Origin of the sequence: Caulobacter sp. Root343 (assembly GCF_001425745.1) — a bacterium.
Lineage (GTDB): Bacteria > Pseudomonadota > Alphaproteobacteria > Caulobacterales > Caulobacteraceae > Caulobacter.
Genome location: NZ_LMDF01000008.1, coordinates 1 through 56,499 on the forward strand (window position 1 = coordinate 1; position 56,499 = coordinate 56,499).

The 56,499-nt window shown below is 68.2% G+C and carries 49 protein-coding genes and 1 pseudogene (1 of these 50 only partly in view); 21 read left to right on the forward strand and 29 right to left on the reverse strand.

Going from position 1 to position 56,499, the window contains the following annotated elements; all coding sequences use genetic code 11:
• Window positions 1-167: 167 nt before the first annotated feature.
• Window positions 168-259: pseudogene (locus ASC70_RS26025) on the reverse strand (hypothetical protein); the annotation flags it as partial.
• Between the two features lie 80 nt (window positions 260-339).
• Here ASC70_RS26025 and ASC70_RS18365 point away from each other — a divergent pair.
• Genes ASC70_RS18365 through ASC70_RS18375 form a run of 3 tightly spaced genes read left to right on the forward strand, consistent with a single transcriptional unit; the run spans window position 340 to window position 1,603 of the window.
• Window positions 340-690, forward strand: a complete 351-nt coding sequence (locus ASC70_RS18365) for a helix-turn-helix transcriptional regulator (RefSeq protein ID WP_056052923.1) — start codon at window positions 340-342, stop codon at window positions 688-690.
• Entirely contained in the window at window positions 687-1,196 is a 510-nt protein-coding gene (locus ASC70_RS18370; RefSeq protein WP_056052927.1) for an SRPBCC domain-containing protein, read from the forward strand. The genes ASC70_RS18365 and ASC70_RS18370 overlap by 4 nt, the downstream gene beginning before the upstream one ends.
• Window positions 1,193-1,603 (forward strand): hypothetical protein, encoded by a 411-nt coding sequence (locus ASC70_RS18375; RefSeq protein WP_056052931.1) that lies wholly within the window; start codon window positions 1,193-1,195, stop codon window positions 1,601-1,603. Before ASC70_RS18370 ends, ASC70_RS18375 begins: the two co-directional genes overlap by 4 nt.
• A gap of 18 nt (window positions 1,604-1,621) precedes the next feature.
• On the opposite strand, the gene ASC70_RS18380 is transcribed toward ASC70_RS18375, so the two are convergent.
• The 6 genes from ASC70_RS18380 to phnC form a co-directional block, all read right to left on the reverse strand.
• Entirely contained in the window at window positions 1,622-2,932 is a 1,311-nt protein-coding gene (locus ASC70_RS18380; protein ID WP_056052934.1) for a hemolysin family protein, read from the reverse strand.
• Window positions 2,933-3,069: 137 nt separating this feature from the next.
• The gene (locus ASC70_RS18385) at window positions 3,070-4,113 is read right to left on the reverse strand and encodes a substrate-binding domain-containing protein (RefSeq protein WP_056052937.1); all 1,044 of its coding nucleotides are present in this window, start codon (window positions 4,111-4,113) and stop codon (window positions 3,070-3,072) included.
• 86 nt (window positions 4,114-4,199) lie between these two features.
• Window positions 4,200-5,459: an OprO/OprP family phosphate-selective porin gene (locus ASC70_RS18390; protein ID WP_056052940.1), complete on the reverse strand. Its 1,260-nt coding sequence runs from the start codon at window positions 5,457-5,459 to the stop codon at window positions 4,200-4,202.
• A gap of 357 nt (window positions 5,460-5,816) precedes the next feature.
• Window positions 5,817-6,647, reverse strand: coding sequence for a phosphonate ABC transporter, permease protein PhnE (gene phnE, locus ASC70_RS18395; protein WP_056052942.1), 831 nt, complete (start codon window positions 6,645-6,647; stop codon window positions 5,817-5,819).
• A gap of 8 nt (window positions 6,648-6,655) precedes the next feature.
• The gene (gene phnD, locus ASC70_RS18400; protein WP_056052945.1) at window positions 6,656-7,702 is read right to left on the reverse strand and encodes a phosphate/phosphite/phosphonate ABC transporter substrate-binding protein; all 1,047 of its coding nucleotides are present in this window, start codon (window positions 7,700-7,702) and stop codon (window positions 6,656-6,658) included.
• Window positions 7,699-8,493 (reverse strand): phosphonate ABC transporter ATP-binding protein, encoded by a 795-nt coding sequence (phnC, locus tag ASC70_RS18405; RefSeq protein WP_056052948.1) that lies wholly within the window; start codon window positions 8,491-8,493, stop codon window positions 7,699-7,701. Before phnC ends, phnD begins: the two co-directional genes overlap by 4 nt.
• A gap of 235 nt (window positions 8,494-8,728) precedes the next feature.
• On the opposite strand from phnC, the gene ASC70_RS18410 reads away from it, so the two are divergent.
• From ASC70_RS18410 to ASC70_RS18440, 7 genes are all read left to right on the forward strand, one after another.
• A complete protein-coding gene (locus ASC70_RS18410) occupies window positions 8,729-10,000 on the forward strand; it encodes a type III PLP-dependent enzyme (RefSeq protein WP_056052952.1) in 1,272 nt (423 codons plus the stop codon).
• A gap of 138 nt (window positions 10,001-10,138) precedes the next feature.
• Window positions 10,139-11,902: a 6-pyruvoyl-tetrahydropterin synthase-related protein gene (locus ASC70_RS18415; protein ID WP_056052954.1), complete on the forward strand. Its 1,764-nt coding sequence runs from the start codon at window positions 10,139-10,141 to the stop codon at window positions 11,900-11,902.
• Between the two features lie 107 nt (window positions 11,903-12,009).
• Complete coding sequence (locus tag ASC70_RS18420; protein WP_047406334.1) at window positions 12,010-13,062, forward strand: deoxyhypusine synthase; 1,053 nt, start codon at window positions 12,010-12,012, stop codon at window positions 13,060-13,062.
• Window positions 13,063-13,122: 60 nt separating this feature from the next.
• Window positions 13,123-13,911, forward strand: a complete 789-nt coding sequence (locus tag ASC70_RS18425; RefSeq protein WP_056052958.1) for a phosphatase PAP2 family protein — start codon at window positions 13,123-13,125, stop codon at window positions 13,909-13,911.
• A 43-nt stretch (window positions 13,912-13,954) separates the two neighbouring features.
• Window positions 13,955-14,443, forward strand: a complete 489-nt coding sequence (locus ASC70_RS18430) for a Fur family transcriptional regulator (RefSeq protein WP_082539550.1) — start codon at window positions 13,955-13,957, stop codon at window positions 14,441-14,443.
• 46 nt (window positions 14,444-14,489) lie between these two features.
• Window positions 14,490-14,693: a hypothetical protein gene (locus ASC70_RS18435; protein WP_047406343.1), complete on the forward strand. Its 204-nt coding sequence runs from the start codon at window positions 14,490-14,492 to the stop codon at window positions 14,691-14,693.
• A 60-nt stretch (window positions 14,694-14,753) separates the two neighbouring features.
• A complete protein-coding gene (locus tag ASC70_RS18440) occupies window positions 14,754-15,701 on the forward strand; it encodes a thioesterase family protein (RefSeq protein WP_056052964.1) in 948 nt (315 codons plus the stop codon).
• Window positions 15,702-15,807: 106 nt separating this feature from the next.
• Here ASC70_RS18440 and ASC70_RS18445 read toward each other — a convergent pair whose 3' ends face one another.
• Window positions 15,808-16,698, reverse strand: a complete 891-nt coding sequence (locus ASC70_RS18445; protein WP_056052967.1) for an alpha/beta fold hydrolase — start codon at window positions 16,696-16,698, stop codon at window positions 15,808-15,810.
• A gap of 86 nt (window positions 16,699-16,784) precedes the next feature.
• Here ASC70_RS18445 and ASC70_RS18450 point away from each other — a divergent pair, with 86 nt between their 5' ends.
• Window positions 16,785-17,219, forward strand: coding sequence for a DUF488 family protein (locus ASC70_RS18450; protein ID WP_056052970.1), 435 nt, complete (start codon window positions 16,785-16,787; stop codon window positions 17,217-17,219).
• A gap of 139 nt (window positions 17,220-17,358) precedes the next feature.
• Here ASC70_RS18450 and ASC70_RS18455 read toward each other — a convergent pair whose 3' ends face one another.
• Window positions 17,359-18,165 (reverse strand): SH3 domain-containing protein, encoded by an 807-nt coding sequence (locus ASC70_RS18455; protein WP_056052973.1) that lies wholly within the window; start codon window positions 18,163-18,165, stop codon window positions 17,359-17,361.
• A 100-nt stretch (window positions 18,166-18,265) separates the two neighbouring features.
• Here ASC70_RS18455 and ASC70_RS18460 point away from each other — a divergent pair, with 100 nt between their 5' ends.
• The gene (locus ASC70_RS18460; protein ID WP_056052976.1) at window positions 18,266-19,126 is read left to right on the forward strand and encodes a crotonase/enoyl-CoA hydratase family protein; all 861 of its coding nucleotides are present in this window, start codon (window positions 18,266-18,268) and stop codon (window positions 19,124-19,126) included.
• Here the strand turns inward: ASC70_RS18460 and ASC70_RS18465 are convergent, their stop codons facing one another.
• Window positions 19,127-20,533 (reverse strand): PLP-dependent aminotransferase family protein, encoded by a 1,407-nt coding sequence (locus tag ASC70_RS18465; protein ID WP_056052979.1) that lies wholly within the window; start codon window positions 20,531-20,533, stop codon window positions 19,127-19,129. It abuts the gene before it with no gap.
• A gap of 113 nt (window positions 20,534-20,646) precedes the next feature.
• Between ASC70_RS18465 and ASC70_RS18470 the strand changes: the two genes are divergently transcribed.
• Window positions 20,647-21,507, forward strand: a complete 861-nt coding sequence (locus ASC70_RS18470) for a DMT family transporter (RefSeq protein ID WP_056052982.1) — start codon at window positions 20,647-20,649, stop codon at window positions 21,505-21,507.
• Window positions 21,508-21,526: 19 nt separating this feature from the next.
• On the opposite strand, the gene ASC70_RS18475 is transcribed toward ASC70_RS18470, so the two are convergent.
• The 6 genes from ASC70_RS18475 to ASC70_RS18500 all read right to left on the reverse strand — a co-directional run bounded on the left by ASC70_RS18475 (window position 21,527) and on the right by ASC70_RS18500 (window position 27,833).
• Window positions 21,527-22,954 carry an alpha/beta hydrolase gene (locus ASC70_RS18475; protein ID WP_056052986.1) on the reverse strand — a complete coding sequence of 476 codons (1,428 nt, stop codon included), beginning with the start codon at window positions 22,952-22,954 and terminating at the stop codon, window positions 21,527-21,529.
• Window positions 22,955-23,030: 76 nt separating this feature from the next.
• Window positions 23,031-24,269 carry a pentapeptide repeat-containing protein gene (locus tag ASC70_RS18480; RefSeq protein ID WP_056052992.1) on the reverse strand — a complete coding sequence of 413 codons (1,239 nt, stop codon included), beginning with the start codon at window positions 24,267-24,269 and terminating at the stop codon, window positions 23,031-23,033.
• Between the two features lie 106 nt (window positions 24,270-24,375).
• On the reverse strand, window positions 24,376-24,933 hold the full coding sequence (locus ASC70_RS18485; RefSeq protein WP_056052994.1) for a putative glycolipid-binding domain-containing protein: 558 nt from the start codon (window positions 24,931-24,933) through the stop codon (window positions 24,376-24,378).
• Window positions 24,934-24,946: 13 nt separating this feature from the next.
• Entirely contained in the window at window positions 24,947-25,906 is a 960-nt protein-coding gene (locus ASC70_RS18490) for a magnesium transporter CorA family protein (protein WP_047406375.1), read from the reverse strand.
• A 60-nt stretch (window positions 25,907-25,966) separates the two neighbouring features.
• Window positions 25,967-26,668: a CHAP domain-containing protein gene (locus tag ASC70_RS18495; protein ID WP_047406379.1), complete on the reverse strand. Its 702-nt coding sequence runs from the start codon at window positions 26,666-26,668 to the stop codon at window positions 25,967-25,969.
• A gap of 67 nt (window positions 26,669-26,735) precedes the next feature.
• Window positions 26,736-27,833, reverse strand: a complete 1,098-nt coding sequence (locus ASC70_RS18500) for an acyltransferase (RefSeq protein ID WP_056052997.1) — start codon at window positions 27,831-27,833, stop codon at window positions 26,736-26,738.
• A 139-nt stretch (window positions 27,834-27,972) separates the two neighbouring features.
• Here ASC70_RS18500 and ASC70_RS18505 point away from each other — a divergent pair, with 139 nt between their 5' ends.
• Both ASC70_RS18505 and ASC70_RS18510 read left to right on the forward strand, forming a co-directional pair.
• A complete protein-coding gene (locus ASC70_RS18505; protein WP_047406384.1) occupies window positions 27,973-28,761 on the forward strand; it encodes a TerC family protein in 789 nt (262 codons plus the stop codon).
• A 73-nt stretch (window positions 28,762-28,834) separates the two neighbouring features.
• Window positions 28,835-30,418, forward strand: a complete 1,584-nt coding sequence (locus tag ASC70_RS18510) for an MDR family MFS transporter (protein WP_056053001.1) — start codon at window positions 28,835-28,837, stop codon at window positions 30,416-30,418.
• Window positions 30,419-30,544: 126 nt separating this feature from the next.
• Here ASC70_RS18510 and pstS read toward each other — a convergent pair whose 3' ends face one another.
• A complete protein-coding gene (gene pstS, locus ASC70_RS18515; protein WP_056053012.1) occupies window positions 30,545-31,588 on the reverse strand; it encodes a phosphate ABC transporter substrate-binding protein PstS in 1,044 nt (347 codons plus the stop codon).
• Between the two features lie 134 nt (window positions 31,589-31,722).
• Window positions 31,723-33,945, reverse strand: a complete 2,223-nt coding sequence (locus tag ASC70_RS18520) for a primosomal protein N' (RefSeq protein ID WP_255355043.1) — start codon at window positions 33,943-33,945, stop codon at window positions 31,723-31,725.
• A gap of 67 nt (window positions 33,946-34,012) precedes the next feature.
• Here ASC70_RS18520 and ASC70_RS18525 point away from each other — a divergent pair, with 67 nt between their 5' ends.
• From ASC70_RS18525 to ASC70_RS18540, 5 genes are all read left to right on the forward strand, one after another.
• Window positions 34,013-34,690, forward strand: a complete 678-nt coding sequence (locus ASC70_RS18525; RefSeq protein ID WP_056053014.1) for a DUF484 family protein — start codon at window positions 34,013-34,015, stop codon at window positions 34,688-34,690.
• Window positions 34,687-35,631, forward strand: a complete 945-nt coding sequence (locus ASC70_RS18530; RefSeq protein ID WP_056053017.1) for a tyrosine recombinase XerC — start codon at window positions 34,687-34,689, stop codon at window positions 35,629-35,631. Before ASC70_RS18525 ends, ASC70_RS18530 begins: the two co-directional genes overlap by 4 nt.
• 146 nt (window positions 35,632-35,777) lie before the next feature.
• Window positions 35,778-37,790 carry a methyl-accepting chemotaxis protein gene (locus tag ASC70_RS18535; protein ID WP_056053020.1) on the forward strand — a complete coding sequence of 671 codons (2,013 nt, stop codon included), beginning with the start codon at window positions 35,778-35,780 and terminating at the stop codon, window positions 37,788-37,790.
• A 160-nt stretch (window positions 37,791-37,950) separates the two neighbouring features.
• Window positions 37,951-38,106: a hypothetical protein gene (locus tag ASC70_RS25100; protein WP_156136746.1), complete on the forward strand. Its 156-nt coding sequence runs from the start codon at window positions 37,951-37,953 to the stop codon at window positions 38,104-38,106.
• 8 nt (window positions 38,107-38,114) lie between these two features.
• Window positions 38,115-38,687, forward strand: a complete 573-nt coding sequence (locus tag ASC70_RS18540; RefSeq protein WP_200939197.1) for an alpha-ketoglutarate-dependent dioxygenase AlkB — start codon at window positions 38,115-38,117, stop codon at window positions 38,685-38,687.
• Here ASC70_RS18540 and ASC70_RS18545 read toward each other — a convergent pair.
• Both ASC70_RS18545 and lpdA read right to left on the reverse strand, forming a co-directional pair.
• Window positions 38,684-39,148, reverse strand: coding sequence for a hypothetical protein (locus tag ASC70_RS18545; RefSeq protein WP_056053025.1), 465 nt, complete (start codon window positions 39,146-39,148; stop codon window positions 38,684-38,686). The two genes, ASC70_RS18540 and ASC70_RS18545, sit on opposite strands and share 4 nt — an antisense overlap.
• A gap of 89 nt (window positions 39,149-39,237) precedes the next feature.
• Window positions 39,238-40,638, reverse strand: coding sequence for a dihydrolipoyl dehydrogenase (gene lpdA, locus ASC70_RS18550; RefSeq protein ID WP_056053027.1), 1,401 nt, complete (start codon window positions 40,636-40,638; stop codon window positions 39,238-39,240).
• Window positions 40,639-40,901: 263 nt separating this feature from the next.
• On the opposite strand from lpdA, the gene ASC70_RS18555 reads away from it, so the two are divergent.
• Complete coding sequence (locus tag ASC70_RS18555; protein WP_056053029.1) at window positions 40,902-41,585, forward strand: AcvB/VirJ family lysyl-phosphatidylglycerol hydrolase; 684 nt, start codon at window positions 40,902-40,904, stop codon at window positions 41,583-41,585.
• Here ASC70_RS18555 and ASC70_RS18560 read toward each other — a convergent pair.
• The 9 genes from ASC70_RS18560 to ASC70_RS18600 all read right to left on the reverse strand — a co-directional run.
• Window positions 41,582-41,926, reverse strand: coding sequence for a DUF3088 family protein (locus ASC70_RS18560; RefSeq protein ID WP_056053032.1), 345 nt, complete (start codon window positions 41,924-41,926; stop codon window positions 41,582-41,584). The two genes, ASC70_RS18555 and ASC70_RS18560, sit on opposite strands and share 4 nt — an antisense overlap.
• A gap of 97 nt (window positions 41,927-42,023) precedes the next feature.
• Window positions 42,024-43,247: a 2-oxoglutarate dehydrogenase complex dihydrolipoyllysine-residue succinyltransferase gene (gene odhB, locus ASC70_RS18565; RefSeq protein ID WP_056053034.1), complete on the reverse strand. Its 1,224-nt coding sequence runs from the start codon at window positions 43,245-43,247 to the stop codon at window positions 42,024-42,026.
• A 59-nt stretch (window positions 43,248-43,306) separates the two neighbouring features.
• Complete coding sequence (locus ASC70_RS18570; protein ID WP_056053037.1) at window positions 43,307-46,270, reverse strand: 2-oxoglutarate dehydrogenase E1 component; 2,964 nt, start codon at window positions 46,268-46,270, stop codon at window positions 43,307-43,309.
• Window positions 46,271-46,446: 176 nt separating this feature from the next.
• A complete protein-coding gene (gene sucD / locus ASC70_RS18575; RefSeq protein ID WP_047406411.1) occupies window positions 46,447-47,331 on the reverse strand; it encodes a succinate--CoA ligase subunit alpha in 885 nt (294 codons plus the stop codon).
• The gene (sucC, locus tag ASC70_RS18580) at window positions 47,332-48,531 is read right to left on the reverse strand and encodes an ADP-forming succinate--CoA ligase subunit beta (RefSeq protein ID WP_047406414.1); all 1,200 of its coding nucleotides are present in this window, start codon (window positions 48,529-48,531) and stop codon (window positions 47,332-47,334) included.
• 226 nt (window positions 48,532-48,757) lie between these two features.
• Window positions 48,758-49,441: a hypothetical protein gene (locus ASC70_RS18585; protein WP_056053040.1), complete on the reverse strand. Its 684-nt coding sequence runs from the start codon at window positions 49,439-49,441 to the stop codon at window positions 48,758-48,760.
• A gap of 56 nt (window positions 49,442-49,497) precedes the next feature.
• Window positions 49,498-52,875 carry a glycosyltransferase gene (locus tag ASC70_RS18590; protein ID WP_056053042.1) on the reverse strand — a complete coding sequence of 1,126 codons (3,378 nt, stop codon included), beginning with the start codon at window positions 52,873-52,875 and terminating at the stop codon, window positions 49,498-49,500.
• A gap of 87 nt (window positions 52,876-52,962) precedes the next feature.
• Complete coding sequence (locus tag ASC70_RS18595) at window positions 52,963-54,258, reverse strand: MFS transporter (RefSeq protein WP_056053046.1); 1,296 nt, start codon at window positions 54,256-54,258, stop codon at window positions 52,963-52,965.
• Between the two features lie 90 nt (window positions 54,259-54,348).
• Window positions 54,349-56,499 carry the 3' portion of a TonB-dependent receptor gene (locus ASC70_RS18600; RefSeq protein ID WP_056053049.1) on the reverse strand. The gene runs 93 nt beyond the window's last position, so the window shows 2,151 of its 2,244 coding nt (coding positions 94-2,244); its start codon lies off the right edge, out of view; the stop codon is at window positions 54,349-54,351.

Sequence of the window (56,499 nt, forward strand, 5' to 3'; positions counted from 1 at the left end):
CCTATCCCCATCGCCGCTTCGGGCCGGATCCAAGCGCCCTCCCCTTGCGACGGGGACAGCGATGATTGTGCAGGGGTTTTGAACGCGGATCATTCAGAGGCGCGTAAAAGTGAGAAGTCGCTGAAATCGCTGGGTTCGATCTGGCGAACGCCGGGGATACAGGCGCTTCAATCCCCGTACTTGCCCCCTCCGCGCCTGCGGCGCTCCTCCCCCGGAGGGGGAAGAAGGTAATCTCCTTCCGCCCCCTCCGGGGGCGGACGACCACGCGACGCGTGGTCAGGTGGGGGCCCGCGGCGGTGGCCGGTTGACACCCATATATATGCATGTAAATGTATATGTATGGAAACGCAGATAAACCTCTTCCACGCGCTCGGCGACCCGACCCGGTTTCGCATCGTCGAAGCGATGAAGTCCGGCGAGTGCGCCGTGGGCGACATCGTCGAGCGCATGGACATCCACCAGTCCGGCGTCTCGCGGCACCTGCGCATCCTGACGGAGGCCGGGATCGTGCAGATGCGCCCCGACGGTCAGAAGCGGCTCTATTCCCTGCGGAAAGAGGCCTTCGACCAACTCGAAGTCTGGGTGGCCGAGTACCGCCGCCACTGGGAGGCCCGGCTGGACCGGTTCGGCGCCGCCCTCGAACGCAACCGGGCGGCCGGCAAGGCCCCCACCCCGGAGGATTCCGAATGACCACCGCCACCGCATCTCGCGCCCAGTTCTCGATCGAGCGCGCCTACGCCGCCTCGCTGGACGAGGCCTGGGCCCTGTGGACCACCAAGGCCGGGATTGAATCCTGGTGGGGCCCCGAGGGCTTCGAGGTCACCGTCACGTCGCTGGACCTGCGTCCGGGCGGCGAGCTGAACTACTTGATGACCGCCGTGGCCCCGGAGATGGTCAAGTACATGGAGCAGTCGGGCATGCCGCTCTCCACCCCGTGCACGGTCACCTATACCGAGGTCGCCGGCCCCACCCGCCTGGCCTACAAGACCCTGACCGACTTCGTGCCGGGCGTGGAGCCCTACGACGTCGCCACCGTGGTCGAGCTTCGCGAGACCGCCGGCGGGGTGGCCCTGACCATCACCTTCGACGCCATGCACGACGACGCCTGGACCGAGCGGGCCCGCGCCGGCCACGAGAGCCAGATGCGCAAGCTGGACGCCCTGCTGGCCGGCCAGGGCAAGGGGGTCGTGTCGTGAGCCGCCTGAAGAGCATCGGCGCGGTGGCGGCGGGTTTCGTCGTCACCGCCGTGACCTCCACGGTGGCCGACATGGTCATGCACGCCGCCGGCGTCTTCCCCGCCCCGCCCGAGATCATGTCGGACCCGCTGTTCACCCTGGCCGCGGCCTATCGCGCGGTGTTCACGGTCGCCGGCGGCTATGTCACCGCCCGCCTGGCGCCGGACCGGCCGATGCGCCACGCCTGGATTCTGGCCGCCATCGGCCTGGCGGCGGGCCTGGGCGGCGTCATCGCCTACTACATGGTCGGCGGCGGCAAGCTGGGTCCGGCCTGGTACGCCCTGTCGATCCCGCTGGAGGCGATCCCCTGCGTCTGGCTGGGCGCGCGGCTGGCGATGCGGGGGCGGATTGAGACCCCTCTCTCATAGAGAGGGATTTTGGCTCTGCTACCCCTCCGCCTCGCCCTTCCTCCGCTTGCCGGACTTGACGATCACCTTGTCGATCCGCGAACCGTCCATGTCGACGATCTCCAGGTCGAACGCGCCGATCTCGACATGTTCGCCCTCGACCGGGATCCGGCCCAGGCGGTCGAGGATCAGGCCGGCGACGGTGTGGTAGCCGCCGTCGGCCACGAAGTTCTCGCCCAGGTGATCGTTCAATTCCTGGATGTCGAGGCGGGCGTCGATCAGCCAGCTGCCGTCGTCGCGGCGCAGGATGCGCTTTTCGTCGTCGTCGTGGTCTTCGGGGAAGTCGCCGGCGATCATCTCCAGCAGGTCCAGCGGCGTGATCGCGCCCTGCAGCGAGCCGAACTCGTCGACGACCAGGGCCATGTGCAGGCTGGTCAGCTTGAAGACCCCCAGGGCCTTCAGCAGCGACATGGTTTCGGGTATGGCGATCGGCTGCTGGACATGGGCCTTCAGGTCGAACGGCTCGCTGCTCAGGCAGGCGTCCAGCAGGTCCTTCTTCAGGACGACGCCGATGTCGCCGTCGAGGTCGTCCTCGGTGGCGACCAGGATGCGCGAGTGGGCGCTGGCGCGGATCTCGCTGAGCACGGTCTCGGGCGAGTCGGCCAGCGAGACCCAGAACAGGTCGCGGCGCGGGGTCATGGCCACGCGGACGGGGCGGTCGCCCAGGCGCAGCACCTCCTGGATCATCGAGCGCTCCTCGGGCTCGATCAGGCCGGCGTCGGCGCCCTCGGCCAGGACCGCCTCCATCTCCTCGGTGGTGACGCCGTTGGCGCGCTCGTCGCGCACGCCCATCAGCTTCAGCACCGCGGCGGTCGAGACGGTCAGCAGGGTCACGAACGGGCGCAGCACCATGGCGACCACGGCCAGGAACGGCGACATGCGGCGGGCGATGACGTCCGGGAAGATCAGGGCCAGGCGCTTGGGCACCAGTTCGCCCAGGATCACCGAGACATAGGTCAGGCCGATGACCACGATCGTCGTGGCGATGCCTTCCGAATATTTGGCGATCGGCGGGAAGCGTTCCAGCCACTTGTCCAGGGCGCCCGCGATGGTCGCCTGGCCGTAGGCGCCGGCGAAGATGCCGATCAGGGTGATGCCGACCTGGACGGCCGACAGGAACCGGGTCGGGTGCTCGGCCATCTCGAGGGCCAGCCTGGCGCCCCGGTCGCCTCGGTCGGCGAAGCCCTGCAGGCGCGCCTTGCGGGCCGAGACGACGGCCAGTTCGGACATGGAGAAGACCCCGTTCAGCAGAACGAGGAGGAAGACGACGGCGAGCGCGACGAGAATCATGGCCCTTGGGGGTCGGAGACACGCCGCCGGACGGCGACCGCGGCGCGGGCGTGGGGAGGCCCGGCGGGTTCACTATACAAAGAAAAACGCCGCGGCCCATAGAGCCGCGGCGTCGTTCTTGGATCGATGGTCGCCGATTAGGCGGCCGGACGGCCCATCGTGGTCTTGCTGTTCACGACGCCCTTCTGGGCTTCGTGCTGGCCGGGGGGCAGCGGGATCAGGCCGCGGCCCTGCAGATAGCCGCCACGACCGGTCGCGGCGTCCGAGGTGAACTCCTTCAGGAACTCTTCCAGGCCCGGCGTGACGCCGATATTGGCCTTCTTCACGTAGATGAAGAGGGTGCGCGACAGCGGGTACGAGCCGTCCGAGATGGTCTGGGCCGAGGGACGCACGCCGTTGACGGTCGCGCCCTTGATCTTGTCCATGTTCTCTTCGAGGTACGACCAGCCGAAGACGCCCAGCGAGCCCGGGGTCTTGGTCAGGGTGCCGACGATGGCGTTGTCGTTCTCGCCGGCGTCGATCCAGCCGTCACCGCGCAGCGGGTCGACCAGGCCCTTGAACTTCTTCTCGTTGTCCGAGCGGATGGCGTCCAGGGTCGGGAACTTGCGGGCGCCGGCCTCGATGGCCAGTTCGACGAAGGCGTCGCGGGTGCCCGACGTGGGCGGCGGGCCATAGACCTGGATGCGGTTGCCCGGCAGGCCGCCGGCCACGTCGTCCCAGTTCTTGTTCGGGTTGGCGATGAATTGGCCGCCCTTCAGGACCGTCTTCGAGAGACCCATGTACAGGTTCTCGGTCTTGAAGTTGTAGTCGGCGCCGTCCTTGTCGGTGGCGATGACGATGCCGTCGAAGCCGACCTTGATGGCGATGATGTCCTTGACGCCCTTGGCGGCGCAGGCGTCGAACTCGGCCTTCTTCATCGGACGCGAGGCGTTGGCGATGTCGGGGAAGCCTTCGCCCGTGCCCGAGCAGAACAGCTTGATGCCGCCGCCGGTGCCGAGGCTTTCGACCTTCGGGGCCTTCTTGCCGGACTTCTTGGCGAAGTTTTCGGCGGTGCGGGTGGCGAACGGGAACACGGTCGAGGAGCCGGCGGCCCAGACATAGTCACGGGCGGCGTGGGCGGGGGCGGCGGCGAGGCCCGACAGGGCGACGGCGGCGGCCGCGCAGGACAGAAGCTTCTTCATGACGAACTCCGGAGGAGACGGATGTTGGGGAGCGGGCGGGCCGGAAGCGGCCCGCCCCAAAAGCGGTGTGACTTAAGCGGCGTGACTTAGAAGTCGAGCTGGGCGCGCAGCTGGAACTGCTTGACGTCGTAGTCCTGGTTCAGGCCGACGTTGTCGGACTTGCCGTCCGTGTAGTTGGCCTGGAAGCGGACGTACGAGGTCGGGTAGTAGTTCACGCCCAGGGTCCAGCCCGTGTACTTGCCGGCCTGCGAGGTGGCCGGCTTGACCTTCAGGGTGTCGTAGGCGTCGCCCAGGTCGGCGTAGTCGTAGCGCACGGCCAGCTCCAGGCCGCCCATGCCGCCGGCCGTGACCGGGTTCAGGATCTTCGGACGCTTCACTTCGCCGGCGACCGGGTCGTAGTTGCGCATCTCGCCGGTCGGCCAGAAGCTGACGAAGGCGTAGCCGACCTTGACCTTCGGGTCGCCGCCGACCGCCGCGCCGCCCAGGCGGGTGATGTCGATGTTCGAATACTCGCCTTGGACCGAGAACGGGCCGTGGATGTACATGCCTTCGGCGGCCAGGGTCTTGTCGCGGTTGCCGATGCCGCCGGTGGTGTAGAAGGTCGTGCCGTTGGTGTAGGCGGTGTTCGTGCGGCCGGTATAGGCGAAGGCGCCTTCGTCGCCGCGGTTGCGGTAGCGGTACGACAGGGCGACGTGCAGCTTGTCGGTGTCGGTGTTGACCGGGGCCCAGTGGCCGCGGGCGGTGACGCCGAAGCGCTCCTTGGAGTCGGCGCCGGCGTTGGCGACGTCGGCGGTGTTGATGCTGTTGCCCTGGACGGCCAGCGTCGCCGAGTAGTTGAAGCCCTGGTACTTGGCCACGGCGCTGACCAGATAGCTGTCGACGCCGAAGTCACCGTACGGACCGCGGTCCATGAAGGTGATGAAGCGGGTCGAGGTCAGGTTTTCCAGGCCGGCGGCCTTGATGTTGCCGACCAGCAGCGAGACCTGTTCGTTGGGCTTGTACTCGATGACCACGTCGTCCCACGAGGCCGCGCCGCCGTTCACCCAGCCGCCTTCGGCCTTGTAGGCGAAGTAGTTGTTCAGCTTGCCCTCGACGCCCAGGAACACCTGGCGGCCGCGCCAGTTGCTGGTCTTGAAGTCGCCGCCGGGGCCGTCACGGCTGACGTCCTGGTTCACGTAGTCCACGAGGATCCGACCCCGGAACTTGAACATCACGTCGTCGTTCGAGAACTGCGGAGCGCCGCTCCACTTGTAGCTCATGTCCTGGGCTTGGGCGGCGACGCCCAGGCCGAGCGCGAGCGCGACGCCCAGCGCCGAACCGGCCACTAGCGAGGTCTTGGTGCTCATTTCAGATATCCCCTTGAAAGGCGCCCCCTGTCCTCTCGCCCGTCGTGAGCGGGATCAGGTTGATGGCGGGCTTAACGGGGGGGCGTGACGGTTCCGCCACCGATTTGTGACGGCCCGATGACAAGCGTTTTCAAGGTGTTAAGCTGTGGCGTTCCGGCAACAAGGCGCCGCGAGGGCGGGCCGCGAAATATCCGTTCACGAACGGTGCGTGCGTGGAAAAACGAGAACGCCTCCCCCCGGGCCGACACAAACTGTCATCCCGGCCGTAGCGCAGCGAAGAGCCGGGACCGCAACAGGCTCGGAGCTTCCGGCGGTCCCGGCTCGGCGCGCTACGCGCTTGGCCGGGATGACAGGTTCTTACAGCAGGCGTGTGCGGATGATCTGCGACAGCAGGTCGATCAGCGACACGGCGACCACGATGACCAGGACGATGCAGCCGGTCTGGTCGTATTGGAACGCGTTGACGGAATCGAGCAGCACCTGGCCGACCCCGCCGGCCCCGATCAGGCCCAGCACGGTGGCCGAGCGGCTCGACGATTCGAAGCGGTAGAGCGCGTAGCTGGTCCACAGCGGGGCGACCTGCGGGATCACGCCCCAGACCACTTCCTGCAATTTACCCGCGCCGGTGGCGCGCACGCCCTCGACGGGCCCCTTGTCGATCGACTCGACCGCCTCGGCGAACAGCTTGGCCAGCACGCCGCCGGTGTTGAACATCAGGGCCATGACGCCGGCGAACGGGCCCAGGCCCACGGCGGTGATGAAGATCAGCGCCACGACCAGGTCTGGGATCGAGCGGATCAGGTCCAGCACCCGGCGCACCGGCTGCTGGATCCAGAACGGCGTGATGTTGCGCGCGCCCAGCAGGCCCAGCGGAATGGCGACGATAATGGCCAGGGCCGTGCCCCACAGGGCCATCTGGATCGTCTGCCACATCTTGCCGATGTAGAGCGCCCAGTCGGCGGCCATGAACGCCTTGGGATCGGTGAACGGCGAGAAGAAGCCTTCCGCGAACTCCCGCATCCGTCCCGCTTCGCTGAACAGTTGCGGGAACTTGTCGATCTCGGCCGGCTTGAAGCTGACGATCAGCAGCATGGCCACGCCGCCCCAGATCAGGGCGTCGAAGGCCAGCGCCGTGGTCGAGCGCTTGGGTGGAGCCAGTGAGGGCGGCGCCGGAAGGGTCTCGCTCATGAAGCGCCTCAGTTGGCGGCGGGCGTGGCGGGCGGCACGAGGCCGGCCTTGCCCTCGGCGGCGAGGCGTTCGGCCTTGATGCCGTCGAGAGCCTTCTGGGCGGCGGCGATCTTGGCCTGGTCGCCGGTCTCCTTGGCCAGGCCCAGGGTCTCCAGCGCTTCCATCTCGCGCACCACCAGCAGGTGGCTGTCGTCGGCGGGCTTGAAGCCGCCCATCGATAGCTTGGCCAGGTTGGCGCGCTGGGTGGCCGCCTCGGGCGTGTCGCCCTGGCCGTAGGTCAGGAAGAACTGGCGCAGCTTTTCCTTGATGGCCGGGTCGAGGTCCTTGCGCCAGACGATCGGGTCTTCCGGCAGGGTCGGCGATTCCCAGATCACCTTGACCTTGGCGGTCTTGTTGTCCGCGCGCGCCGCATTCAGGCGCAGGGCCGTGGTGTTGTTGGTCGAGGCGTCCAGCTTGTGATTGGCCACCGCCGCCAGGTTGGCGTCATGGCTGGCGCTGAGCACGGTCTTGAAGCAGTTCTCGGGCTTCTTGCCGGCCGGGATGAAGACGTAGGTCATCGGGGCCAGGGTGCCGGAGGTCGACTTCTTGTCGCCGATGCCGAAGTTCAGGGTCTTGTCGCACTTCAGCAGGCCTTCCAGGGTCAGCTTGCTGTCGGCCGGGACGATGATCACCGACTTGTAGCCGTCGGTGCCGGACGGGTCGAACGTGCGGGCGAAGACCTCGCCGCCCGAACGGCGTACGGCCTCCAGGCCCGACTGGTTCGAGAACCAGCCCAGGTCGGTCTGCTTGGCCCCCATGGCCACGATCAGCGACGAATAGTTGGACGAGAAGAACGGCTTCACCTTCAGGCCGGTCTGCTTTTCCATGTCGGCCAGGATGGGCTTCCAATAGCCCTCCATGTTCTGGGCCGACTCGGTCGACAGGATCGAGAACACGATCGTGTCCTTGGCGGCCGGCGTCGAGGGCGCCTTGCCGCACGAGGCCAGGGCCAGGGCCGACAAGCCCAAAGCCGACAAACGGGCGGCGATGACGAGAGCCGAACGACGGCTGATCATTGGGGAGCTCCTTCCCAGAATACGTCCTCGAATTCCGGGCCGTAGATATCGATGAGTTGTTCGCGCTTCAGAGCCGAGGCCGGGCCGTCATAGACCTTCTGGCCGGCCTTCAGGGCCACGACCCGGTCGCAGTAGCGCAGGGCGTAGTCCACCTGGTGCAGGGTGACGACGACGGTCAGGCCGTCTGTCTTGTTGAGATCGCGCAGGATCTCCATGACCTTGCGCGCCGAGACGGGGTCGAGCGAGGCGACCGGCTCGTCGGCGAGGATGATCTTGGCCTTCTGGACCAGGGCGCGAGCGATGGCGCCACGCTGCTGCTGGCCGCCCGACAGGGTGTTGGCGCGCTGGGCGGCGTAGTCGGCCACGCCGACGCGAGCCAGGGCCGCCATGGCCGCCTCGCGCGTCTCCTTCGGCCAGGCCCCGAACAGGCCTCGCGCGAACGGGATCCGGCCCAGCGAACCGAGCGCGACGTTGCTGAACAGCGACAGCCGGCCGACCAGGTTGAACTGCTGGGCGATGAAGCCGATGCGGATGCGCGCCTTGCGGACCTGGTCGGAGACCTTGCCCTTGGCCTGTACGGGGCCGCCAAAGGCGGTGATCACGCCGGCTCCCTCGTCGATCGTCTGCAGGCCGTCGATGGAGCGCAGAAGCGTGGATTTCCCGGAGCCCGAAGGCCCGATGAGCGCGATCATCTCGCCCCGCGCGACGTCGAGGGAGACGGTGTCCAGCGCGCGGCGCGACCCGAAGGTCTTCGAGGCGGCGCGGATCGAGAGAACAGGGTCCGACGTCATGGTCGGGGCGAATCCTTAACGTGGTTTCATGGCTTGGGAAGTGCGTTCACTGGTTTGGTGAAGGTACGCAATGGATTTGTGACAGCGGGTAGATCAATTGGTCGCAAAACGGGGCCGCAAAAGACGCTTTACATCCCCGTCCAATGCCCCTATTTCGCACGGCTCCGGCGGACCCGAAGTCCTCAACGCTGCTAACGCCGGCCTGGGTTTAGCTTCCAACAGGGGGTTACGTGAATTGCGCACGTACCACATGCCCCTGGACCTGGTCCGTGAGCGGTCACCGGAACGTCCCGTCGCACTCGTGCGGCCTGACGCGGTTTCCGTAGCTGCGCGCTGGTTCCAGTCTGAATTTAAAGGCGACGTCTTCTATGCGGTGAAGGCCAATCCTTCGCCGTGGGTGATCCGTGAACTGGCGCAAGCCGGCGTGCGGTCCTTCGACGTCGCGTCGCTGAACGAGATCGAACTCGTGGCCCAGGAGGCCCCGGGCTCGCGAATGGCGTTCATGCACCCGGTCAAGAGCCGGGCGGCGATCTCGGCCGCCTATTTCGACCACGGCGTGAAGACCTTCTCGTTCGACACCCACGAAGAGCTGGCCAAGATCCTGGACGCCACCGGCCAGGCCAAGGACCTCAACCTGATCGTCCGCATGGGCGTGCAGGCCGAGGGCGCGGCCTACAGCCTGTCGGGCAAGTTCGGGGTCGAGAGCCACAACGCCCCCGCCTTGCTGCTGGCCGCCCGGCGCGCCACCCAGGACCTGATGGGCGTCAGCTTCCACGTCGGCAGCCAGTGCATGCGTCCGACGGCGTACCAAGCCGCGATGGCCCAGGCCTCGCGCGCCCTGGTCCGCGCCGGCGTGCTGGCCGATGTCGTCGACGTCGGCGGCGGCTTCCCGTCGATCTATCCGGGCATGGTCCCGCCGGACCTCTCCGAATATCTGGCGGCCATCGACCGCGGCTTCGCCGAGATGATGGTCCACGAGACGACCGAGCTCTGGTGCGAGCCGGGCCGCGCCCTGGTGGCCGAGGCCTCGTCGCTGCTGGTCAAGGTCGAGCTGAAGAAGGGCGACGCGCTGTATCTGAACGACGGGTCGTACGGCTCGCTGTTCGACGCCGCGCACATGAAGTGGCCCTTCCCGGTCAAGATGTACCGCAAGAACGGCCCCGTTGACGGCGAAGTGGTGGAAGAGGGCCTCAAGCCCTTCCGCTTCTATGGCCCGACCTGCGACAGCGTCGACCACATGCCCGGCCCGTTCTACCTGCCGGAAAGCGTCGACGAGGGCGACTACATCGAGATCGGCATGCTGGGCGCCTATGGCGTGGCCATGTCGACGCGCTTCAACGGCTTCGGCGAGACCGACACCGTGGAAGTGCAGGACGCTCCGATGGCCTCGATGTACGGCCTGGCCAAGCGCTCGATCCCGGCGGTCCGCCAGGAGAACGAAGAGCGCAAGATCGTCCGCTTCTCGCGTCCAAAAGGCGCGGCCGGCAAGCGCAAGCGCCGTCGCTGACCAACGACTGATCTGACGAAGGCGGGGTTTCGGCCCCGCCTTTTTCAGGCGTGGCTTGGCCGAGCGTCACTGGACAAATCCATCCGCACACGACAAACGGTCGAGCCTTCGATCCGTAGCCGGGAGTTGAGTGGCTAAATGTCCAGGATATCGCTTCGGTGGTCGGTCGTTCTGCTGGTCCTGGCCTTCCAGAGCTTCTGTCTGCTGCGCCACGACCTGGGCCATGGGGCTGGCTTCACCCACAGCTACGGCTACAACGCCGCCTGGATCCTGGAATTCGACAACACCCTGGCTCAGGGACACTTCCCGCCGCGCTGGCTGCACGGCGCCTGGGACGGCATGGGCGCGTCGTCGTTCTACTTCTATCCGCCCCTGGCCTTCTACGTGGCCGCCTTCGTCCGCTATGCGTTCGGAACGATCGACCACGCGATGATCCTGGCCTGGGCCAATTATCTGATGGTGCTCGGATCGGGCGTGGCCATGTTCGCCTGGCTGCGATCGCGGGTCGGCGACGCCTGGGCGCTGGTCGGCGCGCTGGTCTATGTCGCCGCGCCCTACCATCTGCTCGGCGTCTATGTCCGCGGCTCGATCGGCGAGACCGCCGCCTACATGACCCTGCCGCTGCTGGCCCTGTGCCTGGAACGCGCGGCGCGATCCTGGGCCTGGATTCCCGGCATGGCCTTGTCGCTGGCCGCCCTGATCATGTCCCACCTGCTGATCGGCATGCTGGTCTGCGTCACGGTGATGCCGGCCTATGCGGTCCACCTGCTGCTGGACACGCCCAAGGCGCAGCGTCGGGACACGCTGTTGCGCTGCGCCGCTGGTGTCGCGCTGGGCCTGGCCGTGGCCGCCAGCTACCTGGGACCGGCTCTGCTGATGCAGAAGCTGGCGCTGTTGCGGGTCATGTGGGGCAACGATGCCGATCCCTATAATTGGGCTCTGATGACCCCGGGCCGCTGGCCGCAGAAGCCGTTCTCGACCTCGATGGCCTGGCTGGCCTACGGGATGGCCGGGGCGGCGCTGGCGGCCCTCGTCGCCATCGCCGGCCGCGCGCTTTCCTCGCCGCGGCGCGAGGCCCTGGCCTGGAGCGTGGGCGTGCTCGTGGCCTTCACGCTGTACGCCCTGCCCTGGCCCTGGCACGGCTTCACGGGTCAGTTCCTGGGCAAGGTCCAGTTTCCGTATCGTCTGCTCCTGGGCATGGAGTTCGCGGCCGTCACGGCCATCATCCTGGCCGCCGCCCACGGCCGGCGGCTGGCGCTGGCCGTGCTGCTGGTCGCCGCCGCCTTGCCGCTGTCGCGCGGCTTCTCAATGCAAAAGGACGCGATCGGCTTCCACCTGCTGCAGCCAGGCGACCCGGCCATGCCCGAATTGGCGCGGCAAATCGCCTGTCACTTCGCGCCCATGGAGCATCTGCCGGCCGACTTCGCCGGGGGGCCGCGCTATGTGGTCGACCCGTACTGCATGACGGGCTTCGCCAAGATGCCGCTGGCCGGCGTCCAGGACGACGGCGCCCAAACCGGCGGCGCGAAGGTGACCGCCGCCAACGTCTTCCCGGACGGCAGCGTCGCCATCGCCGTCGAGGCCGTCCACCCTGCCCGGATCGTGCTGCGCAAGTACTACTTCCCGACCTGGCGGATCGAACGTGTCGAGAAGGGCCGGGACCCGGCGGTGAAAGCCGAGCTGTCCCTGCCGGACGGCCTGCTGTCCTTCGTCGCCGAGCCTGGCTCGCATACCTACCGTGCGCGGATCATCCGCTCGCCGCTGGAGATCGCCTGCGACACCCTCACTCTGTCGGCGCTGGCGCTGATCGCGGCTTGGCTGGGACTGTCACTCTACCGCCGCCTGAACGCGCGCGGGCTCCTCGCGTCGTTCCGAGCGTTTATGCGCATCAGGACTCGATAATCGTCGCAAAGACTCTATATAGCGCCCCCTTAATCCCCTCGCCGGTCGCTCCGTCCCGGCGTGCTTAGGGGTCACGACGGGCGCTCACCTTCAGAGGATCCTCTGTCATGAACGCTCCCGTTCCGAACAACACCAAAGCCGAGCTGCTGCAGAACGTCGTCGAGCACATCGACATCACGTCGTTCGACGCCCGCCCGATCATCGACTCGATGCGCAAGATGTCGTTCTCGAGCCGCGACACCGCCCGCGCCGCCGACATCTTCAACATGGCGCTGGAAGACAAGAGCTGCTCGCCCTGGCTGATCCTGGCCGGCTCGACCTCGGCCGGCGGCTGCATGCACGTGTACCGCGACATGGTGAAGAACGGCATGATCGACGCCGTGGTCGCCACCGGCGCCTCGATCGTCGACATGGATTTCTTCGAGGCCCTGGGCTTCAAGCACTACCAGGCCGCCGGCCCGGTCGACGACAACGTGCTGCGCGACAACTACATCGACCGCATCTACGACACCTATATCGACGAGGAAGAGCTCCAGAACTGCGACCACACGATCCTGGAGATCTGCAACCGCCTGGAGCCGCGCGCCTATTCCTCGCGCGAGTTCATCTGGGAGATGGGCAAGTGGCTGTCGGAAGGCAACGCCAAGAAGCCTGGCTCGCTGATCCAGACCGCCTATGAAGAAGGCGTGCCGATCTTCTGCCCGGCCTTCGTCGACAGCTCGGCCGGCTTCGGCCTGGTCAAGCACCAGAAGGAACGGATCGCGGCCAAGCAGCCCTATCTGATGATCGACGCGGTCGCGGACTTCCGCGAACTGACCGATATCAAGATCGCGGCCGGCACCACGGGCCTGTTCATGGTCGGCGGCGGCGTGCCCAAGAACTTCGCCCAGGACACCGTCGTCTGCGCCGAGATCCTCGGCGTCGAGGCCGACATGCACAAGTACGCGGTCCAGATCACCGTGGCCGACGTCCGCGACGGCGCCTGCAGCAGCTCGACGCTGAAGGAAGCCGCCTCGTGGGGCAAGGTGAACACCACCTACGAACAGATGGTCTTCGCCGAAGCCACCACGGTCGTCCCGCTGATCGCCTCCGACGCCTACTGGCGCAAGGCTTGGGAAGGCCGCGAGAAGCCGCGCTGGAACAAGCTGTTCGGCAAGTAAGCTTGATCGACTCCTTTTGAAAATGCAGGGTCCCCGGAGTTTCTCCGGGGGCCCTTTTTCATGCGCGTTTCGTGGTTGGCCGCCGTCGCTGTCCTGGCCTTGACCGGCTGCGCCACCTTGAGCGGCGATGCGCCCGCCGAGCGTTACCTGGCCAAGGGCGCGTTCGACGCGCGCGACCACCTGCCGCCGCCGCCCGCCAAGGGCTCGCCCGAGGCCGAAAAGGATCGCCAGATCTTCCTGGCCACCCGCGCGCTGAAGGACACGCCGCGTTGGACGCTGGCCCGGGCCGACACCGACAAGGAGCACATCCTCGAAAGCTATGGCTGCGCCCTGGGCTTCGTCCCGACCCGGGAGAGCAATCCGAAGCTGGCCGCCATGCTGCTGCGGATGAGCCACGACGTCCGCTCGGCGGTGGCCGGGCCGAAGCTCGCGCACCGCCGGCCCCGGCCCTACCTCTCGGCGGACGGTCCGATCTGCGTGAAGCGCGGCCTGAGCCTGGCGCTGTCGCCCGACTATCCGTCCGGCCATTCGACCTGGGGGTGGTCGGTGGGCCTGCTGCTGGCCGAGGCCGCGCCCGATCGCGCCGAGGCGATCCTGGCCCGCGCCCGCGGCTATGGCGAAAGCCGCATCGTCTGCGGCGTCCACAACGCCAGCTCGGTGGAAGCCGGGCGAAAGAACGCCGAGAACCTGTTCGCCGCCCTGTGGAGCTCGGAGGCGTTCAAGGCCGACCTGGCGGCGGTGCGGGCCGAACTGGACGCGGCCCGCGCCAAGGCCCAGGCCACGGGGACCGCGCCGGAGCCGGCCCGCTGCACGGCCGAGGCCAACCTGATCGGCGCGCCGCTGCTCTAGGCGCGAGGTTGCGCACACGGGCGCGGCCCTCTACCTCTTGGCCATGGCCCATACCGGTTCCGCCTGCGGACACGATCATCACAATCACGGCGTCGCCGGCGACGCGCTCGCAGCCGAACTCGACGCCGCCGAGGCCCGCTGCGCCGCCGCCGACCAGCGCCTGACCGCGCCGCGCCGTCGGGTGCTGGAGCTGCTGCTGGGCGCCGGCCAGCCGGTGAAGGCCTATGACCTGATCTCGACCTTCGGCGGCGAGGGCCCGCCGGCCAAGCCGCCGACCGTCTATCGCGCCCTCGACTTCCTGGAAAAGCAGGGCTTCGCCCACCGGATCGAGAGCCTCAACGCCTATGTCGCCTGCCGCAAGGAGGCCGACGGCCACGCCGCCGCCTTCCTGATCTGCGACTGCTGCGGCGCGACCCGCGAGATCGAGCCCAAGGCCAGCGCCGAGATCATCGCCGCCGGCGCCGCGGCCGGCTACGCCCTGACCGCCGTGACCATCGAAGCCCACGGTCTCTGCGCCGACTGCCGGAACTAGGCCGCCGCGCCCTTGGTTGTCTTCTCGTCGATCGAGGAGACCAAGCATGGCTGAACAACCCAACACCAAGGGCCGCGAAAAGAACGAGGCCGAGCCGCTGGGCGAGTTCACCGCCCTGGGCGGCAAGGACAGCGTCCAGAAGACGGGCGAGGAGTCGCGCAAGCGCGCCGGGCCGGACGGCCCCGACGCCGAAGCCATCGGCGATAGCTTCAAGGGCCCAGCCGGCGACCCCGCCGAAGGCAAGCGCTAGCCAAGCTCGCGCGAAGCCCGCTAGACTCGAACGACCGTTCCAGCTCGTTCGAGAGACGCCATGACGACCTTAGAGCCGCTCCCTGGCGTCGAGATCTGGCGCGGCGGGGTCAACACTTGGGACTGCGACGAGATGGGGCACATGAACGTGCGCCACTACCTCGTGCGCGCCATGGAGGGCCTGGTGGGCCTGGCCGCCGAGCTTGGCCTGCCGCACGCCTTCTCGCCCTACGCCAACGCCACCCTGCTGGTGAAGGAGCACCACGTCCGCTTCCTGCGCGAGGCCCACGCCGGCGCGCCGCTGCACATGCTGGGCGGGGTGATCGAGATCGGCGACAGCGAGGCGCGGCTGCTGCAGCTGCTGGTCCACTCCAGCACGGGCGAGCTGGCGGCGACCTTCCAGACCACCGTGGTCCACGCCACCCCGCGCGACGGTCAGGTGTTTCCCTGGCCCGGGATCGCCCGCGAGCGCGCCGAGGCTCTGAAGGTCGAGGTTCCCGAGCAGGCGCGCTCGCGCAGCATCGCGCTGGCCCCGTTCACGCCGACCGCCAGCCTGCCGCGCGCCGACCAGCTGGGCCTGACCCGCATCGGCCTGGGCGGCCTGCTGCCGTCCGACTGCGACGTGTTCGGCCGGATGCGGGCCGAGCAGTTCATCGGCCGGGTCTCCGACGGCATCGGCGCGTTCATCCACCCGTTCCGCGACATCGTGGTCGAGCACGCCGAGCCGAGACCAGCCCGCACCGGCGGCGCGGTCCTGGAATACCGCATCGCCTACCTCGCCTGGCCCGGGGCGGGCGACCGGGTGGAGATCCGCTCGGGCCTGATCGGAACGGACGCCCGCACCATGCGGGTCGCGCACTGGATGCTTGATCCCGCCACCGGCCAGGCCTGGGGAACCTCCGAAGCCGTGGCCGTCACCTTCGACCTCGACGCCCGCAAGGTCGTGCCCGTCAGCGACGCGGCGCGCACGGCGCTGGGCAAGCATGAGGTGGAGGGGTTGTCCTTATAAGTTGTCATCCCGGCCAAGCGCGAAGCGCGCTGAGCCGGGACCGCAGCAGGCTCTGAGTTTCCGGCGGTCCCGGCTCTCCGCTACGCTGCGGCCGGGATGACAGCTCCTATTGCGTCGCCATGTCGAACAGCGCATCCCGCACCAGGTCCGGCCGCTCCATCGGCAGGAAGTGGCTGGTCCCGGCGATCGTCTCGATCCGCACGGCCTTGCCCCGCCGCGCGAAGCTGTCGCCGGCCCGGCAGGTGGAGTGCATCTGCGCCTTCAGGATTAGCATCGGCGCCTGGACCTGGCGCACCGCGCGCCACGGATCATGGCCCTGGGCGGCGTAGTTGGAGGCTTCCCAGGCCGGAGCGCAGGCCAGTTCGACCTTGCCGTCCGCCCGCTCGACGAAGCCGCCGGCCACATAGTCGGCCAGCATGGTCTCGGGCCAGGTCTTGAAGGCGCCCCGGCCCTTGTAGCCGTTGAACACCGCCTCGCGGCTGTCGAACACCGCCCGTCGGCGCAGGGCCGACTGGACGATCGGCATGCGCCGCCACAGCCGGCCCGAGCTCCACGGCGCCTTGGCGTAGAGGGTGGCCAGCCACGGCATGATCACCGGGTCGAGCAGGACGAGGCCCTTCACCCGGTCGGGACGCTCGGCGGCGGCCAGCAGGCTGACCGTGCCGCCCATCGAATGGCCGGCCAGCACCACGGGCGGGCCGTCGAGAGCGTCCAGCAAGCCGATCAGGTCGTCGCGCAGGTCGCGCCACGAGCGGCGTCCATCGGGCTCGGCGGGCAGGGTCGTCTGGCCATGACCGCGCTGGTCGATGGCCAGGATGCGCAGGCCCGCCGCCAGCGGCGACAGCAGCACGCGATAGGTCTGGGCGTTGAAGCCGTTGGCGTGGACGAAGACGACGTCGATCGGCCGGTCCGTCGGGCCGAACTCCAGGGTCGCGATCTCCCCGCCGGTCACCGCCAGGGCGCGCTTGCGGGGTTCGCGAAAGACGGCCGCGTCCATCGGCGTGGCTCCTGTTGTCGGCTGGCGTCTAAGGTAAGCTCGCCACGACCCGACGTCCATGGAGCCTCTAGATGAAAGAGACGGGGATGAACAAGCTCGCCACCATCGGCTACGAGACCGACACGCAGGGCGGCATGATCAACCGGCTGAAGGCCGCCGACGTCGAGCTGGTGGTCGACGTCCGCGCCGTGGCCAGCTCGCGCAAGGCCGGCTTCTCCAAGACCCTGCTGGGAAACAGCCTGAAGGCCGAGGGCATCGACTATCTGCACCTGCGGCCGCTGGGCACGCCCAAGGCGGGGCGGGACGCCGCGCGGGCCGGGCGCACCGACGAGATGCGCCAGATCTTCAACGCCCATCTTGAAGAACCGGAGGCCCAGCTGGCCCTGGCCCAAGCCATCGAACTAGCGGGCCAGAAGCGGATCGCCCTGCTCTGCTACGAGGACGACCCCAACTGCTGCCACCGCCAGATCGTCGCCCAGCGGATCCGCGAGCGGCTGAAGTGCGAGGTGGTGGATCTGTAGGGCCTCCTTCTTCCCCCTCCGGGGGAGGAGGACCGAAGGTCCGGAGGGGGCAAGTATCGGATCACTCACCGCACTTGCCCCCACCTGACCGCGCGTCGCGCGGTGGTCCGCCCCCGGAGGGGGCGGAAGGAACGCCGTCCTACGCCTGGGTCACTTGCCACTCGCCGCGTTCGTCCTTGCAGGCGCTGTAGCGCTGGCTGGACGCGCCCTGGCCGCCGCCGGCGACCGAGGCGTCGATCACGCGGCAGCTGGCGACCGTCTGGCCGTAGGGGCGCACCAGCGAGGCGGCGGCATAGCCGACGCCCAGGCCGTTGCGGCCCACCAGCACCCAGCCGCCCGTCGGCGCGACGCCCAGGGCGTCGAAGCTCTCACCCGAGGCCACCTTGCCGACCACCTTGGCCTTGGTCGACGGACCGGCGCGCAGGTTGGCGGTCGAATTGGCGACATAGGCGCCGCCGGCGGCCTCGAAGCTGGGCAGGCTCTGGACGCCCGAGGCGTAGCGGATGTTGCGGCCGTCGATCGGCGGGCCGTAGCTGGACGACACCACGTTGATGCGGCCCGAATTGCCGGTGCGGCTGTTGGTCCAGGTCTGGGCGACACCCGTCTCCAGGGCCTTCTTGGTCGCCTGTTCGGCCAGGGCCGCGTCGGTCGATTGCATGCGGCAGCCGATATAGCCGCCCGCCGCCGCGCCGGCGGCCGCGCCGACCAGGGTGCCGAGGGTCTTGTTGTTCTTGGAGACCTTGTTGCCGAGCAGGGCGCCGGCGGCCGCGCCGAGCAAGGCGCCGCCTTCCTGCTTCTTGCCCGAGCCTTCGCACCCGAACAGGCCGCTCAAGCCTTTCGACTGGGCCAGGGCCGGCAGCGGCGTGGCGGCCAGGGTGGAGCCCATCACGGCGGCGATGGCCACGGCGGCGCCGATCTTGTTCGAGGGGGTGTTGCGGATGGTCATGTCGGAAATCCTCTTCCGTCGGGTCAATGTTGTCGCCGTCAGCTGCCCGGTCGATAGTCGATGATCAACGAAATGAACATCGACATCAGGGGAGGCCGGCATGAGCAACCACGATCAGACGGACTATAGCTGTTTCAAGGTCGAGATCGAAGCTGGCGTCGCCCACATCCAATTGAAGCGGCCCGAAGCCATGAACACCATGACACGGCCGTTCTGGAACGAGCTTCCCGCAATTGTAAAACATATTGACGACAACGCCCTGGCCCGCTGCATCGTCATCACCTCGACCGGCAAGCACTTCAGCGCCGGCATGGATCTTTCGGTGTTCACCGACGGCGAGGGCGTCACGGCCGACCAGTCCGGCGACCGCTGGGTGGCCGCCGAGAGCTTCCGCCGCTTCGTCCATCACCTGCAGGAGACCTTCTCCTGCCTGGACAAGGCCCGCATGCCGGTGATCGTCGCCATCCAGGGCGGCTGCATCGGCGGGGCGGTCGATTTCGTCAGCGCCTGCGACATCCGCTACGCGACCGCCGACGCCTTCTTCCAGATCCAGGAGATCAATATCGGCATGACCGCCGACGTCGGCACCTTCCCGCGCCTGTGCAAGCTGATCCCCGAGGGCTGGGTGCGCGAGCTGGCCTATACGGGACGCCGGCTGCCGGCGGCGCGAGCCCGCGAGATCGGCCTGGTCAACGAGGTCTTCGACACCCACGAGGCCCTGGTCGAACACGCCCTGGCCACCGGCCGCGAGATCGCCGGAAAGTCGCCCCTGGCCGTCGCCGGCAGCAAGCTCATGATCAATTATGCCCGCGACCACTCCATCGCCGACAGCCTGGACTATATCGCCACTTGGCAGACCGGCATGTTCTCCGGCCCGCATATGGCCGAGGCGTTCACGGCCAAGGCGCAGAAGCGCGAGGCGGTCTTCCCGGACCTGCTCCCGCTGAAGAAGACGATGTAGTCAGGTCCGCGCCGCGTCCAACGCCCGCGCCAGGCCGGCGAACACCCGCGGGTCACTCATCTGCGCCGCATTGAACCGCATGAAATCCGAGGCCGAGCGGGCGGCGCTGAACACGTCGCCCGGCGCCAGGACCAAGCCCTCGCCCAAGGCCGCCTGGGCGACCTTCGCCGCGTCGAGGCCGTCGGGCAGCCGGCTCCAAAGATAGAAGCCGCCGCGTGGTTCCAGCCATGGCCGCACGCCCAGCGACCCCAGCCGCGTGGCGACCTCGCGCCGCGCCTTGGCCAGGCGTCCGCGCAGGCCGGCCAGGTGCTTGCGATAGCTGCCGTCGCTGAGGACGCCACGCACCAGCTCGGCGGCCAACGGGCTGGGCCCGCCGAAGCCCGTGGCCACCTGCAGATCGGCCAGGTCCTCTATCCAGTCGGGCCTGGCGGCGACATAGCCGCATCGGAACGAGGCCGACAGGGTCTTGGAGAAGCTGCCGATCCGGATGACGCGGGCCAGGCCGTCCAGCGCCGCCAGCCTGGGCGAGGGCTCCTGCTCGAAATCGGCGAAGATGTCGTCCTCGACGATCGTCAGGTCGTGGGCGGCCGCGATGCTGAGCAGCCGGTGAGCGACCTGCGGCGACAGGGTGGCCCCGGTCGGGTTCTGCAGCGCCGAATTGGTGATGTAGAGGCGCGGCCGATGGGTCTCGAGCGCTTCGGAGAACCGCGCCAGGTCCGGCCCCGCGGGGGTATAGGGCACGCTGACGACCTTGGCGCGGTGGGCGCGCAGCATGGCCAGGAAGTTGAAGTAGCAGGGATCGTCGACCAGCACCGTGTCGCCCGGCTGCAGCAGGTAGCGGCAGACCAGGTCGATGGCCTGGGTGGCCGAGGCGGTCATCAGGATCTGGTCCGGACCGGCGTCGATCCCCGCTTCGGCTAGTTGGCGGGCCAGCAGGCGGCGCAGGGACGGCGAGCCCTGCGTCGGGCCATAGTCGGCCAGCAGCGGATCCTCGCGCCGCGCCAGTCCGCGCAAACCGCGCCGGATAGAGTCGTTGGGCATCCAGTCGGCGGGCAGCCAGCCGCAGCCGGGCTTGAGCATGGCCTCGTCGGCGTCCAGCGACTGGCGCGACACCCACAGCGGATCGATCGCTCGGTCTCGCCGGGGCTCAGCCTGGGCCAGGGCGAACGGCGGGACCGCGCCGGCGACGTAGAAGCCTGATCCCGGCCGCGCGCGGATCAGGCCCTCGGCGGTCAGGCGGTCATAGGCCTCGACGACGGTCGAGGGCGAGACGCCCATCGTCGCCGCGAAGCCTCGGATCGACGGCAGCCGCTCGCCCGCCGTCAGGACCCGGCCCGCCAGCTTGCGGCGGATGGCGTCCATCACCCGGCCGGTGCGGGTGTCGGCCTCGTCCTTGGCGTCGAGCATCGTCAAGCTGTGTGGCCTTTTTGATCAATACAGTTCGGTGAAATTGTATTGCACCGTCCCTGCCTTGGCCAGTCGGCTTGGCCTAGGGAGAACCCTCGGACAAGCGAGGAACGATGCAGCGTAATACGGACGGCTGGGGCAGCGGGATGCTGGGCGTGGTGATCTTCAGCGGGTCGCTGCCGGCCACGCGCCTGGCCGTGGAGGGCTTCACGCCCCTGTTCCTGACCTCGGCGCGGGCGGTGATCGCGGCCATGCTCGGCGCGGCCCTGCTGTGGGGCTTGCGTCAGAAGCGGCCGGAACGCGGCGACCTTCTCGCTCTCGCCGTCGTGGCGCTAGGGGTGGTGATCGGTTTCCCGCTGCTGACGGCGCTGGCGCTGAAGCACGTCACCGCGGCCCACTCGATCGTCTTCATCGGCCTGCTGCCGCTGGCGACCGCCCTGTTCGGCGTTCTGCGTGGCGGCGAGCGGCCCCGCCCCGCCTTCTGGCTATTCTCGGTCATCGGCGCGGCGGCCGTGGCGGGCTTCGCCCTCTCCCGCAGCGCGGAGGCCTCGCTGAAAGGCGACCTGCTGATGGTCGCCGCCGTCGTCCTGTGCGGCCTGGGCTATGCCGAGGGGGCGAAGCTGTCGCGGCGGCTGGGCGGCTGGCAGGTGATCTCGTGGGCCCTGGTGCTGGCGCTCCCCGCCATGGCGGCGTTGGCCGTGGCGACCCTGCCGGCGCGCTGGGACGACATCGGCGCGCCGGCCTGGGCGGGCCTGGCCTATGTCTCGGTGTTCAGCATGCTGATCGGATTCGTGTTCTGGTACCGGGGCCTGGCGCTGGGCGGCATCGCCAGCGTCGGCCAGTTGCAGCTGCTGCAACCGTTCCTGGGCCTGCTGCTGGCCGGCCTGCTGCTGCACGAGCCGATCGCCTGGACCATGGTCGCGGTCACGGGCCTGGTCGTGCTGTGCGTGGCCGGCGCGCGGCGCTACGCCTGACCCGGCCTACTCGCCAGCCCTACTCGTAGGTGAAGCTCATCGGCGTGTCCGCCGCCGGCAGACAGCTGCGGTCCACCGGCTTGGTCGGGTCCTGGAAGAAGCTCCGGATCATCTTGCGCGCGCACGGGCTATTGCGGCTGACCCCGTGGGTGGCGTTGGTGACGATGACGACTTGCGAGCCCTGATAGCCCTTGGCGGCGGCGCGGGTCAGTTCCGGCGGGCAGCCGGGGTCGATCTCGGCGGCCAGGAACAGGGTCGGGACGGCGGTCCTCACCGGCTGCTGCTCGACCTTGGAGATCGGGCCGACGTCGACGCCGGCGCAGACGTCGTGGATCCGCTGCATCGAGGCCACCATCAGCCGAGCCACCGGATCGGCCTCCGTGCCCTTGGCGACATCCGCTCGTTTTTCGAACGGGATCTCCTCCTTGCACAGGTGGGTCATGAACTGGCCCTCGCTGTAATAGTCGCGGCTCTCGACGAACGCCTCCACCGGCGCGACGTCGCCCTGGATGATCTTCCACAGGTCGCGCGGCAGTACGCCGGCGGTGAAGTAGCTGGCGTCCATCAGATAGCCGCCCAGGTCGTCGGCCGTGTAGGTCTTGCCGTTGAGGGTCTGGGGACCCGCCAGCCAACGCTCGGCGACCACCGCCAGCTTGGCCTTCAGGTCCGGATAGCGGCGGGCGCATTCGGCCACGACCGCGCACTTGGCCATGACGATGTCGATCGAGCTGGAGACCATGGCCGGGCCGCCGACCGTCCAGTCGGCCTCGGGCGGCCAGGGCGAGTCTTGGACCACCGCGCGAACGCCTTGCGGCGCGTGGGTCTGGATCGCCGCCTCGATCCGCGTGCCGTACGAGCCGCCGAACAGGTCGATCAGCGGCAGCTTCAGCACCGCGCGCAGGTCCTGGACGTCCCGGGCCACCTCGACGGCGTTGTAGCGCGACAGGTTCACGCCCTTGGCCTGGAAGGCCTTCAGGCAGGCGACGATGCCGGCCTTGTCCTGCTCGGACGGCGGCCCGGCGTCGGTCAGGTTCGCGCCCGGGCAGTCCAGGTTGGGGTCCGACTGGCCGCCGCCGCGCTGGTCGAGGAAGATCCAATCCTGGTCGACGGCGACGAACTCGCGCGAGGCCTTGCTCTTCAGCATCCGAGGCAGGCCGCCCAGCGCCGAACCGCCAGGTCCGCCATGCAGATAGACCACCGGCGGCAGACCGGCCTTGGGCGCGGCGGCCCGCACGATCGCCACGGCCACCTTGATCCTGCGGCTCTTCGGGTCGCCTCGGCTCTCGTCGACGATCAGGTTTCCGCATTCGACCTTCAGGTCGACGCCCTTGTAGTCGCCGACGCAGGCCGCGGGCTTGAATCGCGGCGCGGCCGCGTGCGTCGCGCCGCCCAGAGCGGACAGGCTCAGCGCGCCGACGGCGGCGGCGATCCAGGACAAACGCGACATCGAAGACTCCAGCGGCTTTCGCGCATCAACACCAAGGTTAATGCGCACCGCAAGGCTTCCGTCCGGGAAGGAGTGTTCAGGGGGCGAGGTTCGCCGGCATTTCCGCCCCGGTCAGGTCGGCGCCGTCCAGCCTGGCGCGGACCAGGTCGGCTTCGATGAACCGGGCGCGAGGGGCGCTGACGCCCCTGAGATTGGCCCCGCGCAGCACGGCGCGGGTCAGGTCGGTGCGGATGACCCGGTCTTCGGCGATCTTCAGCGGGCCCAGCTTGGCGCCCGAGAGGTCGGCGCGGGCCAATTGGGCGTCGACCAGGCGCGCGCCCCGCAGGTCCGCGCCCTTCAGCTTGGCCCCGCGCAGGTCCGCGCCCGAGAGGTTGGCGCCCTGCAGCTGCACGCCCTCCAGGTCCATGCCGAAGAACACGGCCTTGGGGGCGATCAGGCCGCTGAGGCGACGGTTCCTCAGGCGCTTGAGCGGGCGGAAGTCGACGTCGGACAGGTCACCGACCTTGCCGTCGCGACCGTCGGTCTCGCAGAACAGCTCGTGAGCCTCCAGCACCTCATTGAGGGGCTGGTCGTCGACATAGATGATCGGCTTCGGGGCACGCAGCACCTCGGTCAGGTCGGCGTCGGTCAAGTCGGCCCCGCTGACGTCGACGCCCACCATCACCGCCCGGCGCAGCGAGACATTGGCCATCTCGGCGTTGTGCAGGTTGGCGCCGGACAGATTGGCGCCGTCCATCCGGGCGTTGGTCAGCCGGGCGCCCTGCAGGGTGACGTTCGAGAGGTCGGCGTCGGTGAAATCGGCCTGCCGCGCGAAGGCGCCGGACATCTGGGCGCCCTTCAGGTTGGCCCCCTGCAGCATGGCGTAGTCCAGCTCGCCCGGCCGCTTGGAATGTTCGAGGATCCGCAGGCCCTTTTCGTCGTCCTGCACGGCCGTGACGCCCTCGCGCAGATCGCAATTGGCCAGGTTCGCCCCGCCCAGATTGGCCCCGCGCAGGCAGGCGCCGCGCATGTCGCAGCGCGACAGGTCGGCGTCGCGCAGGTCGGAGTCGCGCAAGTCGGTCCCATAGAGTGTGGCCCGCGCCAGCTTGGCGCCGCGCAGCGAGGCCCCGCCCAGCAGGGCGCCGGTCAGGTCGGCCTCCGAGAGGTCGACGCCGTCCAGCTCGTAATTGTTCAGGTTGACGTACTGCAGCACCGCCCGGCGTCCGGCCGGCAGACCTTTCAGGTACCGCGCATGGGCCTCCACCGCCTGGCGCACCACGGAGGCGTGCAGGGTCCGGATCAGGCTCGGTCGTGAAGACTCGGCGGCGGCGGGCATGCGATCGGAGAGCGCTCGGGCTGGTACGCGGGTGAAGCGGAAACAGCGCTCACCGTGTCACATCAGCTTTAAGCAATCGTTCAGTCCGCGACAGAAAGTCGCGGGTCTAACCGCTCACACGCTCGAACAGGTGCTCGTAGCGCAGCACCAGCCCCTGCCCGTCGACGACCAGATCGGCCTCGAACCCCGCCGACAGGCCCAGGTCGACATAGCGCAGGCGGCCGGGCCCCTGGCGATCGTAGCGTTGGCGCGAGTGGGCGACCGTCAGGGCCGGCCCGTCGATGAAGGCGGTGTCGAGCGGCTGGCCGCGCCCCGGCGCCTCGGGCGTGCGTCGGATCGGGAAGGTGTTGCAGAAGGGCGTGACCGACAGATCCGGCTCTTCGGCTCCGTCGAGGTCGGGGCGCGCAACGCCGTCGACGGCCCAGCCCGAACCGGTCCTTTCCAGCGTCAGCCGGCCGTGGCTCGTGGCGTTCCAGCGCTCCACTTCGACCGACAGGGCGCGCCAGTCGGGGGTCAGACGCCAGCGATGATCGAGACGGAAGCCGCCGTCCTCGAGGCACAGCACGGTCGAGACCGCCTCGACCGCGTCCGGACCGATCGACAATTCCAGACGTTCCAGACCCTCGATATCGGTCCGTCGCCAGAAGAGGACGGATGTCGGCATGCGCTCTCCGTTTCTACAGCCAGCCCTTGCGCCGGAACCACAGCAACGGGCCGAAGAAGGCCAGGATCATCAGGCCGATCGCCATCGGATAGCCTTCCATCCAGCGCAGTTCGGGCATGTGCTCGAAGTTCATGCCGTAGATCCCCGCGATCAGAGTCGGCGGCAGGAACATCACCGAGAAGATCGAGAACACCTTGAAGATCGAGTTCTGCTCGATGTTGATCAGGCCCAGGGCCGCGTCGAGCAGGAAGGTGACGTTGCCGGCCAGGTAGCTGGAATGGTCGGTGATCGACTGGACGTCGCGCTGCAGCGACTTCAGGTGGTCGCGCAGTTCCTTCTCACCGTCGAACTGGTCGGCCAAAGCGGCGAAGCTGAGCAGGCGAGCCAGGCTGACCAGGCTGTCGCGGGCCTTTGAATTGACGTTCTGCGAGCGGCCCAGCTTGTTGAGGATCTGTTCGAACGCCGCGCCGCGCGGGCGGCTGAAGATGGCCCGCGACTGCACCTCGACCTCGGCGGCGGTGCGCTCGAGGATGTCGGCGGTGCGGTCGACGATGGCGTCCAGCAAGCCCAGGAAGGTCTGCAGGCCGTTGGGACACAGGCTGGGCTGGCGCTCGGCCTGGGCGGCGAACACCGAGAAGGCGCGCGGCTCGACATAGCGGATGGTGACGAGGCGCGCGCCGGCGAGCACGAAGGTGACGGGGGCGGCGGTCGGCAGGTCGCCGTCGGCGTTGACCAGCACCGTGGCGGTCATGAACGTGCCGCCGTCTTCCTGGTAGAGGCGCGAGGACGCCTCGATCTCGGCCATCTCCTCGCGGGTGGGCAGCAGCAGGCCGATCGACTGCTCGACGGAGACTTCCTCGGCGCGGGTGGGGTCGACCAGCTCGATCCAGACGGCGTCGTCCGGCACGCGCCAGTCAGGCGACAGTCCGCCGGCTTCGAAACCTGGCGCGCCGTGGCGGAGAATTCGCAGCATCGATCACCCTCGCTAAGGCCGGGTGTGCCCCGGCCCAAGCGTCAGGTCAACGCGCTCAAATCAACGGGGCGCGTTCTGCTTGTTTGTGTCGTTCGAGGAGGAACCGCCACCGGCGGCGGCCTCGATCAGGGCGGCGATACGGTCGGTCGAATCCGCGGCCTGGCCGATGATGTCCAGCGGCGAGGAACGAACCGAAGCGGCCACCTGGTTGGCCGCCTGCTTGGCAGCCGAGACCACGGCGTTCTGGGCCATGGCGATCTTGCTGGTGGCCATGGCGATCTTGGTCGCCTGGGCGTCCTGATAGATGAAGCCGTTGGTCGGATAGACGCTGGTGCCGAGGTCGCGGATCGGATCGTACCAGACCTTGACCTGCGTCCAGTCGCCTTCCGGCGAGACGTCGACGACGGTGACGTCCTTTTCGATCTGGCCGCGATCGCCTTCGATGATCGACCAGTTGGCGTGGGTGACCTGGATGACCCGGTCGGTGAGCACCTGGCTGACGAACGCCACGTGGCCGAGGTTCATGCGGGCGGTGGGCTTGAAGGAGAGGACCGAGCCGATCTTCGGGACCGAGCCCGTGTCGTACTTGCCGGCGGCTTGCGACCACCACGTGCGGGCGTCGCCGAAAATCTGAATGCCCGACATCAGACGGGCGAAGGGCACGCACTGCCAATAGCCGTCAGCATTCGCCGCTACGGGCGCAAAGCTGATCATGGCGGCAGCGGCCAGGGAACCCAGAAGGGCCCTTGTCCGTTTCGTCATGCTGTGGGTACTCCCCCGCGTCACTGGGCTAAGGGATAACCTTGCCAGGGACATGTGAAAAGAGTGTTTATGTCGCAGCTGTAATGGCCAAGCGGCGCTGTTTCCACCCCCGCGCCCAAGTCTTCATCCGCTCCCGACAGGGGCTTTCGATGACATGGAAGGAGATCGCCGACAGCGGAACCAGGGCGGCGACAATCCCGATCCAGATCAGAAGCGGCAACTTGTCGCCCTCGATATTGAACAGCTTGGTCGCGCCATTGATGGCCAGGATCTTCCACGGGATGCAGATCATATAGGTCGAATAGCTGATCTCGCCGAGATAGACGAAGACTGACTGTCCAGCAAACTCGAAACCGTCCGAAGCGAGGGTGGCGAGCATGAAAATCAGCCCCCCCATCAGCATGATAATGATCGAATCCGAGGCGCCGAACTGCACAGCGGCAAGCGTGGCCATGCTCAATAAAGCGGCGCCGTAGCCGCTGAGTCGCGCCGGGAAGCGTCCTGAACGCCACAGGGCGTGCAGCGCGCAGCCGAAGGCGAAGCACGGAACGATGCGCAGAGCGCCCCACTGGATGGTCGCGTCGGTCAGCGAGAAGCCGGCCAGGGCCTCGAAGGCGGGATAGAGCAGAGCGATCATCGCCAGCGCGCCCAGCACGGCGGCGACGGGGCGCTCGCGCAGCTTCCAGGCGGCGAACGCGAAGGCCGGGAAGGTCAGATAGGCGAACCATTCGGCCGAGATCGACCACGAGGCGTGGTTCCAGCCCGACACCGGCGCGAAGCCCCAGGCATGGACCAGCATCAGGTTGGCCGGCAGGGCCTTCCAGGCCAGGATGTTCGGATCGACGGTCAGCCCCGCCATCGTGCCGGCGATCGCCATGGCCCCGACTCCGACTAGGGTGGCCAGGTGCAGCGGATAGACCCGCGCCAGCCGGTTCCACAGGAAGTCGCCGTAACGGAACCGCCCCTCCCCGAAGCCGCTCAGATAGACGTGGCACAGGATGAAGCCCGACAGCGTGAAGAATGCCTCGACGCCCAGATAGCCCTTTTGGGCGATCGCCGGCGTGAAACCGACGTCCAGCTTGGGCCAATAGTGGAACAGCACCACCCAGAAGGCGGCGAAGAACCGGAGGGCCGTCAGGGGCTTTATGTGCGCGGCGTCGGGCATGACGTCGATCCTTAAGGGCCCTCTTTCCCTCCCCCACGGTGGAAAGACCGGCGTTCTCCGCCTATTTCACCTAGGGTGAAATGCATACGCGAACGCATACGCGAAACAGCGGCTCGTCCGATAACCTTAGAGAGGACCGATGAACGAACTCCTTAGCCTCGTCGCCGACCCGGCCGCCTGGGCCGCCTTGGTGACCCTGGTGGTGATGGAAGTGGTTCTGGGGATCGACAACCTGGTCTTCATTTCGATCCTGTCGAACAAGTTGCCGCCCGAGCAACGCACGAGGGTGCGCCGCATCGGCATCTCGCTGGCGCTGATCATGCGCCTCGTCTTGCTGTCGACCATCGCCTTCATCGTCGGCCTGACCGCCCCGGTCTTCGACCTCGGCATCGTCGGCCCCGTGGGATCGCACGGCGAGCCGGGCTTCGAGACCGCCTTCTCGTGGCGCGACCTGATCCTGATCGCCGGCGGCGTCTTCCTGATCTGGAAGGCGACCAAGGAGATCCACCACACGGTCGACCCGGCCAAGAGCGACGACGTGCTGGAGAAGGACAAGGCCAGCGTGGTGATCTCGAACGTCGGCGCGGCGATCTTCCAGATCATCCTGCTGGACCTGGTGTTCTCGATCGACTCGATCCTGACCGCCGTCGGCATGACCGATCACCTGCCGATCATGGTCACCGCCGTGATCATCGCCGTCGCCGCCATGCTGCTGGCCGCCGACCCGCTGGGCAACTTCATCAACAACAATCCGACGGTGGTGATGCTGGCGCTCGGCTTCCTGCTGATGATCGGCACCGTCCTGATCGCCGAGGGCTTCGGCGCCCATGTTCCCAAGGGCTACATCTACACCGCCATGGCGTTCTCGGCCGGCGTCGAGGGCCTGAACATGCTGGCCCGCAAGCGCGGCCCGAAGAAAGACCACTAGGGGGCGAACGAGCCTCTACTTCCGGCGTTTGGAGCGTGGTAGTCGGTTCCGGCTATCACGCTTCAGGGCCCTGATGACCTCCCAGACCTTCACCGACGCCGAGCGCCGCCTGACCCTGGCGGCGCTGATGATCGTCTTTCTGCTCAGCGCGCTGGACCAGACCATCGTGTCCACGGCCATGCCGCGGATCATCTCCGAGCTGAACGGCCTCAATCTCTATTCGTGGGTGACCACGGCCTATCTGCTGACCTCGACGGTGATGGTGCCGATCTGGGGCAAGCTGGGCGACATCTTCGGCCGCAAGCCGGTGCTGATCACCGGCATCACCATCTTCCTGGCCGGCTCGTGGCTGTCGGGGATCTCGGGCGAGTTCGGGACCATCCTGGGCGTGCCGGGCATGGTGCAGCTGATCGTGTTCCGCGCCATGCAGGGCATCGGCGGCGGCGCCCTGTTCACCACCGCCTTCGCGATCATCGCCGACCTGTATCCGCCGCGCGAGCGGGGCAAGTTCGCCGGCATCTTCGGCTCGGTGTTCGGCCTGGCCAGCGTGCTGGGGCCGATCATCGGCGGCTATTTCACCGACCACGGCACGGTGCAGATCGGGACCCACATGGTCGCCGGCTGGCGCTGGGTGTTCTACGTCAACCTGCCGCTGTCCCTGCTTTCGCTGTTCATGGTCATCGTCAAGATGCCGCCGCTGGAGCATCGCCGCTCGGGCAAGATCGACTTCCTGGGCGCGGCCCTGCTGATCGCCGCCTTCGTGCCGCTGCTGCTGGCGCTTAGCCTGGGCGGCCACAACTTCGCCTGGCGCTCGCCGCAGAGCCTTTCGCTATTCGCTCTGGCCGCCGTCTCCCTGGCCGCCTTCGTGGTGGTCGAGACCAAGGTCTCCAACCCGATCCTGCCGATGCACCTGTTCCAGAACCAGGTGTTCACCACCGCCAACACCGCCGGCTTCCTGATCTCGATGGCCTTCATGGGCGTGGTGATGTTCCTGCCGCTGTTCCTGCAGCTGGGCCGCGGCGTGCCGGCCACGGTCAGCGGCATGACCATGCTGCCGCTGATGGCCGGCCTGATCATCGGCAGCACGATCGCCGGCCAGCTGGTCAGCAAGACCGGCAAGTACAAGCCGTTCATGATCGGCGGCGCGTCCGTGCTGCTGGTCTCGGTGTTCCTGCTGCACGACCTGTCGAAGATCCACAGCCTGCCCTTGCTGTGTCTGCTGCTGGCCTTCGTGGGCCTGGGCCTTGGCCCCGGTCAGAGCCTGTTCAACATCGCCACCCAGAACGCTGTCGACCCGCGCGACATCGGCGTGGCCACCAGCTCCAACCAGTTCTTCCGTCAGATCGGCTCGACCGTCGGCGCGGCCCTGGCCGGCACGATGCTGACCGCCCGCCTGGCCAGCCTGCCGGGCGGCGGTCTCGACCTGGGCAAGCTGGAGGGCATGGCCGTCAAGGCCGCCGCCACCGGCCAGGCCGCCCACGCCGATCCGGTGCTGCAGGAGGCCCTGGTCCACGCGGTCAGCGGCGTGATGGTCGCGGCCCTGTTCGTGATCGCGGCGGGCCTCGTGACCATCTTCTTCATTCCCGCCCTGCCCCTGCGCTCACGCCAACCGGCGCCGGGCGCGCCGACCCTGGACAAGGCCGAGCCGACGAACTGAGGGGATCTTCCCTGTCATCCCGACCGCAGCGCAGCGGAGAGCCGGGACCGCCGCAGGCTCCGCGCTTCCGGCGGTCCCGGATAGCCTCTGCGAGGCTTCCGGGATGACAGAATTGTTTAGCGGCCCCTACTTCGCCGCCTTCCACTTGGCCTGCACCGCCGCCTTCACCGGGGCCGGCACGGGCGCGTAGCCCAGCTTGACGATGTCGGCGTCGCCGTTGGCGTAGCCCCAGCCGAAGAAGTCGCGCACGCGCTTGGCCCGGTCGGGCGCGGCGTCATCGCGCAGCAGGCCATAGCTGACCAGCACCAGCGGCCAGGTCGCCTTGCCCGGACGATCCAGGGTCTGGACGCCGAAGCCCTTGGTCGCCGTCCACGGCGCGCTGTTGGCGAAGGCCGAGAAGGCCGCCGGCGACGGCGTCACGAACGCCCCGTCGCGGTTCTTCAGCGCCACCAGGTCCAGCTTGTGATCCAGGGCGTAGGCGTATTCGACATAGCTGATCGTGCCCATGGTGCCGGACATGATCTCGCTGATCCCGGCATTGCCCTTGCCGCCCAGGCCGATCGGCCAGGCCACGGTCTCGCCCGCGCCGGGGCCGGCCTTCCACTCGGGACTGACGGCCGACAGATAGCTGGTCAGCAGCAGGCTCATGCTGGCCGGGTCGGTGCGGTGGGCCACGGTGATCGGCCAGTCCGGCAGATCCAGGCCCGGATTGAGGGTCTTCAAGGCCGGGTCGTTCCACTTGGTGACCTTGCCCAGGAAGATCGCCGCCAGGGTCGCCGCGTCCATGCGCAGCTTGCCGCTCTCCAGACCCGGGACATTGGTGACCAGCACGGTGCCGCTGATCACGAAGGGGAATTGCGACAGGCCCTTGGTCTTCAGGTCGGCGTCGGACAGCGGCATGGCGGTGACGCCGAAGTCGGCGGCCTTGCTCTCGATCTGGCTGATGCCGAAGGCCGAGTTCTGGCCCGTATAGGCGATCGGCTCGCCTCCGGCCTTCTGGTAGTCGGCGATCCAGGCCTTGAACAGCGGCGACTGGATCGAACCGCCAGACCCCGATAGGCCCGGAGCCGGAGCCGGAGCCGGAGCCGGAGCCGGAGCCGTCTGGGCGGCGACGGAGCCGGCCACGGCCAAACTCAACACGAACGCCACCGATGCAACGAGCGACTTCATAGCGCTTTCTCCGACTTGCCTTGGGGCGCGAGCCCGGTTCCGCGATGCGTTGCTCGCATCGTCGGGGCCCGGACCTTGGGCGTCCGCCTGCCGCAGGGGAATGTGGCGCGAGGCCGCAGAGCTTGGCTGAAAGCCTAGAGGAAGCTGTAGGGATCCACGTCGATCACCACGCGCACCGAGTTCGGGACCTTGGCCCGGGCTCGCCAGGCGGCCATGAAGCCCTGCAGGTCGACAGTACGATCGGCGCGGACCAGGAACCGCTTGCGCCGGCGGCCGCGCACCAGCGACAGCGGCGCGTCGGCGGGGCCGAACACCTCGACCCCCTCGGCGTTGGGGATCACCGCGGCCAGGGCCTCGACATAGGATTCCAAGGCGGCCGCGTCCGGCCCCGAGGCGATCACCGCCGCGAGACGTCCGAACGGTGGCAGGCCGGCGTCCTGGCGCATGCCCATCTCGGCCTCGATGAAGGCGTCGCGGTCCTGGGCCTTCAGGGCCTGCATCACCGCATGGTCGGGCGAATAGGTCTGCAGCAGGGCCCGCCCCGGCTTCTCGTGCCGCCCCGCCCGGCCGGCCGCCTGGGCCAGCAGTTGGAAGGTCCGCTCGCCGGCCCGCAGATCGCCGCCGCGTAAGCTGAGGTCCGCGTCGACCACCCCCACCAGGGTCAGGTTCGGGAAGTTGTGGCCCTTGGCCGCCGCCTGGGTGGCGACCAGGATGTCGATCTCGCCGGCCGCCATGCTGGCCACCAGGGTCCTGGCCGCCTCGGCGTCCATCACCGTGTCGGACGAGAACACCGCCACCCGGGCGTCCGGGAAGATATGCCGCGCCTCTTCCTCGACCCGCTCCACCCCCGGACCGATCGAGACCAGGCTGTCCTTGGCCCCGCAGTGCGGGCAGGCCTCGGGCTTCTTCATCGAGAAGCCGGTCAGGTGGCAGACCAGTCGGCCGGTATAGCGGTGCTCGACCAGCCAGCTGTCGGTGTCGGGCGACTTCATCTTCTCGCCGCAGGCCCGGCACAGCACCAGCGGCGCATAGCCCCGCCGGTTCAGGAACAGCATGGCCTGCTCGCCGCGCTGCAGGGTCACGGCCATGGCCTTGATCAGCGGCGGCGACAGCCAGCGGCCGGGCTCCGGCGGCGTCTGGCGCATGTCGACCAGGTCGATGTCGGGCAGCTGGGCCGCGCCATGGCGAGCCGACAGCCGCAGCCAGCGGTAGCGGCCGGCCTGGGCGTTGAACAGGCTCTCCAAGGACGGGGTCGCCGAGGCCAGCAGGACGCTGGCCCCCTCGATCTTGGCGCGGGCCACGGCCAGGTCGCGGGCCTGGTAGATGAAGCCCTCTTCCTGCTTGAACGAGCTGTCGTGCTCCTCGTCGACCACGACCAGGCGCAGGCCCTTGAACGGCAGGAACAGGGCCGAGCGGGCCCCGACCACGATGCGGGCGTCGCCGCTGGCCACGGCCTCCCAGACCTGGCGGCGGCGCGGCGGCGAGACGCCGGAGTGCCACTCGGCCGGCAGCGCCCCGAACCGCTGCTCGAAGCGGGCCAGCACGGCCTGGGTCAGGGCGATCTCGGGCAGCAGCACCAGCACCTGGGAGTCCGGGCTCTCGGCCAGGGCGGCGGCCACGGCTTCCAGATAGACCTCGGTCTTGCCCGAGCCGGTCACGCCGTCCAGCAGCGCCGCCTGGAAGCCGCCGGCGTGCAGCATCTCGGCCAGCACCTCGACGCAGGCCGCCTGGCCGGGGTTGAGGTCGCGCGGCGGCAGGGAGAGGTCGGGCTGGGGCAAGCCACGCTCGGGCTCGACGAAATCGACGGCCAGCGCGCCCTCGTCGACCAGCCCCTTCACCACGCCGGCCGAGACCCCCGCGGCCGAGGCCAGGGCGGCGCCCGAGAGCTTCCGCCCCTCGGCGGCGGCCAGCACCTTCAGCCGGGCCGGAGTCATGCGAGCGGGCTGGCTCCCGGTCAGGACCAGCACCTTGTCGGGCTTGGGCGGCGGATGGCGCAGGCCGCGCAGGGCCATGGCCAGCGGCCAGCCGGGCAGATCGACCGAATAGCGCGCGGCCCATTCCACGAAGGTCAGCACGCCGGGCGGCAGGGGCGGATCATCCACCCGCTCCAGCACCGGCTTCAGCGGCCGGTTGCCGCCGCTTCCGTCGCGCACGGCCATGACCACCCCGCGAATCACGCGCGGCCCCAGCGGCACGGTCACGTGGTCGCCCGGCCGCAGGTCCAGACCCTCCGGCTCGGCGTAGTCGAAGGCTTCCGGCAACGGCATCGGCAGCAGGACGGAAGCGATACGCGGCATGGTGCGATGCTTCTGCCGCGAAACCGTCCCCAGGTCGAGAGGACCGGCGGCGAACGTCATCAAGCGGGTGTTAACCGTCCTTGCCGCTTCATCTACCTCCAGTGCTAGTAACCGGTGGGGACGACGAATGAGCGACGCGACGCGAGCGACCAAGAAGGCCGTCGACCCGGAGAGCGTCCGCGACTTCCTGCGCACCGAGCCGGAATTCCTGCGCCATGACGAGGGCCTGCTGGGCGAACTGGGCCTGAAGATCGCCGCCGGCAACATCATCGACTTCGGTCCCGCCGCCCTGGCCAAGGCCGCCGCCGCCCACAAGCGCGAGGCCAGCGTTCGCCAGGCGATCGAGGCCAACGCCCGCGCCAACTTCTCGGCCCAGGCCCAGACCCACGCGGCGGTGATCGACATGCTCGACGCCCGCAACCATTCGGACCTGGCCCGCCGTGTCGACGAGATGTCGATCAAGCGGTTCGGCCTGGCCGCCGGGGTAATGGCGCTGGAAGGCCCCAGCCGCGTCCCGGCCGGCTGGTACGCCTTGGCCGAGGGTCAGGTCGACATGATCCTGGCCGACGCTCCGATCGCCCGCATGGGCTTCTTCGCCCCGGCCCTGCCGCTGTTCGGCGACAGGATGGAGACCATCCGCAGCATGGCGTTGGTCCGCATGGCCGTCTGGGAGCCGCGTCGCGAGGCCCTGATCGCCTTCGGCTCGACCGACCCCGAAGGCTTCACGCCGGACATGGGCGCCGAACTGGTCAACTTCCTGGCCCGGGTGGTCGAGCGCACGGCCGAACGCTGGCCAGTGCTATGACCGCGAGCGTCGGGAGCGCCCGCCAGGCCTACGCCGCCTGGCTGGACTACCTGACGCTGGAGCGCCGGGCCTCGCCGCGCACGGTGCGGGCCTATGGCGACAACGTCCTGGCCTATCTGAACTTCCTCGAGCGCCACTTCGGTGGTGAAGAGGGGGGCGAGACGCCGAGTCTCGCCGCCATGGGCCAGGTCTCGGCCGCCGACCTGCGCGGCTACCTGGCCTTTCGACGGCAGGGCGAGAACGCCCTGGCCCCGCGCTCGATCTCCCAGGCCTTGTCCTCGATCCGCGCCTTCCACCGCTATCTCGACCAGCGCCATGGCGTGGCCAACGCCGCCGTCGAGCTGGTGCGCGGTCCGCGCCTGAAGATCGGCCTGCCGCGTCCCGTCTCCGAGGACCAGGCCCGCGACCTGATCGCCGAGGCCGCCGACGACCTTGAGCGCGATCCGTGGGAAACCGCCCGCGACGAGGCGGTGCTGACCCTGCTGTGGGGCTGCGGCCTGCGGATCTCCGAGGCGCTGTCCCTGACCTGGTCCGACGCGCCGCTTGGCGCTTCGCTGCGCATCACCGGCAAGGGCGGCAAGACCCGCATCACCCCCGTGCTGGACGCCGTGCGCGAGGCGGTCGACGTCTATGTCAACGAGCTGCCGTTCGTGCTGGGCCCCGACGAGCCCCTGTTCCGCGCCAAGCGGGGCGGCCCCTTGTCGCCTCGGCACGTCCAGGCCCTGGTCCAGACCCTGCGCGGACGCCTGGGCCTCTCCGACCGGGTGACCCCGCACGCCTTCCGCCACGCCTTCGCCACCCACCTGCTGGGGGCCGGCGCCGACCTGCGGGCGATCCAGGACCTGCTGGGCCACGCTTCGCTGTCGACCACCCAGCGCTACACCCAGGTCGACGCCGCCGGTCTTCTGGCCGCCTACCAGGCCGCGCATCCGAAGGCCTGAACGCGACTGCCCAACTGCGGCCGAGTGTCGCGAAACGGCGTTATAAGCTCCGCATTAACCGCGATTTTACGGCGCGAGCCCCCTCCTGATCTCGAAAACGCACGCTTTTCGCCAATCGCGAGACGCGATGTTCAACGAGGCCTCCGATGAAGTTCGACGACCTGAAGATCTCCACCAAGGTGGCGCTGCCGGCCATCATCCTGACGCTGATCGCCCTGGTGATCGTCGGTCTCGGGGCCGTGGAGTCGCGAAAGATCGAGGCCAATACGAAAATCCTCGTCCAGCAGCGCGCCCCGGCCGAGCTGGAGACCTCGCGCTTCAACCGCCGGATCTCGGCCATCGGCTACGCGACCTATCGCACCCTGTCGTACGACGGCGCCTCGGCCGAGGCCAAGGACGCCAGCGAGGACCTGGACGCCGACTACAAGGCGGCCAAGAAGGCCCTGGACAAGGTCAAGGCCGCCGATCCCGCCAGCGCCAAGACCATGGCCGCGTTCGGCGCCCGCCTCGACAAGATCTACGCCGCCGCCCGCAACGGCGCCGACATGGGCCTGCAGAACATGAACGACGCCGCCAAGATGATGATGGTCGGCATCGATCCGGACATCGCCAAGCTGACCGAGGATGTCCTGGCCTACAACGAGCAGCACGTGGCCGAGACGAAGAAGATGGTCGACAAGGCCTCCAAGGAAGCCGCCGCAGGGACCACGTTCTCGATCCTGTTCGGCCTGATCGCCGCTGGCGGCGCCCTGATGCTGGCCCTGTGGATCGGCTCCAAGAAGATCGCCGCGCCCCTGGTCGCCACCGCCAAGACCATGGAAGTCCTCGCCCAAGGCTCGATCGACGTCGAGGTCCGGGGCGCCGAGCGCAAGGACGAGGTCGGCGCGATGGCCCGCTCGGTCCAGGTGTTCAAGGACAACGCCGTGGCGCTGCGCACCGCCGAAGCCGCCCAGCAGCGCGCCACCGCCGAGACGGAAGCCGAGCGTCGCCGCAACCAGGAGATCGCCGAAGCCTCCGCCAAGGAGCAGGCCTTCGTCATGGAAGCCATCGCCGGCGGCCTGACCCGCCTGTCGGACGGCGACCTGACCTACCGCCTCGCGCAGGAGTTCCCGGAGGCCTACAAGCGCCTGCAGATGGATTTCAACGGCGCCATCGCCCAGTTGGAAGAGGCGATGAGCACCATCGTCCACGCCGCCAACGGCATCGGCGCCGGCTCGGACGAGATCGCCTCGGCCGCCGACGACCTGTCGCGCCGCAGCGAACAGCAGGCCGCCAGCCTGGAAGAGACCGCCGCCGCCCTGGACGAGATCACCGCCACGGTGAAGCGCTCGTCGGCCGGCGCCCTGGAAGCCGCCAAGGTGGTGGGTTCGACCCGCACCGACGCCGAACGCTCCAGCGTCGTGGTCCGCAACGCCGTCGAGGCCATGAACCAGATCGAGAAGTCGTCGCAGTCGATCAGCCAGATCATCGGCGTCATCGACGAGATCGCCTTCCAGACCAACCTTTTGGCCCTGAACGCCGGCGTCGAGGCCGCGCGGGCTGGCGACGCGGGCCGCGGCTTCGCCGTCGTCGCCCAGGAAGTTCGGGCGCTGGCCCAGCGCTCGGCCGACGCGGCCAAGGAAATCAAGACCCTGATCTCGACCTCCAGCCAGCAGGTCAACCAAGGCGTCAGCATGGTCGGCCAGACCGGCGAGGCCCTGCAGGCCATCGTCGGCAAGGTCGGCGAAATCGACGCCCTGGTCGGCGAGATCGCCGCTTCGGGCCAGGAGCAGGCCACCGGCCTCAACCAGGTCAACGCCGCCGTCAACCAGATGGACCAGACCGTCCAGCAGAACGCCGCCATGGTCGAGCAATCGACCGCCGCCTCCCACGCCCTCAAGGGCGAGGCCGGCAACCTGATGCAGATGATCTCGCGCTTCCAGGTGAGCGGCGCTTCGGCCAACGCCAGCGCCTCGACCCGCTCGACGCGCCGTCCGGCCGCCCCGGCCCCGTCACGCCCGGCCGCCCCGGCGCCTAGCCGAGGCCCGGCCTTGGCCAGCTCGACCAGCCGTCCCGGCGCCAACCCGGTCGCCGCCGTCCAGGCCAAGCTGGCCAGCTTCGCCCAAAGCGCCCGCGGCGGCTCCGCCCAGCCCGTCAGCGAAGACTGGGAAGAGTTCTGACCGCCCAAGTTTAGTAAGCGTAAGCCCCGTCCAGCCGACGGGGTCCTCCCCTCGAAGCGAATGGCCCCGCCCCCCTCAGGCGGGGTCATTTTCTTTTTTGGCCGGAACCGGGAGCGCCGCGGCGACGCTCCATCTGGTAGATCACCAACGGATCCTCGCCGTGCCCCGCCTCGCCAAAGCCCTCGCCGCTCCCTCGCGTTCAGCGCTTTCCCTCGGCTCGACGGTCGTGGACTGGCTGACCCTGGGCGTGCTGGGCGCGGCGACCGTGGCGCTGGCGATTTCGTCCCGCCGCGCCAAGACTCCCAAGGCGCGATGATCGGCGTCATGCCGCTCCAACCCGACCTGTTCGCCCTGCCGCCGCCGCCCGACCTGCCGGAAGGCCTGCGCTACCGGCCCGACCTGATCACGGTCGAAGAGGAACGCGACCTGGCGGCCCGCTTCGAGACCCTGCCGTTCAAGCCGTTCGAGTTCCACGGCTATACCGGCCATCGCCAGGTGGTGTCGTTCGGCTGGCGCTACGATTTCGGTCGGCGCAGCCTGGATCAGACCACGCCGATCCCGGACTTCCTGCTCCCCTTGCGGGCCAAGGTCGCCGCCTTCGCGGGCCAGGCGCCCGAGGCGTTCGAGCAGGTTCTCGTATCGCTGTACGAACCCGGCGCGGTCATCGGCTGGCATCGCGACCGGCCGGAGTTCGGCGAGGTGGCGGGGGTGTCGCTGCTGACGCCGTGCCGGTTTCGTCTCCGGCGCAAGGTGGGCGACGGCTGGGAGCGTCGGGCCTTCGAGGCCGCGCCGCGCTCGGCCTATCTGCTCACCGGACCGTCGCGAACGGCGTGGGAGCACAGCATCCCGCCGCTGGAGACGCGGCGCTATTCGGTGACGTTTCGAACGCGGGCCTAGGGCGCCCGTTGAGCGATCAGCACGGCCACCGGGCAACCATCGACCAGGCGAGCCACGGCGCGTTCGCCATGCGCCCTGGGCATCTTCGACAGCGGCTGAGCCTGCAGCGCCTCGGGATGGCCGGCGCGCTCAAGGCCGTGGTTTTCGCAGTTCGCCATCTGCGGACCGCGCACGAAGTTCAGCGGCCGCCGCGGTGGCGCCAGCTTGAACTGTCGCGGCGTCGCCGAGCGACGGGCGGCCAAGGCCAGCGCCGCCTCGGGGCTCATCCGGTGAGCGCGCTTGGCAAGAGGGATCCTCAGTTGATCCACCTGGTCGGCCGTATTGAACGGCTTTCGCTGGAGCAGATAGCCCTTCAGGCCGACCACGGGAGCAGCCTGCGGGATGGCCACCGACGTGGCCATGGGCGCGGCCAAGGGCGCGGCTTGCAGCATGGCGGCGAGGGTCAGGGCGGACAAAAGCATGGCGGGGCTCCAGAGGAACCCCGCCACTCTACGTCCGATTGACGAACGCGGTCATCAACTATCGTTAAGGCCTGTTACGCTTGGCCCTCTTAGGCCTGCATCGTCCAGCCTTCGACGCCCATCGCCGCCTGGCGGAAGGCTTCCGAGCGGGTCGGGTGCGGGTGGCAAGTGCGGGCGACGTCTTCCGAGGCGCCGCCGAACTCCATGGCCACGCAGATCTCGGCGATCATGTCGCCGACGTTGGGACCCACGGCGTGGGCGCCCAGGATGCGGTCGGTCTTGGCGTCGGCCAGCACCTTCACGAAGCCGTCGGTCTCGTGGTTGATCTTGGCGCGGCTGTTGGCCAGGAACGGGAACTTGCCGACCTTGTAGGCGATCCCCGCGGCCTTGAGGTCCTCCTCGGTCTTGCCGACCGTGGCGACTTCCGGCTTGGTGTAGATGACGCCCGGGATGATGTCGTAGTTCACGTGGCCGGCCTTGCCCGCGATCATCTCGATGCAGGCCACGGCCTCGTCCTCGGCCTTGTGGGCCAGCATCGGACCCGAGGTCACGTCGCCGATCACCCAAACCCCGTCGACGCCGGTCTTGTAGTGGTTGTTGGCGATGACGCCGCGCTTGTCCGGCGTGATGCCGACGCTCTCCAGGCCCAGGCCTTGGGTGAACGGACGACGGCCGATGGCGACCAGCACGTAGTCGGCTTCGATCGTCACGGCGGCGCCGCCGGCGACCGGTTCGTGGGTCAGCTTGACGCCCTTGGCCGAGGCCTCGGCGCCGGTGACCTTGGCCCCCAACTGGAACTTGAAGCCCTGCTTGGTCAGGATCTTCTGGAAGGCGTTGGCCACTTCCAGGTCGGTGCCCGGCAGGATGCGGTCCAGGAACTCGACGACGGTGACTTCCGCACCCAGGCGCTTCCAGACCGAGCCCAGCTCCAGGCCGATGACGCCGGCGCCGACCACGACCAGGCTCTTGGGCACTTCCGGCAGCGACAGGGCGCCGGTCGAGTCGATGATGCGCTTGTCGTCGATCGTCACGCCCGGCAGCGGGGTCGGCTCCGAGCCGGTGGCGATGACGATGTTCTTGGTCTCGAGGGTGGTTTCCGAACCGTCCTCGGCCTTGACCACGACCTTACCGGCGCCGTCGATGCGGCCCCAGCCCTTCACGTAGTCGACCTTGTTCTTCTTCATCAGGAACTCGACGCCCTTGGTCAGGGCTTCGACGCTCTCGGATTTCTGGGCCATCATCTGCACGAGGTTCAGCTTCGGCTTGACCTCGATGCCCAGCTTGGCGAACTCGCCGCCGGCCGCGGCTTCGTAATATTCCGAAGCGTGCAGCAGGGCCTTCGAGGGCATGCAGCCGACGTTCAGGCAGGTGCCGCCCAGCTTGCCGCGGCCTTCGACGATGGCGGTCTTCAGACCCAGCTGGCCGGCGCGGATGGCCGCGTTGTAGCCGCCGGGACCGCCACCGATGATGACGACGTCGTACTGAGCCATGGGTCTTCGCCTTCAGGACGCGCCGGGAGCGGCGCCGGACAAAATATGGGGCCTCGCCGGCCACATTGTCAGACCTCTGGAGGCGCGTGTTCCTTAGAGGCAAGCGGTCCAGAACGGAACCCGCTTTCGACGTCCAGACCTTGAAAATCAAGGAGAACGGGCGGTTCGCATCGGAGATGCGTCCCACCGTCCCCGCGAGCTTGGCCACAGAGCGAACACCGTAGCGCCCGGAGAGCGCCACGGCTCGGTGGCGTCATGTCGATATGACCTCGCGCCTCCGCCCCGCCATCGCCCTCGCCGCCCTGGTCCTGACCGCGGGCGCGCCGTTGCCCGCGCCGGCGAGCATCAGCCAGATCCCGATCACCAGCGGCAAGGCGGGCGACACCCTGGCGGTGCTCTATTCGGGCGACGGCGGCTGGGGCGCCCTGGACGAGAAGCTGGCGCGCCATCTGGCCGACAACGGCGTGCCGACGGTGGGCGTCAACTCCCTGACCTATTTCCGTACGCGGCGCTCGCCCGCCGGCGCGGCCGAGGATCTGGCGAGCGCTCTGCGCGCCTACGAGGGCCTGTGGGGCCGCAAGACCGTGGTGCTGATCGGCTATTCGTTCGGCGCCGACGCTCTGCCGGCGATCCTGCCGCTCCTGCCGGACGACCTCCGCGCCCAGGTCAGCCATGTCGTGCTGATCGGGACCGGCCCGAGCGGCGACCTCATGTTTCATCCGGCCAGCTGGCTGAACCTGGCGGCGCGCGATTCCTTCCCCGTGCGCCCCGCGATCGACGCGCTGAAGGGCGTCAAGATCACCTGCGTCTATGGCGACAAGGAGCGGGCGGACATCTGCCCCACCCTGCCCGACACCGAGGTCGCCAAGATCCGCCTGCCCGGCGGCCACCACTTCAACGGCGACTACGCCACCCTGGGCGACGCGGTGCTGAGGGCCAGCCGCTAGAGCGGCGCGGCCAGGCCGTGCTTGGTCGCCAGATAGCGGGTGATCGGGCGGGCGTCGGTGAGGAAGCTGAGGCCGTTGGCGGACTGAATCTCGCCATGCGGACCGGCGTCTGGGGCGGGCTCCGCCAGGATCAGGGTCGGGGCGTTCTGGTGTTCTTCGCCGAGGCGTTCGACCAGGGCCGCACGCGGGCGGGCATAGTCGACGCGGACGATGTCGAGGACCTCGCGCAGTTGCGGATAGGCGGCCAGGTAGCCTTCCATCATCGCGCAATCCGGGCAGAAGCGCCGCTGGCCGTCCTTGTCGAAGCCCATCGGCAGCAGATAGAGCGTGTCCTTGGCCATGACGCGGGCTCCCGAAACGAAAAACGGCCCCGACGCATAGCGCACGGGACCGTCGAAGCGAAGAAGCCCGCCGGTGGGCGGGCTTCTCGTAGCTCTTTTAGAGGTCCAGCAGCAGGCGCTGCGGGTCTTCCAGGGCTTCCTTGACCTTGACCAGGAAGGTCACGGCGCCGGCGCCGTCGACCACGCGGTGGTCGTAGGACAGGGCCAGGTACATCATCGGCCGGATCTCGATCTTGCCGGCCACGACCATCGGGCGTTCCTTGATGGCGTGCATGCCCAGGATGCCCGACTGCGGCGCGTTCAGGATCGGCGTCGACATCAGCGAGCCATAGATGCCGCCGTTGGTGATCGTGAAGGTGCCGCCTTGCATGTCCTCGATCGACAGCTGGCCGTCGCGGGCCTTCTTGCCCAGCGCCCCGATGGCCTTTTCGATCTCGGCCAGGTTCAGGGCGTCGGCGTCACGGACGACCGGAACCACCAGGCCCTTGTCGGTGCCGACGGCGACGCCGATGTCGTAGTGGTTCTTGTAGACGATGTCCGTGCCGTCGATCTCGGCATTGACGTCCGGAACCGACTTCAGCGCGGCGACGACGGCCTTGGTGAAGAAGGACATGAAGCCCAGCTTCACGCCGTGACGCTTTTCGAACACGTCCTTGTACTGGCCGCGCAGCGCCATCACCGCGGTCATGTCGACCTCGTTGAAGGTCGTCAGCATGGCGGCGGTGTTCTGGGCTTCCTTCAGGCGACGGGCGATCGTCTGACGCAGGCGCGTCATCTTCACGCGTTCCTCGCGCTCGTGCAGGGCGCGCGGCGCGGCGGGGGCGGCGGCCGGGGCAGGCGCCGAGGCGCGGGCTTCCAGAGCGGCGAGCGCGTCGCCCTTGGTCACACGGCCGTCCTTGCCGGTGCCCGCGACCTTCGACAGGTCGAGACCCGTCTCGGCGGCGATGCGGGCCGGAGCCGGGCTGACCGGCGCGGCGGCGGCCGGAGCCGCAGCAGCGGGGGCCGGAGCCGGGGTCGGCGCAGGGGCCGGCTTCGGCGCCTCGGCGGCCTTCGGCGCGGCGGCGGCCGGAGCGGCCGAAGCGGTCGCGCCTTCGCTGACCACGCCCAGGATCGTGCCCGGAACGACGGTCGCGCCTTCCTCGGCGCCGATCGCCGACAGGACGCCGTCGGCCGGCGACGCGACCTCCAGGCTGACCTTGTCGGTTTCCAGCTCGACGAGGATCTCGTCCTTCTTCACGGCCTCCCCGGCCTTTTTGGTCCAGCGAGCGACCGTCGCTTCCGTGACGGATTCGCCGAGGGCGGGGGTCATGATGTCGGCCATGGGGCTTTCCGAGTCTTTCTTGCTTGGTCCGGCGGGTTTCTAGTCTTACGGGGCGACGCTTACGCGAAAGCCTCGTTGAGGAAGGTCTCGAGTTCTTTCAGGTGGCGGCTCATCAGGCCCGCGGCCGTCGAGGCCGAGGCGGGACGGCCCACATAGCGGGCGCGCTTGGCCTTGATGTCCAGCTTGTCGAGCGTCAGTTCCAGCCACGGATCGACGAAGGTCCAGCCGCCCATGTTCTTGGGCTCTTCCTGACACCAGACCAGGTCGGCGTTCTTGAAGCGGCTCAGCACCTGCATCAGCGACTTCATCGGCCACGGATAGAATTGCTCCAGGCGCAGCAGATAGACGTCGTCGCGGCCGGTCTTGGCGCGCTGGTCGACCAGATCGAAATAGACCTTGCCCGAGCAGATGACGACACGCTTGATCTGATCGTCGCTCTTCAGCGTGATCCCGCCGACGTCGCAGCCGGCCTCGGCGCCGTCCACCATCACGCGGTGGAAGGTCGAACCTTCGGTGAAGTCGGCCAGGTTCGAGACGGCGCGCTTGTGGCGCAGCAGGCTCTTGGGCGTCATCACGATCAGCGGCTTGCGGAACTCGCGCTTCATCTGACGACGCAGCGCGTGGAAGTAGTTGGCCGGGGTCGTGCAGTTGATGACCTGCATGTTGTCTTCGGCGCACGACTGCAGGAAGCGCTCAAGGCGCGCCGAGCTGTGCTCGGGGCCCTGGCCCTCGTAGCCGTGCGGCAGCAGCATCACGAGGCCGCTCATCCGCAGCCACTTGCGCTCACCCGAGCTGATGAACTGGTCGATCACCACCTGGGCGCCGTTCACGAAGTCGCCGAACTGGCCTTCCCACAGGGTCAGGGTGTTCGGGTCGGCCAGCGAGAAGCCGTATTCGAAGCCCAGCACCGCCTCTTCCGACAGAGCCGAGTCGATCACTTCGTAGTGCGCCTGGCCGCTACGGATGTTGTTCAGCGGCGTGTAGTGCTCCTCGGTCGTCTGGTCGACGACGTCGGAGTGGCGCTGGGTGAAGGTGCCGCGCACCGAGTCCTGGCCCGACAGGCGGACCGGGAAGCCCTCGTCGAGCAGGGTGCCGAAGGCCAGGTGCTCGGCCGTGCCCCAGTCGATGCCCTCGCCCTTTTCGATCGCCTCGCGGCGGTTGTCGATGGCGCGCTTGACGGTCTTGTGGGCGTTGATGCGGTCCGGAATGGTGGTGATCTGGCGGCCGATCTCCAGCAGGCGAGTGCCCGGGAAATCGGTCTTGCCGCGACGGTCCTCGTCGACCGGCAGGGCCAGGCCGGCCCACTTGCCGTCCAGCCAGTCGGCCTTGTTGGCCTTGTAGCTCTTGCCGGCGTCGAATTCCTTGTCGAGGAAGGTCTCGAATTCGGTGACCCAGCCGTCCGACTCCGTCTGGGTGATCACGCCCTCGGCGATCAGACGGTTGGCGTAGAGTTCGCGGGTCGGCGGGTGACCCTTGATCTTCGCGTACATCAGCGGCGACGTCATGGTCGGGTCGTCGCCTTCGTTGTGACCGAAGCGACGATAGCAGAACATGTCGATGACCACGTCCTTGCCGAACATCTGGCGATATTCGGTCGAGACCTTGGCGGCGAAAACCACGGCTTCGGGATCGTCGCCGTTCACGTGGAAGATCGGGGCCTCGACCATCAGAGCGACGTCCGAGGGATACGGCGAGCTGCGCGAGTAGCGCGGGCTGGTCGTGAAGCCGATCTGGTTGTTGACGATGAAGTGGATGGTGCCGCCCGTGCGGTAGCCCTTCAGGCCCGACAGGGTGAAGCACTCGGCCACCACGCCCTGGCCGGCGAAGGCGGCGTCACCGTGCAGCAGCAGCGGCAGGACGTGGCCGCGGCCGGCGTCGGGCTGCTCGCGCAGGGCGAAGGCCTGCTTGGCGCGCGCCTTGCCGATCACGACCGGGTTGACGATTTCCAGGTGCGACGGGTTGGCGGTCAGCGACAGGTGGACCTTGTTGTCGTCGAACTCACGGTCCGACGAGGCGCCCATGTGGTACTTCACGTCGCCCGAGCCCTCGACGTCCGAGGGGACCGACGAACCGCCTTGGAACTCGTGGAAGATCACGTGGTAGGGCTTGCCCATCACGGCGGCCAGCACGTTCAGGCGGCCGCGGTGCGGCATGCCCAGGACGATGTCCTTCACGCCCAGCGCGCCGCCGCGCTTGATGATCTGCTCCATGGCCGGGACCAGGGCTTCGCCGCCGTCGAGGCCGAAGCGCTTGGTGCCGGGGAAGCGCTTGTGCAGGAAGCGTTCGAAGCCCTCGGCCTCGATCAGCTTCTTCAGGATGGCGACCTTGCCCTCCTTGGAGAACGAAATCTCCTTGTCGCGGCCCTCGATGCGCTCCTGCAGCCAGGCCTTCTCGTTCGGGTCGGAGATGTGCATGTACTGCACGCCGACATTGCCGCAGTAGGTGCGGCGGACGATCGACAGGATCTCGCGGATCGAGGCGGTCTCGAGCCCCAGCACGAAGTCGAGGAAGATCGGACGGTCGTAGTCGGCGTCCGAGAAGCCGTAGGTGGCCGGATCCAGTTCCGGGGCGGGCTTCGGCGGCTCCAGGCCCAGCGGGTCGAGATTGGCGGCAAGGTGGCCGCGCATCCGGTAGGCCCGGATCATCATGATGGCGCGCAGGCTGTCCAGCGTGGCGGCGCGGACGGCTTCGGCCGAAGAACCGGGAGCCTTGCCCTCGATCGCCTTGGCGACCTTGGCTTCGACGGCGGGGGCGACGCTGGCCCACTGGCCGTCCAAGGCTGACAGCCAGTCCGGGCGGACCGACGGCACCTTCTTGGGCGTCCAGGTCGGGTCCTGGGCGGCGCGTTTAACGTTGTCGGCCTGCTCCTGCAGGCTGGCGAAGAAGGCGTTCCACGAGGGTTCTACCGAGCCGGGGCTCTCCGCCCACTGGGCGTAGAGGTCTTCGACGAACGCCGCATTGGCGCCGTAGAGGAACGAGGTCTCGGTCAAGACCTGATTGATGATGCCTGCGTCGTCCGCCATCGTTCTTCGCCTTAGATCCGCTTTGTCTACGGGACCGGTACCGGAAGCCCGTAAATATAGTCTCTCAATCACCCCGGCGCCCGTCGCTTGACGGGGCCCAGGTGATTTTTTCGGATCGTCGACTGGCGGTCGCAAAAAACCTGGGCCCCGCGGGGGGGCGGGGTTTCGGTGTCTATTTAGCCTTTGAGCACTTCCAGCAGGGTCTCGCCCAGCTTGGCCGGCGACGGCGAGACGCGGATGCCCGCGTCTTCCATCGCCGCGATCTTGTCCTCGGCGCCGCCCTTGCCGCCCGACACGATCGCGCCGGCGTGGCCCATGTGACGGCCCGGAGGGGCCGTGCGACCGGCGATGAAGCCGACCATGGGCTTGCTGCGGCCGCGCTTGGCTTCGTCCTTGATGAACTGAGCGGCTTCTTCTTCGGCCGCGCCGCCGATTTCACCGATCATGACGATCGACTTGGTGGCTTCGTCGGCCAGGAACAGTTCCAGGATGTCGATGAACTCGGTGCCCTTGACCGGGTCGCCGCCGATGCCGACGGCGGTCGTCTGGCCGAGGCCGGCGTTGGTGGTCTGGAACACGGCTTCGTAGGTCAGGGTGCCCGAACGCGATACGACGCCGACCGAGCCCGCCGAGAAGATCGAACCCGGCATGATGCCGATCTTGCACTGGTTGGGCGTCAGGACGCCCGGGCAGTTCGGGCCGATCAGGCGCGACTTGCTGCCTTGCAGGGCCTTCTTGACCTTGACCATGTCCAGCACCGGGATGCCCTCGGTGATGCAGATGATCAGCGGGATCTCGGCGTCGATGGCTTCCAGGATCGAGTCGGCCGCGAAGGGCGGCGGGACGTAGATCACCGAGGCGTCGGCGCCGGTGCGATCCTTGGCTTCGGCGACGGTGTCGAACACGGGCAGGCCGATATGGGTCTGGCCACCCTTACCGGGGGTGACGCCGCCGACCATCTTGGTGCCGTAGGCGATGGCTTGTTCGGAGTGGAACGTGCCTTGGGCGCCGGTGATGCCCTGGCAGATGACCTTGGTGTGGGAACCGATCAGAACCGACATTTAGCGGGCGCCCTTCACAGCGGCGACGATCTTCTCGGCGCCGTCAGACAGATCGTTGGCGGCGATGACGTTCAGGCCGCTTTCCGAGATGATTTTCTTGCCGAGTTCGACGTTGGTGCCTTCCAGGCGGACGACCAGCGGGACCTGCAGGCCCACTTCCTTCACGGCGGCGATGACGCCTTCCGCGATGATGTCGCAGCGCATGATGCCGCCGAAGATGTTGACCAGGATGCCCTTCACGGCCGGATCGGCGGTGATGATCTTGAAGGCCGCGGTGACCTTCTCCTTCGAGGCGCCGCCGCCGACATCCAGGAAGTTGGCCGGCTCGGCGCCGTACAGCTTGATGATGTCCATGGTGGCCATGGCCAGGCCCGCGCCGTTGACCATGCAGCCGATTTCGCCGTCGAGGGCGATGTAGGCCAGGTCGTACTTCGACGCTTCGATTTCCTTGGGGTCTTCTTCGCTCTCGTCGCGCAGCGCCTTGATGTCGGCGTGGCGGAACAGCGAGTTGCCGTCGAACGACAGCTTGGCGTCCAGCACCTTCAGGTGATCATCCGCCGTCACGATCAGCGGGTTGATCTCCAGCATGGCCATGTCCTTGGCCATGAACGCCGTATACAGCTGGTTCAGCAGCGAGGCGGCTTCCTTGGCCAGGCCGCCGGTCAGGCCCAGGGCCTTGGCCAGGGCGCGGTGATGGGTCGGCCACACGCCGGTCGCCGGGTCGATGGTGAAGGTGTGGATCTTCTCGGGCGTCGAATGGGCGACGTCCTCGATGTCCATGCCGCCTTCGGTCGAGGCGACCACCGAGACCTTGCTCGAGGCCCGGTCGACCAGCAGCGACAGGTAGAATTCCTTGGCGATCGCCGCGCCTTCTTCGATGTAGAGGCGGTTGACCTGCTTGCCCTTGGGGCCGGTCTGGTGGGTCACCAGCACGCGGCCGAGCATTTCCTCGGCGTTGAGGCGGACCTCTTCGACCGACTTGACGACGCGGACGCCGCCCTTGGCGTCGGGGCCCAGGCCCTCGAACTTGCCCTTGCCACGGCCACCGGCGTGGATCTGGCTCTTCACGACGAAGACCGACGTACCGAGCTTTTCGGCGGCGGCGGCGGCTTCATCGGGCGTGAAGGCGGCGAAGCCGCGCGGCACGGGAGCGCCGAACTCGGCGAGTACGGCTTTGGCTTGATGTTCGTGGATGTTCATGAGGGCCCGGTCTCGACGACGGCTTTCTGAAATGTGGCCGGGTTATAGGAGCGGTATTTCGCAGGCGCAACCGCGTGAGGGCGATAAGGTGAAGGCTTGCGCGCTTATCTTATCGGGTAGGACGCCATCGCCACGGGTTTGGGCGCTGCCGAAAAGGGAAACCCTTGACCCTGCGGAAGTGTTACCGGTCACACCCTTCGGGCGCGAAACATCCTGTCCACCGGTGTCAGTCGGCATCGTCCTTCAGAAAACAGACGATCAGGGCCGCGATCGCCGCCGCGTCGCGGTCGCCGCTGTCCTTGGCCGGCAGGTAGGCGCTGAAGTTCAGGCCGGTCATGTCCATCGCCCCGACGTCGACGCCGTCGCGGCTGAAGATGTAGCCGATCGTGCCGCCGCCGTTGAGCGGAATGCCGCTCTCGACCGCCTTGGTCTCCAGGCGGTAGGTGCGGCCGCCGAAGCGTAGCTCGCCGGCCCGTTGGGGCTGCTGCAGCCGGCTGATGAAGGAGCCCTTGGAGCGGGCCATGGCGAACGCGGCGTCGGCGCCGGCCTTCGCGCCCTCGAACGTGCAGACATATTGCAGCCGGTCGTGCTTGAAAGTGATCCAGCCCAGGCCCAGCCGGCTCTCGCCGCCGCCGCAGTAGACCACGACCTCGCCCAGCGACGGCGAGGTGACATGGATCTCGACCTTGGCCTTGCTGCCTTTGAAGAACGGCATCGAATTGGTCGACGAGACGCCGCCGTAATAGCCCTCGTATTCGCCAAGCTGGAAGCCGGGCCGCAGCAGACGCGGTCCCTTCTTGCCCTGCAGCTTGACCTTCTCGGTGCGTTCGGTGATCGGCGCGGCGGCGTGAGCCGGCGCGGCCAGGGTCAAGCCCATGGCGAACGAAAGCGCGATAGCGACGAATTTCATGGCAAGCCCCACCCCGACTGTTGTCGAGGCAGAGCTTGCCACAGAACCTCGTTATCTCAACCCTTGCGTTCAGAGCGGGGCGAGACGGAGGCCGTCGCGCGGCGCTCCAGCTTGCCCCAGCCGACTCGGCCGCCGCGGATGGCCATGACCACCGACTTGACCACGACGTAGTACATCAGCTGGCGATAGCCGAACCGCTGCACCGGCAGGAACGGCAGGTCGGCCCACGGCGCCCGCTTCTCCAGCGCCATGCCCAGCGCCCCTGCCGATAGGTCTACGGCGATAAACACCGCCCAATAGGCCAGGCCCAGCAGCATGTCGTCGGGACGCCACTCGACCGGATGGGCCACCGCGCCGTAGAGGCCGGCGACCAGGCTCCAGATCACCGCCAAGTCGACCAGCGGCGCGGCCACGGCCAGCAGGATCTGGAACAGCCAGATCTGCGGCAGGGCCACGAAGCCCAGCACCGGAGCCTTGCGGCTGAACATCGCCTTGCGGTGCTTCCAGACGCATTGCAGCGTGCCGAACGACCAGCGGAAGCGCTGCTTCAGCAGGCCGCCGACGGTGTCCGGCGCCTCGGTATAGGCGCGGGCCTCGGGGTCGAAGGCCACCTTCCAGCCGGCGCGCTGGCAGGCGATGGTCAGGTCCTGGTCCTCGGCCAGGGTGTCGGCCGGGTAGCCGCCCAGGGCGTCCAGCACGCTCTTGCGCCAGGCCCCGACCGCGCCCGGCACCACCGTGACGGCGCCGAGGGCCGAGAGCGCCCGCCGCTCCAGGTTCTGGGCGGTGACATATTCCAGGGCCTGCCAGCGGGTGACGATGTTCAGACGGTTGCCGACGATGGCGTTGCCAGCCACCGCGCCGATGTCCGGATCCTGGAACCACCGGGCCAGCCGGCCGATGGTCTCGGGCGGGAACAGGGTGTCGGCGTCCAGGGCCACGACGAACTCGCCCTTGGCCACGGCCAGACCCCGGTTCACGGCCCGCGCCTTGCCGCCGTTCTCAAAGGACAGCAACGTCACGCGCGGGTCGTTCGCGAAGTGGTCGCGCACCTCCTGCGCCGTACGGTCCTTGGAGCCGTCGTCCAGCACCAGCACCTCGAGGTTCTTCCAGTCGCTCTCCAGGATCCGCGCCACCGAGGCGGCGATCACCTTCTCCTCGTTGAAACAGGGGATCAGCACGCTGACCAAGGGGCCGTTGTCGCTGTCGAGATCGGCCGGCTCCTCATGCGTCCAGAAGCGGTGGACCAGGGCCAGGCTGGCCAGGAACACCAGCCGCGCCACGCCCAGGAAGATCGCCGTGACGAACAGCCAGGTCATCGCCGTCTGGGTCCAGCGGAAGAAGTCGAAGCCGACTCGGTCGACGGCCAGGTCCAGGGCGGTGCGCGAGGTTGGCGGCATCACCTGCTGCGAGGTCATGCCGGCCAGCTCGCCCACCGTGACCAGGCGATAGCCCCGCGCGCGGATCTGATCGATCAGCTCCGGCAGCGCCGCGACGGTGCGACTGCGGTCCCCCCCGGCGTCGTGCAGCAGCACCACCTGGCCCGGGTTGTTCCCCGGATTGTCGAGGCGATCCAGGACCCGGTCGATGATCTGTTGCGACGACGGCTTCTGCCAGTCGTCGGGATCGATGCGCAGGCCGACCGTCATGTAACCCAGGGTCTGGGCGATCACGAGCGGGGCGACCTCGTGCGGCGTCGACGGCTCGGCGTCGCCGAAGAACGGCGGCCGGAACAGGCGCATCGAGCGGCCGGTCAGCACCTCGAACAGGCGCTGGGTGGCGTTCAGCTCGACCTGCACCTGGGGCAGCGGCGTTTCGGCGATGTTGGGATGGGTCCAGCTGTGGCCGCCCACGTCGTGCCCCTCGGCGACCTCGCGTTCGACCAGGTCGGGCCGCCGCTGCATGTTCTGGCCGATGACGAAGAAGGTGGCCGGCGCGTTCTTCTGTTTGAGAACGTCCAGGATCCTGGGCGTCCAGCGGCCGTCGGGACCGTCGTCGAAGGTCAGGGCCACCAGGCCCTTCTTCTGGCCGTAGCGCTCGATGACGTAAGAGCTGGGAATGACGTCGTAGGTTTCGCCCGAGATCAGGCCGGTGTCGGGATCGAACTCCAGGCCGCGCTTGCCGGGGGTCGGCAGCTGGGCGATCCGCAGCACCTCGCCGCCGCCGTCGAAGTCGACGCCCTGACCATTGGCCAAGGTCGTCAGCCCGCCGGCCGAGGCCTGGCCGTAGGGCTTGCCCAGCAGCGACCAGACACCAGGATCCTCCATGCCCATCCGCCACAGGCCGTAGCCGCGCGGCTTCCAGGGATCGGAGACCTTGACCTCGTTGAACAGAGTGACGGCGTCCAGGAACCAGACGACGTGGTCGTCGCCGGCGTCGTCGGTATAGGTGTAGGTCGGGTTCAGGGCGTCGTCGTCCATCCGGATCGTCGCCCCGGCGTCCTGGGCGTTGCGCATGGCCTCGTGGAAGGTGGCCGGCGAGCCCGACGCCCGGCTGCCGTCCTTGTTCAGCGTCCAGTCGTAGCCGTAGGCGCCCAGCGCCAGCACGGTGTGGTTCGGGTCCAGATGCGCGAACCGCTTCTCCAGCTCGGTCTCGTACCAATCCTGGCCGGTATTGGGGCCGGGATCGCCGAGGGCGTAGTGCTGGTCGTAGGCCATCAGCACCAGGGTGTCGGACGCCTTCTGCAGGCGATCGAGCGGCCAGCCCTCACCGTCGAACGGCGCGGTGACCCAGACCTCGCGGCCGGCGCCCTTCAGGGCGGCGCGGGCCTCGTCGAGGAACTTGGGATAGGCCGCGAGCCCCTTGGCCGACAGCGCCTCGAAGTCGAAGACATAGCCGCCATAGCCGCGCTGGGCGGCCAGGACCGCCAGATTGCCGATCAGCTTGGCTCGGGCGGCCGGATCGGCCAGCAAGGCGTCGGCCAGAGGACCGTTGAACGCGGCGTTGGCCGAGTTGTGGACCAGCGGCAGCACCGCCGGATGGTTGGGCGCGGCGGCGATCCGCACGGTCCCTTCCGGATCGTCGACGACGCTGATGTCGCCCTTGGCGCCGCTGATCGCCACCCACTGCGGCGAGACCACGTCCAGCTTGTCGATGTTGCGGCGCAGGGACTCGCGGCTGTCCTCGTCCCAGGCGACATAGAAGCCGACAGACAACGGCCGGACGGCCGCGCCGTTGGCGGCGCCGCTCTTCGGCCGGGGGACGCGGCGCCACGACTTCCCCAGCTTGGCCTTGTGCGCGTTCTCCTGGTGGAGGGACGTCAGGATATGAGGATCCTTCAGCGGCGCGTCGGGCAAGTGCGGGGCGAAGGCCAGGGTGGCGGCGAAGCCGGCCACGATCGCGGCGACGGCCGAGATGACGACGCCCAGGGCCAGCTTGGCCCGCCGCTCACGCTTGCCCGTGGGGTCGTGAAAGATGTGGCGGTCTTCGGGTGTCATGAGGCGCTCGCGATCTTCGCGCCTCTTGATACCCGATCTTGACCGAAGCGTGACCGTCGAAACCCACGCCGCGTTCTGGCCTGCGCCCTACTCCACCCAGTCCTTCTTCAGCCGGGTCGAGGCCAGGGTCAGCAGGGCCGCCGCCCCGAGATAGAAGGCCAGGCCCCAATAGATGGCGTAGCGCATCGACTCCGCGCCATAGGTCGGGGCCAGCCGGTCCGAAACGAACCCGAAGAACCAATAGCCGACGGCGATGCCGAGCAGGTTGTTGATCAGCAGGAACAGGGCCGAGGTGGTGCTGCGCATGGCGGCCGGGGCCAGGTGCTGGACGGCGGTGACCACCGGGCCCAGCCAGGCCAGGTTCAGGCCGGTCGGGACCAGGAACAGCACGAAGGCCAGGGCCAGCGCCTTGGCGTTCATCGCCGCGAAGAAGCACGGCAGGGCGATCAGGAAGCAGATCGCCGGGGCCAGGGCATAGGCGCCCTTGTGGCGGCCGCCGAACTTGTCGCCCAGGAAGCCGCCCAGCCAGATGCCGGCCACGCCGCCGAAGAAGGCGATGGCGCTGTAGTAGATCGAGGTCTCGACCAGGTTCATATGCAGGCTACGGATGAAGAACGACGGCAGCCAGAAGGCGACGCCATAGCCGCAGACCGACGAGCACGCCGCGCCGAAGGCCAGCAGCCAGAACGACGGCTTGGGCAGCACGGTGGCCAGCACCGCGCCGAACCCTGGAACCTTCGCGGGGGCCGCGCCCGCCACGGCGTCGAGGCCGCCGCGCGGCGGGTCCTTGACCACCAGCTTGAACAGCGGGGCCAGCACCACGCCGGCCGCGCCGACGACGACGAAGGCCATGCGCCAGTCGACATAGGCGGCGATCAGGCCGCCGAACAGCACGCCCAGCGCCGTGCCCAGCGGGATGCCGAACGAATAGGCCGCCAGCGCCCGGGCGCGCTGGTGCTTGGGGAAATAGTCCGCGAGCAGCGAATAGGCGGGCGGCACGCCGCCGGCCTCGCCGACCCCGACGCCCATCCGGCACAGGAACAGCGACCAGAACCCGCCGGCGAGGCCGCAGGCCATGGTGAAGCCGCTCCACACCGCCAGGGCCCCGGTCATGATCCAGGTGCGGCTGAAGCGGTCGGCCAGCCAGGCGATCGGCACGCCCAGGGTGGTGTACAGCGCCGCGAAGGCCAGGCCGCCCATCAGGCCCAGCTCGGTGTCGCTCAGATGCAGCTCGTTCTTGATCGGCTCCTTGAGGATGCCGAGAATCTGCCGGTCCAGGAAGTTGAAGGTGTAGGCCAGAATCAGCATCGCCAGGACGACGTAGCGATAGCCTGGCCTCACGCCCGGGGCCGGAGCCTCCGCCTCGATCCGCTGCTCGCTCATGCCTTCGCCCCCTGTCACGCCACTGGCCACATACAAAATGGGCGGAGCTTGTTGCAGCAAGCCCCGCCCTAGCTTTTCTCGCCTAGATGCCTAGAACGCCACCTCGATCGAGCCGGCGATGGTGCGCGGCGGTCCGTAGAAGCCGATCACCGAGTTGTTGTAGGTGGCGACCCCGAAATTATAGCCGCCGGTGCGGTACTTCTCGTTCGTCAGGTTCTTGCCGGTCAGGGCCAGCTTGTAGCGGCCGCCCGGGGCGGTCCAGATCGCCGTCAGATCGACCAGGGTGAAGGCCTTCTGGTCCAGCAGCGGCAGGGGCTGCTCGAACTGCTGGTAGTCGTCGCGATAGCTGACCATCGGGGTGATCGCCAGGCTGCCGCCAACCAGGTCGCCGCGCCAGGTCAGGCTGACATTGCCCGTCCATTCCGGCGTGTTCTGGAAGCCGTAGAGGTCGGCGACGTTGATCACCTGGCCCGTCGCCAAGGTGGTGGACGGGTTCAGCGGGTTCGGCGCGCCGGCCGGCACGAAGCGGTTGAAGCGGTCGTACTTGGCGTGGATGTAGCCCAGGGCGACATTGCCCGAGAGGTGCTGGGACAGCTTGGCGTTGGCTTCGAACTCGACGCCATACAGGGTCGAGGCGCCGGCGTTGTCGACCGAGCTGGCGATGCCCGACGGCACCACGACCTGGGTCGTGACCTGCTGGTCGGTGTATTTCGACAGGAAGGCCGCCGACGAGAACGACACCCGGCGGTCCAGCAGCGAGCCCTTCAGGCCAGCCTCGTAGGTCTTCACGACCTCGGGCTTGTAGCCGTTGACGGTCTGCGGGGTGATGAACGCGTCGCCGCGCATGTCCCAGCCGCCCGACTTGTAGCCCTTGGAGAACGAGGCGTAGGTCGTCAGCTCGTCGGTCAGGTCATACGAGGCCGAGATGCGCGGCGTGAACTGCTCGAAGGTCTTCTGGGCGTCGTAGTTGGTGCGGACCTGCAGGATCGGGCGCGGAGCGCCGTGCTGGTACGGCGTCGGCGTCGCGCCCAGATAGAAGAAGCGGAAGACGTTGGCGCGCTTGTGGTCGCGGGTGGCGCGAGCGCCCAGCGAGACCTTGAACTTGTCGGTCAGGTTGGCGCTGAAGTCGAAGAAGGCCGCGAAGCTCTGGGTGTTGACCTTGCCGCCGTCGGCGATGGCCACGCCCAGATTGCCGGCGATGGTGTCGAACTCGCCCGAGGCCTGGCTGTTCATATAGTAGAGGCCGAATACGCCCTGGACGTTCTCGTCCGCGTAGACCGCCTGTAGTTCCTGCGAGAACGAGCGGTCGTCATAGGTGGCCGGCACGTCCAGGGTCGGCAGCGGCGTGCCGTCGAAGTCGATCATCGTCTGGGTGTGGCCACGGCGGCTGGCCGTGATCGACTTCAGGGTGACATATTCACTAGCGTTCCACTGGCCGGTCAGCGACAGGCCCTTGGTCATCACGTGGTTCTTGTCGCCCAGGCCGGCTTGAGTGTCATAGACGTCCAGCACCTGATAGCCGCCGACCAGGGCCGGCAGTTCGCGGTGGCCGTGGCGGGGATTAGAATTGTCCTCGACCCGGTCATAGGCCAGGCGGAAGAACAGGTCTTCGGTCGGCTTGTACTCGGCGCTCAGGCGATAGGCGTGGACGTCCTTGTCGTACTGGTCGGCGCCTGTGGTCAGGTTCGAGCCGTAGCCGTCGCGCTTGTAGAGGGCATAGGCCGCGCCGATCGACAGGCCGGTGTCGCTGATCGGCGTCTGGGCCGAGACCAGGACGTCGGTCTGATTGTAGCTGCCGTACGTCGCCTTGATCTTGGCGCCGGCCTCGTCGCCCAGGCGCTTGGTGACGTACTTGATGGCGCCGCCGATGGTGTTGCGGCCGTACAGCGTACCCTGCGGGCCGCGCAGCACTTCGATGCGCTCGATGTCGAAGATGTCCAACACCGCGCCCTGCGGACGGTAGATGTAGACGTCGTCGACATACAGGCCGACGCCGGGCTCATAGCCCCACAGCGGATCCTGCTGGCCGACGCCGCGGATGTAGCTGATCAGGGTCGAGTTCGAGCCCCGGGCGGTCTGCACCGTGATGTTCGGGGTGGTCTGCGACAGGATGGTGATGTCCGTGCCGCCCTGCTGTTCCAGCTTGGCGGCCGAGAAGGCCGAGACGGCGACCGGGACGTCCTTGAGGTTTTCCTCGCGACGACGGGCGGTGACGACCACCGCGTCCACCGAGGCCGAATT

Bases quoted from the DNA above. Each gene is read 5' to 3' on its own strand.
- ASC70_RS18465 (WP_056052979.1), bottom strand. From the start codon at position 20,533: ATGCTCGACGCCAAGGACGAGGCCGACACCCGCACCGGCCGGGTGATG.
- ASC70_RS18595 (WP_056053046.1), bottom strand. From the start codon at position 54,258: ATGAGCGAGCAGCGGATCGAGGCGGAGGCTCCGGCCCCGGGCGTGAGG.
- odhB (WP_056053034.1), bottom strand. From the start codon at position 43,247: ATGGCCGACATCATGACCCCCGCCCTCGGCGAATCCGTCACGGAAGCG.
- ASC70_RS18555 (WP_056053029.1), top strand. From the start codon at position 40,902: ATGACCTCGCGCCTCCGCCCCGCCATCGCCCTCGCCGCCCTGGTCCTG.
- ASC70_RS18475 (WP_056052986.1), bottom strand. From the start codon at position 22,954: ATGTCGCGTTTGTCCTGGATCGCCGCCGCCGTCGGCGCGCTGAGCCTG.
- lpdA (WP_056053027.1), bottom strand. From the start codon at position 40,638: ATGGCTCAGTACGACGTCGTCATCATCGGTGGCGGTCCCGGCGGCTAC.
- ASC70_RS18470 (WP_056052982.1), top strand. From the start codon at position 20,647: ATGCAGCGTAATACGGACGGCTGGGGCAGCGGGATGCTGGGCGTGGTG.
- ASC70_RS18450 (WP_056052970.1), top strand. From the start codon at position 16,785: ATGAACAAGCTCGCCACCATCGGCTACGAGACCGACACGCAGGGCGGC.
- phnE (WP_056052942.1), bottom strand. From the start codon at position 6,647: ATGAGCGAGACCCTTCCGGCGCCGCCCTCACTGGCTCCACCCAAGCGC.
- ASC70_RS18390 (WP_056052940.1), bottom strand. From the start codon at position 5,459: ATGAGCACCAAGACCTCGCTAGTGGCCGGTTCGGCGCTGGGCGTCGCG.
- ASC70_RS18540 (WP_200939197.1), top strand. From the start codon at position 38,115: ATGCCGCTCCAACCCGACCTGTTCGCCCTGCCGCCGCCGCCCGACCTG.
- ASC70_RS18590 (WP_056053042.1), bottom strand. From the start codon at position 52,875: ATGACACCCGAAGACCGCCACATCTTTCACGACCCCACGGGCAAGCGT.
- ASC70_RS18455 (WP_056052973.1), bottom strand. From the start codon at position 18,165: ATGACCATCCGCAACACCCCCTCGAACAAGATCGGCGCCGCCGTGGCC.
- ASC70_RS18370 (WP_056052927.1), top strand. From the start codon at position 687: ATGACCACCGCCACCGCATCTCGCGCCCAGTTCTCGATCGAGCGCGCC.
- ASC70_RS18495 (WP_047406379.1), bottom strand. From the start codon at position 26,668: ATGACGAAACGGACAAGGGCCCTTCTGGGTTCCCTGGCCGCTGCCGCC.
- ASC70_RS18425 (WP_056052958.1), top strand. From the start codon at position 13,123: ATGCGCGTTTCGTGGTTGGCCGCCGTCGCTGTCCTGGCCTTGACCGGC.
- ASC70_RS18435 (WP_047406343.1), top strand. From the start codon at position 14,490: ATGGCTGAACAACCCAACACCAAGGGCCGCGAAAAGAACGAGGCCGAG.
- ASC70_RS18535 (WP_056053020.1), top strand. From the start codon at position 35,778: ATGAAGTTCGACGACCTGAAGATCTCCACCAAGGTGGCGCTGCCGGCC.
- ASC70_RS18545 (WP_056053025.1), bottom strand. From the start codon at position 39,148: ATGCTTTTGTCCGCCCTGACCCTCGCCGCCATGCTGCAAGCCGCGCCC.
- sucD (WP_047406411.1), bottom strand. From the start codon at position 47,331: ATGTCGGTTCTGATCGGTTCCCACACCAAGGTCATCTGCCAGGGCATC.
- ASC70_RS18585 (WP_056053040.1), bottom strand. From the start codon at position 49,441: ATGAAATTCGTCGCTATCGCGCTTTCGTTCGCCATGGGCTTGACCCTG.
- ASC70_RS18430 (WP_082539550.1), top strand. From the start codon at position 13,955: ATGGCCCATACCGGTTCCGCCTGCGGACACGATCATCACAATCACGGC.
- phnC (WP_056052948.1), bottom strand. From the start codon at position 8,493: ATGACGTCGGACCCTGTTCTCTCGATCCGCGCCGCCTCGAAGACCTTC.
- pstS (WP_056053012.1), bottom strand. From the start codon at position 31,588: ATGAAGTCGCTCGTTGCATCGGTGGCGTTCGTGTTGAGTTTGGCCGTG.
- ASC70_RS18460 (WP_056052976.1), top strand. From the start codon at position 18,266: ATGAGCAACCACGATCAGACGGACTATAGCTGTTTCAAGGTCGAGATC.
- ASC70_RS18510 (WP_056053001.1), top strand. From the start codon at position 28,835: ATGACCTCCCAGACCTTCACCGACGCCGAGCGCCGCCTGACCCTGGCG.
- ASC70_RS18485 (WP_056052994.1), bottom strand. From the start codon at position 24,933: ATGCCGACATCCGTCCTCTTCTGGCGACGGACCGATATCGAGGGTCTG.
- ASC70_RS18415 (WP_056052954.1), top strand. From the start codon at position 10,139: ATGTCCAGGATATCGCTTCGGTGGTCGGTCGTTCTGCTGGTCCTGGCC.
- ASC70_RS18440 (WP_056052964.1), top strand. From the start codon at position 14,754: ATGACGACCTTAGAGCCGCTCCCTGGCGTCGAGATCTGGCGCGGCGGG.
- ASC70_RS18560 (WP_056053032.1), bottom strand. From the start codon at position 41,926: ATGGCCAAGGACACGCTCTATCTGCTGCCGATGGGCTTCGACAAGGAC.
- ASC70_RS18530 (WP_056053017.1), top strand. From the start codon at position 34,687: ATGACCGCGAGCGTCGGGAGCGCCCGCCAGGCCTACGCCGCCTGGCTG.
- ASC70_RS18525 (WP_056053014.1), top strand. From the start codon at position 34,013: ATGAGCGACGCGACGCGAGCGACCAAGAAGGCCGTCGACCCGGAGAGC.
- ASC70_RS18505 (WP_047406384.1), top strand. From the start codon at position 27,973: ATGAACGAACTCCTTAGCCTCGTCGCCGACCCGGCCGCCTGGGCCGCC.
- ASC70_RS18445 (WP_056052967.1), bottom strand. From the start codon at position 16,698: ATGGACGCGGCCGTCTTTCGCGAACCCCGCAAGCGCGCCCTGGCGGTG.
- ASC70_RS18490 (WP_047406375.1), bottom strand. From the start codon at position 25,906: ATGCTGCGAATTCTCCGCCACGGCGCGCCAGGTTTCGAAGCCGGCGGA.
- ASC70_RS18500 (WP_056052997.1), bottom strand. From the start codon at position 27,833: ATGCCCGACGCCGCGCACATAAAGCCCCTGACGGCCCTCCGGTTCTTC.
- ASC70_RS18365 (WP_056052923.1), top strand. From the start codon at position 340: ATGGAAACGCAGATAAACCTCTTCCACGCGCTCGGCGACCCGACCCGG.
- ASC70_RS18385 (WP_056052937.1), bottom strand. From the start codon at position 4,113: ATGAAGAAGCTTCTGTCCTGCGCGGCCGCCGCCGTCGCCCTGTCGGGC.
- ASC70_RS18380 (WP_056052934.1), bottom strand. From the start codon at position 2,932: ATGATTCTCGTCGCGCTCGCCGTCGTCTTCCTCCTCGTTCTGCTGAAC.
- phnD (WP_056052945.1), bottom strand. From the start codon at position 7,702: ATGATCAGCCGTCGTTCGGCTCTCGTCATCGCCGCCCGTTTGTCGGCT.
- ASC70_RS18420 (WP_047406334.1), top strand. From the start codon at position 12,010: ATGAACGCTCCCGTTCCGAACAACACCAAAGCCGAGCTGCTGCAGAAC.
- ASC70_RS18480 (WP_056052992.1), bottom strand. From the start codon at position 24,269: ATGCCCGCCGCCGCCGAGTCTTCACGACCGAGCCTGATCCGGACCCTG.
- ASC70_RS18520 (WP_255355043.1), bottom strand. From the start codon at position 33,945: ATGACGTTCGCCGCCGGTCCTCTCGACCTGGGGACGGTTTCGCGGCAG.
- sucC (WP_047406414.1), bottom strand. From the start codon at position 48,531: ATGAACATCCACGAACATCAAGCCAAAGCCGTACTCGCCGAGTTCGGC.
- ASC70_RS18570 (WP_056053037.1), bottom strand. From the start codon at position 46,270: ATGGCGGACGACGCAGGCATCATCAATCAGGTCTTGACCGAGACCTCG.